The 56,399-nt window shown below is 62.6% G+C and carries 60 protein-coding genes (2 of these 60 cut by a window edge); 28 read left to right on the plus strand and 32 right to left on the minus strand.

Annotation, left to right across the window (positions count from 1 at the left end; genetic code table 11):
- From QF629_00285 to QF629_00295, 3 genes are all read right to left on the minus strand, one after another.
- Nucleotides 1-835, minus strand: the start of a protein-coding gene (locus QF629_00285) for a heavy metal translocating P-type ATPase (GenBank protein ID MDP6011975.1). Its footprint begins 1,451 nt before the window's first position; only the first 835 of its 2,286 coding nucleotides appear in the window; it begins with the start codon at nt 833-835; its stop codon lies beyond the left edge, outside the window.
- A gap of 160 nt (nt 836-995) precedes the next feature.
- Nucleotides 996-1,997: a TRAP transporter substrate-binding protein DctP gene (gene dctP / locus QF629_00290; protein ID MDP6011976.1), complete on the minus strand. Its 1,002-nt coding sequence runs from the start codon at nt 1,995-1,997 to the stop codon at nt 996-998.
- A complete protein-coding gene (locus tag QF629_00295) occupies nt 1,994-2,698 on the minus strand; it encodes a transglutaminase domain-containing protein (GenBank protein MDP6011977.1) in 705 nt (234 codons plus the stop codon). Before QF629_00295 ends, dctP begins: the two co-directional genes overlap by 4 nt.
- A gap of 91 nt (nt 2,699-2,789) precedes the next feature.
- On the opposite strand from QF629_00295, the gene QF629_00300 reads away from it, so the two are divergent.
- Entirely contained in the window at nt 2,790-3,893 is a 1,104-nt protein-coding gene (locus QF629_00300) for a 5-methyltetrahydropteroyltriglutamate--homocysteine S-methyltransferase (protein ID MDP6011978.1), read from the plus strand.
- 99 nt (nt 3,894-3,992) lie between these two features.
- Here QF629_00300 and serC read toward each other — a convergent pair whose 3' ends face one another.
- From serC to pqqA, 6 genes are all read right to left on the minus strand, one after another.
- Nucleotides 3,993-5,099: a 3-phosphoserine/phosphohydroxythreonine transaminase gene (serC, locus tag QF629_00305; protein MDP6011979.1), complete on the minus strand. Its 1,107-nt coding sequence runs from the start codon at nt 5,097-5,099 to the stop codon at nt 3,993-3,995.
- 4 nt (nt 5,100-5,103) lie between these two features.
- Nucleotides 5,104-5,616: a urate hydroxylase PuuD gene (locus QF629_00310; protein MDP6011980.1), complete on the minus strand. Its 513-nt coding sequence runs from the start codon at nt 5,614-5,616 to the stop codon at nt 5,104-5,106.
- A gap of 107 nt (nt 5,617-5,723) precedes the next feature.
- Entirely contained in the window at nt 5,724-6,818 is a 1,095-nt protein-coding gene (gene pqqE, locus QF629_00315; protein ID MDP6011981.1) for a pyrroloquinoline quinone biosynthesis protein PqqE, read from the minus strand.
- A 33-nt stretch (nt 6,819-6,851) separates the two neighbouring features.
- Nucleotides 6,852-8,033 carry a pyrroloquinoline quinone biosynthesis protein PqqE gene (pqqE, locus tag QF629_00320; protein MDP6011982.1) on the minus strand — a complete coding sequence of 394 codons (1,182 nt, stop codon included), beginning with the start codon at nt 8,031-8,033 and terminating at the stop codon, nt 6,852-6,854.
- The gene (gene pqqD / locus QF629_00325) at nt 8,005-8,289 is read right to left on the minus strand and encodes a pyrroloquinoline quinone biosynthesis peptide chaperone PqqD (protein ID MDP6011983.1); all 285 of its coding nucleotides are present in this window, start codon (nt 8,287-8,289) and stop codon (nt 8,005-8,007) included. Before pqqD ends, pqqE (QF629_00320) begins: the two co-directional genes overlap by 29 nt.
- Before the next feature lie 88 nt (nt 8,290-8,377).
- Nucleotides 8,378-8,452, minus strand: a complete 75-nt coding sequence (gene pqqA, locus QF629_00330; GenBank protein ID MDP6011984.1) for a pyrroloquinoline quinone precursor peptide PqqA — start codon at nt 8,450-8,452, stop codon at nt 8,378-8,380.
- Nucleotides 8,453-8,742: 290 nt separating this feature from the next.
- Here pqqA and QF629_00335 point away from each other — a divergent pair, with 290 nt between their 5' ends.
- Nucleotides 8,743-9,909: a M48 family metalloprotease gene (locus QF629_00335; GenBank protein MDP6011985.1), complete on the plus strand. Its 1,167-nt coding sequence runs from the start codon at nt 8,743-8,745 to the stop codon at nt 9,907-9,909.
- 2 nt (nt 9,910-9,911) lie between these two features.
- Here the strand turns inward: QF629_00335 and QF629_00340 are convergent, their stop codons facing one another.
- Nucleotides 9,912-10,256 (minus strand): hypothetical protein, encoded by a 345-nt coding sequence (locus tag QF629_00340; GenBank protein ID MDP6011986.1) that lies wholly within the window; start codon nt 10,254-10,256, stop codon nt 9,912-9,914.
- Nucleotides 10,257-10,354: 98 nt separating this feature from the next.
- On the opposite strand from QF629_00340, the gene QF629_00345 reads away from it, so the two are divergent.
- Nucleotides 10,355-11,443, plus strand: coding sequence for a mandelate racemase/muconate lactonizing enzyme family protein (locus QF629_00345; protein MDP6011987.1), 1,089 nt, complete (start codon nt 10,355-10,357; stop codon nt 11,441-11,443).
- On the opposite strand, the gene QF629_00350 is transcribed toward QF629_00345, so the two are convergent.
- From QF629_00350 to QF629_00390, 9 genes are all read right to left on the minus strand, one after another.
- Nucleotides 11,444-12,082 (minus strand): NIPSNAP family protein, encoded by a 639-nt coding sequence (locus QF629_00350; GenBank protein ID MDP6011988.1) that lies wholly within the window; start codon nt 12,080-12,082, stop codon nt 11,444-11,446.
- 97 nt (nt 12,083-12,179) lie between these two features.
- Nucleotides 12,180-12,311, minus strand: a complete 132-nt coding sequence (locus tag QF629_00355; GenBank protein ID MDP6011989.1) for a DUF3095 family protein — start codon at nt 12,309-12,311, stop codon at nt 12,180-12,182.
- 34 nt (nt 12,312-12,345) lie between these two features.
- Nucleotides 12,346-12,741, minus strand: a complete 396-nt coding sequence (locus QF629_00360) for a c-type cytochrome (GenBank protein MDP6011990.1) — start codon at nt 12,739-12,741, stop codon at nt 12,346-12,348.
- Nucleotides 12,742-12,818: 77 nt separating this feature from the next.
- On the minus strand, nt 12,819-14,534 hold the full coding sequence (locus QF629_00365) for a PQQ-dependent dehydrogenase, methanol/ethanol family (protein ID MDP6011991.1): 1,716 nt from the start codon (nt 14,532-14,534) through the stop codon (nt 12,819-12,821).
- 586 nt (nt 14,535-15,120) lie between these two features.
- Nucleotides 15,121-16,506 carry a heterodisulfide reductase-related iron-sulfur binding cluster gene (locus tag QF629_00370; GenBank protein ID MDP6011992.1) on the minus strand — a complete coding sequence of 462 codons (1,386 nt, stop codon included), beginning with the start codon at nt 16,504-16,506 and terminating at the stop codon, nt 15,121-15,123.
- Nucleotides 16,507-16,514: 8 nt separating this feature from the next.
- On the minus strand, nt 16,515-17,498 hold the full coding sequence (locus QF629_00375; GenBank protein MDP6011993.1) for a methylenetetrahydrofolate reductase: 984 nt from the start codon (nt 17,496-17,498) through the stop codon (nt 16,515-16,517).
- Nucleotides 17,498-18,184: a methylenetetrahydrofolate reductase C-terminal domain-containing protein gene (locus QF629_00380; GenBank protein ID MDP6011994.1), complete on the minus strand. Its 687-nt coding sequence runs from the start codon at nt 18,182-18,184 to the stop codon at nt 17,498-17,500. Before QF629_00380 ends, QF629_00375 begins: the two co-directional genes overlap by 1 nt.
- A complete protein-coding gene (locus tag QF629_00385; GenBank protein MDP6011995.1) occupies nt 18,181-18,630 on the minus strand; it encodes a hydrogenase iron-sulfur subunit in 450 nt (149 codons plus the stop codon). The genes QF629_00380 and QF629_00385 overlap by 4 nt, the downstream gene beginning before the upstream one ends.
- Complete coding sequence (locus tag QF629_00390) at nt 18,627-23,138, minus strand: FAD-dependent oxidoreductase (protein MDP6011996.1); 4,512 nt, start codon at nt 23,136-23,138, stop codon at nt 18,627-18,629. Before QF629_00390 ends, QF629_00385 begins: the two co-directional genes overlap by 4 nt.
- Before the next feature lie 371 nt (nt 23,139-23,509).
- On the opposite strand from QF629_00390, the gene QF629_00395 reads away from it, so the two are divergent.
- The 10 genes from QF629_00395 (at nt 23,510) to QF629_00440 (ending at nt 32,526) form a co-directional block, all read left to right on the plus strand.
- Nucleotides 23,510-24,070, plus strand: coding sequence for a 2-oxoacid:acceptor oxidoreductase family protein (locus QF629_00395; protein MDP6011997.1), 561 nt, complete (start codon nt 23,510-23,512; stop codon nt 24,068-24,070).
- Nucleotides 24,071-24,073: 3 nt separating this feature from the next.
- Entirely contained in the window at nt 24,074-25,336 is a 1,263-nt protein-coding gene (gene porA / locus QF629_00400) for a pyruvate ferredoxin oxidoreductase (protein ID MDP6011998.1), read from the plus strand.
- Between the two features lie 12 nt (nt 25,337-25,348).
- Nucleotides 25,349-26,365: a thiamine pyrophosphate-dependent enzyme gene (locus QF629_00405; GenBank protein ID MDP6011999.1), complete on the plus strand. Its 1,017-nt coding sequence runs from the start codon at nt 25,349-25,351 to the stop codon at nt 26,363-26,365.
- The gene (locus QF629_00410) at nt 26,362-27,999 is read left to right on the plus strand and encodes an NAD(P)-binding protein (protein MDP6012000.1); all 1,638 of its coding nucleotides are present in this window, start codon (nt 26,362-26,364) and stop codon (nt 27,997-27,999) included. Before QF629_00405 ends, QF629_00410 begins: the two co-directional genes overlap by 4 nt.
- A gap of 196 nt (nt 28,000-28,195) precedes the next feature.
- Nucleotides 28,196-28,792 carry a CDP-diacylglycerol--glycerol-3-phosphate 3-phosphatidyltransferase gene (pgsA, locus tag QF629_00415; protein ID MDP6012001.1) on the plus strand — a complete coding sequence of 199 codons (597 nt, stop codon included), beginning with the start codon at nt 28,196-28,198 and terminating at the stop codon, nt 28,790-28,792.
- Nucleotides 28,789-29,304 (plus strand): molybdopterin-guanine dinucleotide biosynthesis protein B, encoded by a 516-nt coding sequence (mobB, locus tag QF629_00420; protein ID MDP6012002.1) that lies wholly within the window; start codon nt 28,789-28,791, stop codon nt 29,302-29,304. Before pgsA ends, mobB begins: the two co-directional genes overlap by 4 nt.
- Complete coding sequence (locus QF629_00425) at nt 29,301-30,566, plus strand: molybdopterin molybdotransferase MoeA (GenBank protein MDP6012003.1); 1,266 nt, start codon at nt 29,301-29,303, stop codon at nt 30,564-30,566. Before mobB ends, QF629_00425 begins: the two co-directional genes overlap by 4 nt.
- On the plus strand, nt 30,566-30,817 hold the full coding sequence (gene moaD, locus QF629_00430) for a molybdopterin converting factor subunit 1 (protein ID MDP6012004.1): 252 nt from the start codon (nt 30,566-30,568) through the stop codon (nt 30,815-30,817). The genes QF629_00425 and moaD overlap by 1 nt, the downstream gene beginning before the upstream one ends.
- 4 nt (nt 30,818-30,821) lie before the next feature.
- Nucleotides 30,822-31,295 carry a molybdenum cofactor biosynthesis protein MoaE gene (locus QF629_00435; protein MDP6012005.1) on the plus strand — a complete coding sequence of 158 codons (474 nt, stop codon included), beginning with the start codon at nt 30,822-30,824 and terminating at the stop codon, nt 31,293-31,295.
- Between the two features lie 19 nt (nt 31,296-31,314).
- Nucleotides 31,315-32,526 (plus strand): hypothetical protein, encoded by a 1,212-nt coding sequence (locus QF629_00440; GenBank protein MDP6012006.1) that lies wholly within the window; start codon nt 31,315-31,317, stop codon nt 32,524-32,526.
- Here QF629_00440 and QF629_00445 read toward each other — a convergent pair.
- Nucleotides 32,523-33,422, minus strand: a complete 900-nt coding sequence (locus QF629_00445; GenBank protein ID MDP6012007.1) for a branched-chain amino acid aminotransferase — start codon at nt 33,420-33,422, stop codon at nt 32,523-32,525. The two genes, QF629_00440 and QF629_00445, sit on opposite strands and share 4 nt — an antisense overlap.
- A gap of 92 nt (nt 33,423-33,514) precedes the next feature.
- Between QF629_00445 and QF629_00450 the strand changes: the two genes are divergently transcribed.
- Nucleotides 33,515-34,003 (plus strand): MarR family transcriptional regulator, encoded by a 489-nt coding sequence (locus QF629_00450; GenBank protein MDP6012008.1) that lies wholly within the window; start codon nt 33,515-33,517, stop codon nt 34,001-34,003.
- Nucleotides 34,004-34,189: 186 nt separating this feature from the next.
- Entirely contained in the window at nt 34,190-36,148 is a 1,959-nt protein-coding gene (locus QF629_00455) for a cobalamin-dependent protein (GenBank protein ID MDP6012009.1), read from the plus strand.
- A 130-nt stretch (nt 36,149-36,278) separates the two neighbouring features.
- On the opposite strand, the gene QF629_00460 is transcribed toward QF629_00455, so the two are convergent.
- Together QF629_00460 and QF629_00465 are read right to left on the minus strand one after the other, a co-directional pair.
- Nucleotides 36,279-36,731 carry a YbaN family protein gene (locus QF629_00460; GenBank protein ID MDP6012010.1) on the minus strand — a complete coding sequence of 151 codons (453 nt, stop codon included), beginning with the start codon at nt 36,729-36,731 and terminating at the stop codon, nt 36,279-36,281.
- Between the two features lie 380 nt (nt 36,732-37,111).
- Nucleotides 37,112-37,294, minus strand: coding sequence for a Flp family type IVb pilin (locus tag QF629_00465; protein MDP6012011.1), 183 nt, complete (start codon nt 37,292-37,294; stop codon nt 37,112-37,114).
- A gap of 148 nt (nt 37,295-37,442) precedes the next feature.
- On the opposite strand from QF629_00465, the gene QF629_00470 reads away from it, so the two are divergent.
- From QF629_00470 to QF629_00515, 10 genes are all read left to right on the plus strand, one after another.
- Nucleotides 37,443-38,675 (plus strand): transporter substrate-binding protein, encoded by a 1,233-nt coding sequence (locus QF629_00470; protein ID MDP6012012.1) that lies wholly within the window; start codon nt 37,443-37,445, stop codon nt 38,673-38,675.
- Nucleotides 38,676-38,678: 3 nt separating this feature from the next.
- Complete coding sequence (locus QF629_00475) at nt 38,679-39,545, plus strand: branched-chain amino acid ABC transporter permease (protein MDP6012013.1); 867 nt, start codon at nt 38,679-38,681, stop codon at nt 39,543-39,545.
- Entirely contained in the window at nt 39,545-40,552 is a 1,008-nt protein-coding gene (locus tag QF629_00480) for a branched-chain amino acid ABC transporter permease (GenBank protein MDP6012014.1), read from the plus strand. The genes QF629_00475 and QF629_00480 overlap by 1 nt, the downstream gene beginning before the upstream one ends.
- Nucleotides 40,549-41,277: an ATP-binding cassette domain-containing protein gene (locus QF629_00485; GenBank protein ID MDP6012015.1), complete on the plus strand. Its 729-nt coding sequence runs from the start codon at nt 40,549-40,551 to the stop codon at nt 41,275-41,277. The genes QF629_00480 and QF629_00485 overlap by 4 nt, the downstream gene beginning before the upstream one ends.
- Entirely contained in the window at nt 41,264-41,542 is a 279-nt protein-coding gene (locus tag QF629_00490) for an ATP-binding cassette domain-containing protein (protein ID MDP6012016.1), read from the plus strand. The genes QF629_00485 and QF629_00490 overlap by 14 nt, the downstream gene beginning before the upstream one ends.
- Before the next feature lie 624 nt (nt 41,543-42,166).
- Nucleotides 42,167-42,289 (plus strand): hypothetical protein, encoded by a 123-nt coding sequence (locus QF629_00495; protein MDP6012017.1) that lies wholly within the window; start codon nt 42,167-42,169, stop codon nt 42,287-42,289.
- A gap of 62 nt (nt 42,290-42,351) precedes the next feature.
- Nucleotides 42,352-42,552, plus strand: coding sequence for a hypothetical protein (locus QF629_00500; protein ID MDP6012018.1), 201 nt, complete (start codon nt 42,352-42,354; stop codon nt 42,550-42,552).
- A gap of 378 nt (nt 42,553-42,930) precedes the next feature.
- Nucleotides 42,931-43,992, plus strand: coding sequence for an autotransporter outer membrane beta-barrel domain-containing protein (locus tag QF629_00505; protein ID MDP6012019.1), 1,062 nt, complete (start codon nt 42,931-42,933; stop codon nt 43,990-43,992).
- Between the two features lie 61 nt (nt 43,993-44,053).
- Nucleotides 44,054-44,872 carry an alpha/beta hydrolase gene (locus tag QF629_00510; protein ID MDP6012020.1) on the plus strand — a complete coding sequence of 273 codons (819 nt, stop codon included), beginning with the start codon at nt 44,054-44,056 and terminating at the stop codon, nt 44,870-44,872.
- Between the two features lie 227 nt (nt 44,873-45,099).
- The gene (locus tag QF629_00515) at nt 45,100-45,660 is read left to right on the plus strand and encodes a VanZ family protein (protein ID MDP6012021.1); all 561 of its coding nucleotides are present in this window, start codon (nt 45,100-45,102) and stop codon (nt 45,658-45,660) included.
- Between the two features lie 54 nt (nt 45,661-45,714).
- On the opposite strand, the gene QF629_00520 is transcribed toward QF629_00515, so the two are convergent.
- From QF629_00520 to cyaY, 5 genes are all read right to left on the minus strand, one after another.
- Nucleotides 45,715-46,467, minus strand: coding sequence for a hypothetical protein (locus tag QF629_00520; GenBank protein MDP6012022.1), 753 nt, complete (start codon nt 46,465-46,467; stop codon nt 45,715-45,717).
- A gap of 6 nt (nt 46,468-46,473) precedes the next feature.
- On the minus strand, nt 46,474-46,722 hold the full coding sequence (locus tag QF629_00525) for a hypothetical protein (protein ID MDP6012023.1): 249 nt from the start codon (nt 46,720-46,722) through the stop codon (nt 46,474-46,476).
- A 72-nt stretch (nt 46,723-46,794) separates the two neighbouring features.
- Complete coding sequence (pip, locus tag QF629_00530) at nt 46,795-47,781, minus strand: prolyl aminopeptidase (protein MDP6012024.1); 987 nt, start codon at nt 47,779-47,781, stop codon at nt 46,795-46,797.
- Nucleotides 47,778-49,586: an ABC transporter transmembrane domain-containing protein gene (locus QF629_00535; protein ID MDP6012025.1), complete on the minus strand. Its 1,809-nt coding sequence runs from the start codon at nt 49,584-49,586 to the stop codon at nt 47,778-47,780. Before QF629_00535 ends, pip begins: the two co-directional genes overlap by 4 nt.
- 6 nt (nt 49,587-49,592) lie before the next feature.
- Complete coding sequence (cyaY, locus tag QF629_00540; protein MDP6012026.1) at nt 49,593-49,919, minus strand: iron donor protein CyaY; 327 nt, start codon at nt 49,917-49,919, stop codon at nt 49,593-49,595.
- A 108-nt stretch (nt 49,920-50,027) separates the two neighbouring features.
- Here cyaY and rpmE point away from each other — a divergent pair, with 108 nt between their 5' ends.
- The gene (gene rpmE / locus QF629_00545) at nt 50,028-50,261 is read left to right on the plus strand and encodes a 50S ribosomal protein L31 (protein ID MDP6012027.1); all 234 of its coding nucleotides are present in this window, start codon (nt 50,028-50,030) and stop codon (nt 50,259-50,261) included.
- A 734-nt stretch (nt 50,262-50,995) separates the two neighbouring features.
- Here rpmE and QF629_00550 read toward each other — a convergent pair.
- The 5 genes from QF629_00550 to QF629_00570 form a co-directional block, all read right to left on the minus strand.
- On the minus strand, nt 50,996-51,406 hold the full coding sequence (locus QF629_00550) for an Rrf2 family transcriptional regulator (protein MDP6012028.1): 411 nt from the start codon (nt 51,404-51,406) through the stop codon (nt 50,996-50,998).
- Entirely contained in the window at nt 51,403-51,840 is a 438-nt protein-coding gene (locus QF629_00555) for a GNAT family N-acetyltransferase (GenBank protein ID MDP6012029.1), read from the minus strand. The genes QF629_00550 and QF629_00555 overlap by 4 nt, the downstream gene beginning before the upstream one ends.
- 293 nt (nt 51,841-52,133) lie before the next feature.
- Nucleotides 52,134-53,315, minus strand: coding sequence for a multidrug effflux MFS transporter (locus QF629_00560; GenBank protein MDP6012030.1), 1,182 nt, complete (start codon nt 53,313-53,315; stop codon nt 52,134-52,136).
- Entirely contained in the window at nt 53,312-54,103 is a 792-nt protein-coding gene (locus QF629_00565) for a fumarylacetoacetate hydrolase family protein (protein ID MDP6012031.1), read from the minus strand. Before QF629_00565 ends, QF629_00560 begins: the two co-directional genes overlap by 4 nt.
- Nucleotides 54,100-54,891 carry a PhzF family phenazine biosynthesis protein gene (locus QF629_00570; GenBank protein MDP6012032.1) on the minus strand — a complete coding sequence of 264 codons (792 nt, stop codon included), beginning with the start codon at nt 54,889-54,891 and terminating at the stop codon, nt 54,100-54,102. The genes QF629_00565 and QF629_00570 overlap by 4 nt, the downstream gene beginning before the upstream one ends.
- A gap of 375 nt (nt 54,892-55,266) precedes the next feature.
- Here QF629_00570 and QF629_00575 point away from each other — a divergent pair, with 375 nt between their 5' ends.
- Together QF629_00575 and QF629_00580 are read left to right on the plus strand one after the other, a co-directional pair.
- Complete coding sequence (locus QF629_00575; GenBank protein MDP6012033.1) at nt 55,267-55,890, plus strand: hypothetical protein; 624 nt, start codon at nt 55,267-55,269, stop codon at nt 55,888-55,890.
- Nucleotides 55,887-56,399 carry the beginning of an MATE family efflux transporter gene (locus QF629_00580; protein MDP6012034.1) on the plus strand. 786 nt of this gene lie beyond the right edge of the window, so only the first 513 of its 1,299 coding nucleotides appear in the window; its start codon is at nt 55,887-55,889; its stop codon lies beyond the right edge, outside the window. The genes QF629_00575 and QF629_00580 overlap by 4 nt, the downstream gene beginning before the upstream one ends.

The following is a 56,399-nucleotide window of genomic DNA, read 5'->3' on the forward strand; positions in this document are numbered from 1 at the left end:
AGCGGTCGTCCTTATGTACGAGTGCCAGCGGCACCGTCTCTTCCTCGCCGTTGCCGAGACGCAACGCGGTCTTGGGTGCCAGGTCGAGCAAAGCGCGCACGGCATCGCCTGTGCGCTCACGAGCGCGTAGCTCCAGCACTTGGCCGAGCAGAACCAGTGTCGTAATCACCGCCGCCGCTTCGAAATAGAGCCCGACGGCGCCGCCGTAACGAAAGCCCTCGGGAAAGGCACCCGGCACCACCACCGCGACCAGGCTATAGAGGTACGTGGTGCCCGTGCCGATGGCGATTAGCGTGAACATATTGAGGTTGCCGGTGACCAGAGAACGCCAGCCGCGCACCAGAAACGGCCAACCCGCCCACAACGCAACCGGCGTCGCCAAGGCTAGCTGTATCCAAGCATTCCAAGTCCCGGACAGCAGCTTACCGACCACCATCTCGCCCATGGTAATGGTGAAAAGCGGTACGGTCAGCACCGCCGCAACCCAAAACCGCCGGGTCATATCGATAAGCTCGGGGTCGGGTGGGCGCTCCGCCGCCACCGTCACGGGCTCTAGCGCCATACCGCATTTCGGACACGGCGCCGGAACATCACTGTGCACCTCAGGGCACATCGGACAGAGATAGCCGCCAGGTGCAAGCGCGGCATCTCCGTCAAGCGCCTGCGGGTTTAGAAAGCCGTCTGGATCGGCGACGAAACGCTCAGCACAGCGGGCGCAGCAGAAATGATAGACCGTGCCCCCATGCACCCGACTCGGCTTGCCAACCGTCGGGTCGACCGACATGCCGCAGACGGGATCGGTCTCTGTTTCTGGAATATCGGGATGCGGGTTCACACTCCAGATATAAAGGTTGCAGTTACAGTAAGGTCAAGGGCGAAACTCGGACGTCGTATGTCACCATCCACCATGGCGGTGGCTAATTTCAGCTGAATGTCCCAGTGCTGCGCCCCAGCGGCAGGGTGTTCATAGATACATGTAGCACCAATGAAATGGATCAGGGGGCGAGATTTTTAGCCGCAGCGAGAAGCTCGGCGCCGAGATTCCCTGCTTTAGCCAGATAGGCATCGCGCAGCGGTACCGTGGCCTGTTGCCAGGCCGCGAGCTCCGCCTCACTCAAATGATGGACGGCCATGCCGTTGGCGATGGCGGTCTCCAGTGCCGCGACCTCGATCGCGGCAAAGCCGCCTCGCAGTTCCTGCTCCACCGCCACGGCAGCGTCGTGCAGAATAACTTGCTGACCTTCGTCGAGGCTCTGCCAGAAACGCTCGTTGATCAGCACCACGAACTCGATTGCCGAATGGTTGGTCAGGGTCAGCGAACCCAGCACCTGGTAAAGCTTGCGATCGGCCACCGTTAGAAGACCCGTCATGCCGCCATCGACGGTGCCGCGCTCATAGGCCAGAAATTGCCGCGAGCCGGAAACGTTCGTAGCCGCGCCGCCAAGCGTGTTGACGAAGGCCTCGAGCGCCTTGCCAAAGGTGCGGATCTTGAGACCGCGCAACGCGTCCGGCAGGCGCGCCGGCTCGTCCTGTTTCAACATCACAATGGACATGCCATAGGGCTGCCACCACAGTGGCCGCGCGCCCTTAGCGGCCATCGCCGCATCGAGGGGACCGCGCACGGGTGAACCCGGTGCCGTCGCCGCTTTTACGAGCGCCGGCGTGTTGAACAAGAACGGGACCGTGAAGATATCGACCGCGGGAATAGTGCCGGCGAACCGCGCCAGCGACGACACGCCCATCTCGATCTGACCCGAAGCAACCGCTGTCGGCACCTCGCGGTCGGTAAAAAGTTGGGCGCTGGGATAGATCTCGACGCGCAAGCTTCCGTCGCTGGACGCCTCAACGCGCTCCTTGAAGGCGACGAGGTTCTGTCCGAGCGGCGTCGTGATCGGCAGCTGCAGAGTGATGCGCAGAGTTTCCGCCGCCTGGCCGGCACTGGCCGCAACGCCAAGCACCGCCACCAACAGACCCAGCCATACGACGTGGCGGATCACTCGCGCTCCGCCGCCGCCTCAGCGTGGAAGTCGCCATCCTTGACCGCGAATCCGCTGTCAACCATGTCACGCCTATATGTGGCGAACCAGACAGTCCGGATCTCGTCATAGGGCACATCGACATAGGTGCCTCGCTGGCGGATATATTCCATGTGCTTGCGCCCAGCGATATCGTATGGGTGGAAAAGCGAGTCCGTGCGCCCGTCAAATTCGAGCGTCTTCACGCCGAAGCGATCGCATAGCGTCTTGTTGAAAGCCGGCGTCGCCTTCACCCAGCGGCCCTCGATAAGCAGATCGGTATAGCCGTGAAAGACGAAGAGATCGCTTCCCATGATCTCGCACAGCTTTTGCGTCACCAGATGGTTGCGTACATCGCCATAGCCAACCCTGGCGGCGAGCCCCATGGCACGGGCGCAAGCTGCCAGCAGTGCCGCCTTGGTGATACAAAAGCCCTTGCGCGCCGCCAGGCAGGCGCTGGCGTGAAAGCCTTCGGGTGTGGTCGGCACGCCATAGGGGTCGTACAGCAGATCGTCGCGCACCGCGTAATAGAGCCGGCAGGCAATATCCACTTCGTCTTTGGCGTCGCCGGCTGCCTCGGCCGCGTAGGCCTTAATGGTCGGATGATCACTATCGATGAAACGGCCGGGCGCCAGATAGGGGGCCAAGTTTTCAGTGTTCACCACTGCCGTGCTAGTCGCCATGGTTTTCGCGCGTTTTTCTGGTTATACCCGACTCGGGCGCGCCAACCTGACCGCAGTGGCGCGCCACGTCAAGCGATGCCGGGAGTGAGCCATGTCCGAAGACCGCCTGCCTTTTCACGCCGAACACATCGGCAGCCTGTTGCGTCCGGCAGCGCTGAAACGCGCCAATGCCGCGCGCAAAGACGATCCGGCGACCTATGAGGCGACGCTGAAAGCGGCAACGGCTGAGGCCATCCGCATGCAGACAGAGGTCGGGCTGCGCTCTATCAGCGACGGCGAGTTTCGCCGCGCCTCTTGGTTTTCCGCCTTTTTTGAGGCGATGCCCGGCTCCTTCGGCTCCACGCCATCACGGTTTTGCTTCCACGACAAGGACGACGGCGAGCACAGCTGGCCGACCTGTTGCGCCACAGCGCGGATCCGCCGCGAAGGTGGCATCACGCTCAGCGAATACGAAGCCATCCGCAGCCAAACCGACCGTTTACCCAAGGTCACCATGCCAACGCCGTCGGCCTTTCACTTTTTTGCGGGGCGCGAGTGCGCGAACAGCTTGATCTATCCCGACCTGGACGAGTTCTGGGAGGACCTAGTGGCGGTCTATCGTAAGGAGATCGCGGCATTGCACGAAGCCGGCGCGCAGTACGTTCAGCTCGACGAGGTGCCACTGGCGATGCTTTGCGACCCTACCATCCGCGAGCAGCTCAAGAGTTTCGGCGAGAACCCGGAGACACTGACCAAGCTCTACGTGGATGTTGTAAACCGCGCCATTGCGAAGCGCCCGGATGGTATGCATGTGGGGATCCACCTTTGCCGCGGCAATTTCCGGGGCCGTTGGATGGCCTCGGGCGGCTATGGTCCGGTCGCGCAAGAGCTGTTCAATACATTGAAGGTCGATTCTTTCTTTCTCGAATATGACAGCGAGCGGGCGGGCGACTTCTCGCCACTAGCCGAAGTGCCGGCTGACAGGATCGTCGTGCTCGGCCTCGTCGGCACAAAGACGCCAAAGCTGGAAGAGATTGAAGCGCTGGCCAAGCGTGTCGACGAAGCGACGCGTTACATCCCCCTCGAGCGACTGTGCCTCAGCCCTCAATGCGGCTTTGCCAGTGTTGCGGGTGGCAACCCTATCACGGAGAACGACCAACGCGCGAAGTTGGCACGCGTAGTCCAGACCGCGGAGCTAGTCTGGGGCGAGGCTTAGTACGGCACCAGAACGGCGGCGCCTTGCAGGCAGCCGTCGCGAAGATTGGCAAGGGCGGTGTTGCCTCTATCAGGGGGTAGCGGGTTATGGTTCACTTGATTATCCCCAACGGCGCCGGACGTGCCGCATCAGGGTGATAAGGGCATCAACGCCAGTGTCCGGCATGGCATTGTAGAGGCTAGCGCGCATGCCACCGATGGCCGAATGCCCTTTAAGATTGGCGAGGCCGCATTCGTCCGCAGCCCCTAGAAAGCGCGCTTCCAGCGCCCGGTCATGGATGCGAAAGCAGATATTGACCCGCGAGCGATCCTCGTGTGCAACGGGCCCTTCGTAGAAGTCGTCTGCATCGATTTCGCCATAGACCATGGTGCTGCGCCGCCGCGCTGCCGCTGCCATCGCCGTTAGACCGCCCTGGTCGACAATCCAGTCGAGCACCAGCCCGGCGAGATAGATGGGATAGGTCAGCGGCGTGTTGACCATGCTCTCGTTTCCCGCCTGCACAGTGTAGTCGAGCACGCTCGGGGTCTCGGGCCGCGCATGGCCAAGCAGGTCGTTGCGGATTAGCACCAGGACTAGCCCGGCCGGGCCGATGTTCTTTTGTGCTCCGGCATAGACCATGCCGTATTGCGCCACATCGAGCGGCCGTGTGAGAAAACTTGAGGTCATGTCGGTGATCAACGGTACGGCGCCGGTCTCGGGCAGCCAATGGAACTCGCTGCCCTCGGCGGTCTCGTTGTCGGTTATATGGCAATAAGCGGCAGCCGGATCGAGCTGCCAACTCGCCATGGCGGGGATGCGTGTGAAACTACTGTCGGTTCCGGTCGCGGCGATGCGAATATCACCATAGCGGCGGCCCTCGCGGATCGCCTTACGTGCCCAATGGCCGGTCTCGGCATAATCTGCACTGGCGCCCGGCGGCAGCAGGTTGAGCGGTAATAGAGAGAACTGGGTCGAGGCGCCGCCGTGCATTAGTAGTATGCTATAGCCCTTTGGCAGGTCGAGCAGTGTCGCCAGATTGTCACGAAAGCTTGCGACGATGGAGCGGAAATTCTCGCCGGTAAATGGCATCTCCCAAACCGACATGCCGCTGCCGTGCCAGCTAAGCAACTCGTCGCGGGCACGCAGCAGCACCGGCTCCGGTAGCATGGTTGGCCCGGCGGCAAAGTTGTAGGCCACGCCCGATCGCTCTTCGGCCAAAACCGCCATCTGCCTACTCGAAGATACCGGGGGCGTGGGGCGCCGCCACCATCAGCAGGATCAGCGGAATCGACAGGATCGTGTTGGTGCGGGCGCTGAGAAAGGTGATGCGCGAGCAGCGGATACGCTCCTCGTCAGGTGCCGAAACGAAGCCCAGCACTTTTTTCTGATGCGGCCACATGATCAGCCACAAGTTGGCCAACATGATTGTCCCTATCCACGTCGCAGCACCAATCGGCGCTGCATAGCCACTCAGCGTCAGCGCCTCGACCAGCATGCCCTCCTGGCGCCACAGCATGAGCATGCCGGTAACCCAAGCTACCACGGAGCTGTAACGGAAAATGGCATGCTCGCGTGTCTGTCGGCCCATATAGGACGAGGTCGTGACTTCTCCCTGATCTTGCGCCGGGTTCCAGGGACGAAATATCGGCACCAGGACCAAACCGGCATAATTGTGGCCGATCCAGACCATACCGGCGAGCACGTGCAGCCAGCGTAGAACGGCATCAACGCTTGCAGCCTCCATGGCGCGCTCCAGATCGGCGAGCTGATATTCGCCGAAGACGACCACCAATAACAATGAAAGCAGGAAGCCGGTCACCAGTGTGCCGGTAAAGGAGTCATGCGGCAGTTTCATGTCACGGTCTCAATCGCCGAGCCACGATGGACCAACGGTGTCCGCGAGCCCGCTTGCGGCCAGGCCAGGTCATGGTCGGGCGCCAGGGCGCAGGCCGGGTCGGCATTGGCGGCGTCTCCCGTGAGTTGATAGGCCTGACAGCGACAGCCACCGTAATCGACCGTTTTGTCCGGGCAGTCGCGGCAGGGTACTTTCATCCAGTCGCTGCCACGAAAGCGGTTGAAAGCGGGCGAGCGGTGCCAAATCCAATCGAGATCATGCTCGCGCACATTGGGGAATGCGAGATCATCAATAGCAACGGCATCGCGGCAGGGCAGCGCCGTGCCATCCGGCGACACGGTTAGGCGAACCGTGCCCCAATCGTTGCGGCAAAGCTGCGGCCTGCCACTGTCACCGTCGTCGAGGGCGGTAAAAATCTTGAGGCGCTGGCTGGCATCTGCGATCCAGGTCCGCGTCGCCGCTAGTTGCTCTCGGCTCGGCGAAAGCGCCTCGCGGTTGCGCGCCGCCCAGGTAGTGGGGCGGACCTGGGTCACCTCCACCATATTGGCGCCGAGCCGCTCGGCCAGTGACAATATATCGGGCAGCTGCTCTATCGTGTCGCGGCATAAGGTGATGGTGAACAGCAACGGCAGGCCGGCCGCCTTGACGGCACGCGCAGCGGCAATCTTCTGGTCGAACGCGGGTGCACCCGTCAAAGCGTCTACATGCTCCCTGTCGCCCGCCGGCAAACTGATGCGGACCTGGTTGAGACCGGCATCCTTCAGTGCCACAGCACGCGGACTATCCAGACCAACGCCGCCGGTGATGAGATTGCTGTACAGCTGCAATTCACGCGCCTTGTCGATCAGCACCTCCAGATCATCGCGCAAAATTGCCTCGCCGCCGGTAAACGCCACCTGCAAAGTGCCCAGCGCGCGTGCTTCCTCCAGCACGCGCAGCCACTCTGCCGTTGCCAGCTCAGCTTCTGCGTAGCGTTCAAAATCCAGGGGATTTGGGCACGTCGCGCAAGCCAGTGGGCAGCGATAAGTGAGCGCACAATACAGCCAAACAGGCGTCCGTGACCCATCGACCTTGGTTTCCGGACCCGGCATCGGCTTAACCCCAGTTCCGACTATATAAGAACCTCAGGATGTGCTTCCGACTTCAGTCATAACGGCACCCGGCTGGCGGCGGACGAGGGGTTTGCGCACGTAGGGCACGCGCATGGCATCTTCTCTTACCCGCTCGATCAGATAATGGTCGGGCGACTTGGTGCAAGTCGGGTCGCAACCGGCCATATCGCCAGTCAACAAATAAGCCTGGCAGCGGCAACCGCCGAAGTCGATGTCCTTTTCGTCGCAGCTGCGGCAGGGCTCCTTCATCCAGTCGTCGCCGCGGAACTTGTTGAACTCCGGCGATTCCTGCCAGATCCAAGCGAGGTCGTGATCGCGCACATTGGGGAAGTCGATGTCCTTGAGGACGCGTGCCTCCTGGCAGGGCAACGCCCCGCCATCAGGTGCGATGGTAAGGTGGATGGCACCCCAGCCGTTCATGCAGGCCTTGGGCTTGCCGGCGCGCTCGCCGCCCATCTCCACCGAGTAGTAGTCGTTGATGACGAAGTAGATCGTCATCTTGTCAGCCAATCGTTCGCGAGCCTCCATAACCTGGGCTTCGGCGCGCTTGAGTTGGTCGAGGGTGGGCAGAAGCTGCCCGCGGTTGAGGAGTGCCCAGTTGTAGTACTGAACCTGGACGTACTCCACGTAATCGACGTCCAACTCCTCGGCCATGGCCAGAATCTGAGGTGTTTGATCCATACTGTCGCGGGTCACCGGCACGTTGAGCACGATGCGGAAGTCGAGCGCCTTCATTTCGCGGGTAATGGCAAGTTTGTGATCAAGCGCGTCGGCGCCCATCAAATCCTTGAAAACATCGTGATCGCAGGATTGGATGCTGACCTGGATCTGGTGCAGCCCAGCCTCTTTCAGCGCCTCCAGACGGCCCCGGTTGAGGTGCAGGCCGCTGGTGATAAGATTGGTGTAATAGCCGAGGCTGTGGGCTTCGGCGACTATCTCCTCAAGGTCGTCGCGCACTGCCGGCTCGCCGCCAGTCAGGCCAAGTTGCAGCGCACCGAGCGCGCGCGCCTCGCGCAGCACCCGCTTCCATTCCGCGGTGCTGAGTTCAAGCTCGCGGTAACGATCGAAATCGAGGGGATTACTACACCAAACACACTTTAGAGGGCAGCGGTAGGTCAGCTCGCAACAGAGCCACATGGGGTTCTGTTGTCCGTCGAGGGAAACCTCACTTGCGTTGGATCCAGCCTTTGGCATGGGACATCTCCAGGAACTTAAACACGCCATCGGCAACGTCGCCGTCGACATAATCTTGCTGCAATTCGTCAATCAACTCGCCTACCGAGAGACCCTTGGAGATCCTCTCAAGGATCGCACCGGCGGTTTGGTTAAGTTTCACCACGCCTTCCGGGTAAAGCAAGATGTGCGAGTCCTGCGAATCTTCCCAGCGAAACATGTAGAGCGGATTGATCTCCACATGATCCTGTCGCGACAATGCCGGAGCATCGGACATAACCGGTCTCCTGACGACGGCTAAAGATGAAACGTGAGAAGCTTGAAAGAGGAGCCAGCGCGGCCCCCCTTCCAATCTCGTTTATGTCCTAGCGGACGTAGACGTACGCGGTGACTTCAAAGCCAAGGCGCAGATCGCAATATGCGGGATCAACCCATTTCATAGGAGCCTCCTCCATGGTTACAGCCATCGAACGGACGCGGTCTTCGTATATCGGCAGTGGGCCACGTGGAAGCCCCTTGAGCGCCGTTCAAGCAACTGACGAACCCTAGCCTTGCCGCCCTCCGCATTGCAATGAATACTAACTATTGATGGTTTTAATGTTTTGAATCATTTGAAACTATTGATGAGCTTAATGTTTTGAATCATTTTAATCATTTGAATATGCAATGATTTGAATCATTTGAATGTAAAAGAATTTTAACCATTCAATACAAAAGAGAGTGAAAGGCGATGGCTCTTGTGACTATCAGCGCTACCATATTGCTATCAGTAGTTAGTGTAGGCCTTGCCGTCAGGCTATGGCTTGGCCTGCGCAATATTGCTCATTTGCGCGGCCACGACCCCGACGCCAAAACCACGCGCCAGACCGTGGCTCGCGAGCGCCTGCTTTGCCTCGACGCCTCGCTGAGCGGACTTCTGGTACTTGCCTTGACCCTTGGCGGCGGCATCGCGGGCATCGACCAAACGCTGCCACCGTTCCTGGTGCTGTTAGTAGCGGCAGGAATATTCGCCTCCTTGCGCCTAATCACGGCTTTGTGGCGGCGTCTCGTTCTCGATGTCCGCTTCGGACTTGCCCCGGCCGGTCTTGGCCCCGCGCTCGGTGCCACAGTGCGGCGTGTGACCCCAACGGCAATGCTCTTCACTGGTGCAGCATGGTTAGCATTGTGGCTGATCGAGGCGGGCGGCAGCCTTTGGTGGCTCACGGCTTGGCTGCTGTGGAGCGCCATCTCGATCGGACACACGTTTTTGCCCTCCCCTCGCGCCGGCCCGTCGCAGCCGCTCAAGTCCGGCGCGTTGCGCACCAGGCTGGAGGCACTTGCCAAGCGCAGCGGCACCCAGCTCGCCGGCATTCGAGTTGCCGAGGTATCAGGCCAGACCAGCCGGGCTAACGCGTCGGTAGAGGGCTTGGGTCCAGCAAAGCGTGTGCTGCTACATGACACGCTGCTTACGGCGCTCGACGAAACAGAGGTGGAGGCGGTCGTGGCGCATGAGCTTGGGCATGTGCGCCAGCATCATGAGGAGATTTGGCTGGCGGTGCTGTCGCTCGGGCGCCTTTTTGGTCTCGCCCTTTTCACGTGGGCAGTGCGCACGCCAGAGATAGCTACCGGACTCGGCCTATCCGACGGCTCGGCCGGTGCGGAACTCACCCTGATCGGTTGTCTTTTCTTCGCTGCGAGCCTTCTGGTAAGTCCCTTGCGGGCACTGCTCATCCGACACCTGGAACAGACTGCCGATGCCTTCGCCGCGCAGCACGCCGATCCGCGGGCGTTGGGCAGTGCCCTGGTCATGCTCGACCGCGTTAATGCCGCCGCGCCCAACCCGGATCCGCTTTACGCAGCACTGGTGCAGGGGCACCCGCCGACCGCCGAGCGCCTGCGCTTTCTCAACGCGGCATGAGGTCAGGTGCCATAGCTCTTACATCTGTGCAGATCGGCGCGGCTGAGGAAGACGTCGATGTCATCAAAGCACTTGCCTGAGTTGTGGGCGAAGCTCGACGGGCGGATGCCCCTGGTCTCCCGCAGATAGTTGCTGCTGGCACAGGTGCTATAGACGAGAATAGCGTTGCGCACGGCGCCACTGGCGGTAGAGCCGAGATAGAAGGCGAGCGCGTCCTGCGCCGCCTCGACCTGTACCGGATCGCGGCCAATCAGCTTCTGTGCCGGCCAGTCGTGGATATGCGTATCCACCGGACCCGGACCGAAATGCACCTCGCCAAGACTCTTCAGGCCTTCGGCGGTGTACATATGCACCCACAGAAAGTTGGGAACCGAACACCTCCGAATCCTTTCAAGAGCAGTGATTTTCATGTCAGGTTGGTACAATAAATCTGGGAGGGGCCATCATGAGAATCAACCGCGTTGAGACCATGCTCTATCGCATCGCGCTGGAGGCGCCGGTGCAGATGGCCGGCAAGCCTATACTCGCGGATTTCGACATGGTGGTGGTCGAGATCGGCTGCAACGACGGTGCGGGTGGCTGGGGCTATACGGCGCTGCATTCAGGCCACGGCCCGGCCGTGGCGGCGCTTACAGCCGGGCCTTTCACCGAGCATTTGATAGGCGAAGACCCGCGCCACATCGAAGCACTCTGGCACAAGCTTTGGAGGTCCGCCTACTACTCGGGCCGCGGCGGCTCTACGACCTTCGCCCTGGCGGCAGTGGACACGGCGCTATGGGATTTGCGCGGCAGGAGCCTTGGCGAGCCGCTTTGGCGCCTGCTCGGCGGCTTTCAACCCAGGGTTCCCGCCTACGCCGGCAATATCGATCTGCATCTGTCGCTGGAGGCCCTGCTCGACAACGCCACGCGCACATTGGGGTCGGGGCATCGCGCGCTGAAGATGCGCCTCGGTAAGCCTACTATGGCCGAAGACGTGGCACGGGTGACGGCCATGCGCAAGCTGGTCGGCGACGACACGCCACTGATGGTCGACGCAAACGAAAGCTTTCGCGTCGACCAGGCGGTGCGCACGTGTCACGCGTTACGCGACCTCAACCTCGACTGGATCGAGGAACCGACGACGCCCGACAATTTCGCCGGCTACGCCCATATTCGAGCCACCGGCGGCATTCCCGTCGCCGCCGGCGAGAACCTGCACACGGTGGCCGAGTTTGCCCAACTCATTGTGGCCGGTGGTATCGATTTTCCGGAGCCGGACTTGACGACCTGCGGCGGCATCACGCCGTGGCTGAAGATCGCCCATCTAGCCGAGGCCCACGGCCTACCCGTCACCTCACACGGCGCCCACGAGATGCACGTACACCTGCTCGCCGCTGTGCCCAATGCCGCCTATCTCGAAGTGCACGCGGTCGGCCTCGACCGCTTCATCGCCGAGCCGCTTGCCATCACTGACGGCCACGCCACCGCGCCGGACAGGTCGGGTCACGGTATTGACTTAGACCACGACGCTCTAGCGCCGTTCAAGATCGGCTAGCTACTTTCGCGGCGAATAGGGCGAGGGCTTGAGAAGCATCGAATACATCTCCTCGATCTGCGGGCCGGCGAAACCGAGGAACTCCTTCCACTCGGCGTCAGCCTGAGCGGCTGCCCGGGCCTCCATGCGGGCTTCGTAGGAGTCGTATATCCAGAGATGCACCACCACGTTGGGGTCCGGCCAGAGCGTGGTCCAGAGCCCAAGGTTGGTGGAGTATTTCTCCCGCGCCGGCATGTGCTCGGCCAATTTTTCGGTCCACGCCGCTGCCTTGCCCGGCTGCAGGCGATAGCGGCGCAGCTCGTAGAGATGGCCCTCACCCTCGACAGGCTTCATGGGCAGCACGGGATTGAGGATCGTGACCTTCTGCGTCAGTATGTGCGGGCGAATCAGCGGCACGTACTCGGCCGTCCATTCGGGCTTCGCCATCAGCTCACCACGCAAGCGTAGCATCTCCTCCACACTGTCATAGGCCCAGAGATGGATGTACTGGTTGAGCTTGCCGATCTCGGAGGAGAAATGGCCTTCGAGCACGCCGTAGTCGTCGCCGCCGCGGATGCGTCGCGCGACCGTGCCGCTGGCCTCAAGCACCGCCGGAATCGTGCCCTGCCGGCAGGTGTACATACGCAGTTCGTAAATCATACGTTCTCTCCCTAGTTATTGCGCGCCATCATAGCACTCCAGAACAACAGTCCTCCGCCGTCGGCCTCGATCAGATAGAGCATGATGTGATCATGCTTTAGGCTCGCTGGCGACTATCGTGCGCAAGCGGCGCGTACAGCTGCCGAGCGGCCATGGCATAGCCGCCGTCAACGACGTCGACGATGTGCACGTGGCGCGACTTTTCAAGACTGAACACGAGGCAGGTCATGATGGCTTGCGTCGCGGCGATGTTGGCTGGGCTCCTACCAGATGATCTTGTCGGGGTCACCTTCGTAGAGCGAGCGGATATAGGCGATGAGCTTCCAGATCTGCTCGTCGCTGAGGTCCTTCGACCAACCCACCATGTTGGTGCCGGGCCGGCCCTGGGAGATGGCCTTAAACAGGGTCTTGTCGGTCGGTGTGTAGACCCAATCGTCGTCGGTTAGGCTAGGGCCAAGGCCCCCTTCCGCCTTGCCGCCGTGGCAGCTGTAACAGCCGGCGCTGCCCCACAGCGACTTGCCCTCGGCGACCGCTGCCGTGTCGTCCATATAGGGATTGCCGTCGTTTCCCGGCGCCGCGGTGATATTGGCCTCGTCACCGATACCCGCATGGGCGGGGAGGATGAAGAGCAATAAAGCGAGGAGCCGTAAATAAGGCATACCGATTCTGTCGCAAATGTCCAAAAAAGTGCCCTCGAGGCGCCGTGGCCTCGAGGGCATATTATGCAGCTTGGCGTCTAGTGCAATGCGAAGCCGACGATGATACCGCCCTTGCGGCTACCTTTCAGCCACGGCGCGCCACCCTGGCCGAAATGGGCCCAGCCGGTCCAACCGCCGAAGCCAGACGGCACGGCGATATATTGCGTGCCGTCAACCGTGTAGGTCGACGGGCTGCCGAAGATGCCGGAGCCGGTCTGGAACGACCACAGTTCTTCGCCCGTGTCCTGATCATAGGCGCGGAACTCGCCCTCCGGCGTGCCGGCGAAGACTAGGCCGCCACGTGTCGAGAGCAGGCCGCTGGTAAAGGGCGAGCGGTCCTTGACCACCCACATCTTCTCACCAGTGCGTCCGTCGAAGGCAACGAGTTGCCCATGGCCAGTGTTCCAGCCCACGGTGCCAATGCCCCAATAGGGCTTACCGATGGTGCGCTCGGGTGGGTTGAGGCCGGCGCCGATCGGTGCGCTCATAATATCGACACAGATTTCGCGACTTGGCACGAACACCCAGCCAGTGTCCGGGTTCACGGTCATCGGGTTCCACCACTTGCCGCCTTCCGAGGCCGGGCAGATGTTCTTGGCCTCGTAGTCGTAGGTCGGAACCTTCTCCATATTCCAGATCGGCCGGCCCTCGTAGGTGAAGCCGGTAGCCCAGTTCACGATCGAGATCGGCACGCCGTAGCGGAACCTACCGTTGGTGCGATCGATCTTATACAGGAAGCCGTTGCGATCACCGTGTAACCAGACCTTCTCGGAGCCATAGTCGACTAGGATAGGCTCATTGTTGCCGTCATAATCCCAAACGTCGGCCGGCGTGTACTGAAAGTAGAACTGGATCTCTCCGGTATCCGGATCTAGCGCCAGGGTGGAGTTGGAGTAGAGGTTGTCGCCGGGACGTACGGTGCCGTCCCAGTCGGGATTAGGATTGCCGACACCCCAATAGAGTAGATCGAGCTCGGGGTCGTAGGAGCCGGTTAGCCAGGTTGAGGCGCCGCCATGCATGGCTGCATCGGTCGAGCCCCAGGTGTCGTGGCCGGGCTCTCCGGGCCCCGGGATCGTATAGGTGCGCCAAGCCTGCGCGCCGGTCTCACTATCAAGCGCCTCGATATAGAGGCGGGTCGGATATTCGGCGCCCGACATGCCAACAACGACATTGCCTTTGACCACGAGCGGCGCCACCGTCATGGTAATGGCCTTCTCCCAGTCACCGACGGTGACGTCCCAGACAACCTCGCCCGTGCCCTTGTTCAGGGCTACAACATGACTGTCCGGCGTGGCCACGAATACTTTGTCGCCATAGAGCGCGACGCCGCGATTACCAATATCGCAGCACATCTTGCCGGCAACGCCTTCCGGCATCTGATGCGCGTAGCGCCAGATCTCGGTGCCGTTCTCGGCATCGAGCGCATAGGTGTGCCCGTGTGAAGCGGTGGCATACATGACGCCGTTGTGCACCACAGGCGTTGTGTTCTGAGCGTCGAGCGTGCCCAGCGAGAAGATCCACTTCGGCACCAGCTCGCCGACATTGCCCGTATTGATCTGTCCCAGGGTGCTGTAGCGGTTGCCCGTGTAGTTGCCGGGCGCCATCAGCCAATTGTTGGGATCTCCTGCCGCTGAGCGCAGCATTTCGTCCGTGACGATCTCCTGGGCATGCGGGCCGCTCGCGAAAAGCGGCATGGCCGCCACAGCAACGCCCGCGATGAGCGCCACAAAGACCTTAAGGCATTTCTTCCACATGTTGTTTCCTCCCGAATGATCAAAATGTCCAGCGGAGGCCGCACGTCAGGCAGGATTTGCAAGAAATCGCTCCGATATTCACTGTCCAGATTGCCGTCCGTCCTTCCCCACGGGGCAATGGTGCATGAATCGACGGCCGCCGACAAGGGAATGTAGCGTTGCAATTCTCACCGCTGATCCCGGCAATCGCGGGAGAATTCAGCCCAGAGGTAAGGCTGGAGAGCAACGCACGCTGTCGGCGATTCCATACTTTACTCTCCTCGCCTTCCATGGCTTTGCGTGCCCTATTCTTCTTGCGGCCGTCCTATCTCAGCAGCTTTCTTAGGCTGGGATGGCAGGATGTAGGAACGCAAGAGCCGGCTCAATGATCGGAAGCGGGATCGTCTGATCAAACACTTCGTGGCGGGCACGGCGGTACGTACCGCGACGGCACTTATCGGCATATACCAGAACACGGCGGCCTCGTTCCACACGTGGCGGCGTGAGGAAGGGCAAGCACGGTCTGGGTGCCGCCGTTAGATCACTTCCATGTGAGACAGAACCAGTCTTACCGATGCCTTCTCAGCAGAAAATAACCTTAAGAATGTCATGGTATCCCTTTGTCTACTAACAGTGGTCGTGGATCCACTACGTTCTTGCCGAGCCCCACGGCCGTCTCGTCGAGACCGAAGGCGAGCGCCGCAAGCTGAGTTCCGTGCAGGATTGGCAGCTCGCTATCAAGGCCGAGCTGGGGCTGTCTGGCGTCGAGGTTGAGATGGCACATCGGACACATAGTGACGACGGCCTCGGCGCCAGCCGCACGAGCTTTATCAAGCACCGTGCGCGACATCTCCTGCGCGACATGCGTCTGGCTCAGGCCCAGGGCGCCGCCGCAACACGCGGTCTTGTGCGACCAATCGAGGGGTTCCGCAGCCAGCGCGCGCACCATGTCGTCCATGCGGCGTGGATATTCCGGGTGCTCGGCGCCGGTCAGCGCTGCCGGCCGGGTGATCAGGCAGCCATAGTAGCAGGCGACCTTTAGCCCATTAAGCGGGCGCCTGACGCGTGACCTGATCTCGGGCAAACCTGCGCGCTCAACAAGCGTATCGAGAAAATGCTCGACCTTGACCGTGCCGCGATAGGAGTAGCCCGCTTTGGCCCGCGCTTGGCTCGAGATATCGCCGCCGTGCCGATCGGTACGCTCAGCCGACTTCAGCCTAGCAAAGCATTTGCTGCAGGGTGAGGTCACTGTGTCGAGCCCCATCCGCTCGACACTGGCGATGCCGCGCATGGGCATACCGATAGCCATCACCGGGTCGGTCGCCGGTGCCGGGGTGGCACCACAACATTGCCAATCCGGCGGCTCGACCAGCTCGATGTCGAGCGCCGCAGCGGTGGCGCGCACGCTGCGACCATATTCGACAGAGGTCGAATCTAGCGCGCAGCCAGGAAAGAAGCCTACCGCCTTATCACTCTGCACCGACGCGGGTTTCACCCGGCGCGGCAGGCTAGGGAAGAGATGGAGCCTACCGCGCCTGATCAGCGCCCAACCCATGCGCAGATCCTTGAACAGCTTGCCCTGGGCCAGGTTCAGCAGCACACCAAAGCCGAACTCCCAGGCTCGGCCGAAAAATTTCACATGCCCCATAAAGAGGTGGTTGAAGCGCGCTATTCCGGGCACGCCGGGGGCCACACCGCGCCGCTTGGACTCGACGCAGAGTGCGGCCATGACCGCGGCCACGTCGATCTCCTGCGGGCAGCGCGTGGTGCAGGTCTGGCATGAGGCACAAAGCCAGATCGTGTGGCTCGCCAGCACACCCGTGTCGTCGAGTTGAAGGCTGCGCATAACCTGGTTGGGTGCAAGGTCTAAATGCCTGGCCAGCGGGCAGCCGCTGGTGCAGCGGCTGCACTGGTAGCAACGAAACACGTTGTCGCCAGTCGCCTGGCTGATGGCCTCGGCGAGTGAACCGGCCTCCGCGGGCGCCTCTATCATTGCCGTGCTCATAACACCGGCCGCGGCTCAAGGCCGGCTGCCTCTACGATAGGCCCGACCACGGCCTCCCACTCGATGGCCATAATATGCACGCCAGCCACGCCTTCAATCTCGCGCACCTGCTCAATTTGCTCGACGCAAATCCTGATGCCCTCGGCGCGCCAGGCTTCTTGTCGCGCCGGCTTGTCCTCCTTGGCGATATCAGCCACTGCACCTGCCATGCGCTCGATATATTCGTCGGCCACGGTCATACCGGGAACCCTGTCGCGCATGTAGCGCGCCATGCCGGCGCTCTTGAGGGGCCCGACGCCAGCCAGGATGGCAACCCTTTCGTGCAAGCCCATATCGACCACACGCTTCATGTAGTCGTGGAACAGAGGCATGTCGAAGATCAGCTGAGTCTGCACAAAATCGGCTCCAGCGGCGATCTTTTTAGCGAGGCGAAAGTGGCGCAGGTCGACTGGGTCGGCGAAGGGATTTGCGGCAGCGCCGATAAACAGGCGTGGACCACCGCCAGGAATCTCCTCGCCACACTGGAAGTGGTTTTCGTCGCGCATATCCTTGGCCATGCGCAGCAGCTGCATGGAATCGATATCGTGGACGTTCTTAGCGCCCTGGTGATTGCCGAACGACTGGTGGTCGCCGCTGAGGCAGAGCACATTGGTGATGCCATGTCCTGCAGCGCCCAGTAAATCGCTCTGCATGGCCAGGCGGTTGCGATCGCGACAAGTCATCTGGATGACTGGCTCGAGGCCCTCCTGCACCATGGCAATACCGGCGGCAATGCTGCTCAGGCGCACGATGCCGGTCTGGTTGTCGGTGATGTTCGCCGCATCCACATGACCCTTGAGCAGCTCGATCTTCTCGCGCACCTGCGCCATATCGTGGCTCTTGGGCGGCCCCAACTCAGCAGTGACAGCAAAATGCCCCTGCGCCAGAACACCCTCCAGATTGCTGCGGGTCTTCCGAGTCTCTGATATTGCGCCGTCCATCACTCGCCCTCAGCGTCCGGCATACGCAGGTCGTCACGAACGATACGCCTGAGGCCGCCGTCTCTGCTGGTCGACCAATCCTTGACCGGCTCGACCTCCATCAACCGATCCATCAGACCAAGTTTGGCCGAGCGCTCCCATATCATTTGCCAGGCGCAGGGGATGGAGGGATCAACCTCGCACTTCCCGTCCTGAGTGCCACCGCAGGGTCCGTTGAATAGCGATTTGGCGCAGCGCGTTACCGGGCAGATGCCCGCCGTCTTGTCGAGCACACAACTGCCGCAGGCCTGACAGCGCTCCTCCCAGACACCCTGCTCTGTGGGTCGGCCCATGAAGGTCGTGTTGAGTGCCGGCAGCACGCGCTTATCGGGGTATCGATCGGCCAGACTTTGGACGCCGATGCCGCAGCCGAGCGAGAGGATGGCGTCGTAGTCGTCGAGCCCTTCGGCCAACGGCTCGAGGTATTCATCCTCGCACTGGCGCTGCACCGTGGTCTCCTCGACCGCCAGCGGCTCGCCGTCAACACGGCTTGCCATGCGCAGCGACGAGGCGAGAATACCGACCTCGCGGGCGCTGCCGGCGAAGCAAACCGTGACGCAGGTGCCGCAGCCCACGGCAAGCACCTTGCGGCAGCCTTCCATCATCGATGTGATTGCCGCGAGCGGCTTCTGTTCAGCGACGATCATGTTTCACCTTCAAGCTGATCGTTCCCTATGCGCAAGGGGCTAGCGCCCAGCGCCCTGACTTCCTCGACCATCTCCGAGGCATGCTCGGCAAACTGCGCACCCATCGCCGCCGAGATGTTGACCATACGAATACGCGCCTCGTCGAGGCCGATCTCGGCGAGCTGTCGGCGCACGTAGTCCACGCGTTGCTTGGCATACAGGTTCCCCGTCTGGTAATGACACTTGCCCGACAAGCAGCCGGCGACGAGAACACCATCGACGGCGGCCTCGAAGCTGCGCAGCACCGTCAGCACGTCGACGCGGCCGGTACACGGCAACTCAACGATCTTCAGCGACGGCGGATAGGAAAGCCGCGACGAGCCCGCAAGATCGGCCGCCGCATAGGCGCAATGGCGGCAGCAGAAGGCGATGATGGAGGGTTCAAAATCGGGCTCGGAGTCGCTCATGCCGGAACTCCCTCAAGCATTTCTGGGCTGAACAATGCATCGATTTTCGACATTACCTGACCGTCGGTATAGTGGCGGAGCTCGATCGCCTGGGCCGGGCAGGCTGCGGCGCACAATCCACAGCCTTGGCACAATGCCGGCTCGATCGCTGCCGCACCTGGAATGCCGCCGACGCCGGGAAGCTCGGTATCAATGCGCGTTGCACCGTAGGCGCAGCTTCGCACACAAGTCAGACAGCCAACGCAAAGCGCGGTATCAACCGTAGCGACCTGGCCGCCGACTGTGATGGTGTCTTTCGACAGCACCCGCGCGGCGCGTGCCGCCGCCGCCCGAGCTTGGACGATGGCCTCATCGAGCAACTTTGGGTAATGCGCCAAGCCGGCCATGAAGATGCCTTCGGAAAGAAAATCGACCGGACGCAACTTGACATGTGCCTCAAGGAAATAGCCTTCCATGTCGACGGGAACCTTGAGGCGGTTGCTCAGCTCCTGCGTTGCCGGCGCTGGCACGACAGGGGTGCTGAGTACCAGCAGATCAGGCTGCAACACCATCTCCTTGCCCAGAATTTCTTCCCAGGCGCGCACTTCGACGGTGTTCCCATCGACACTAACGGTTGGCTTGCGCGCGGCCTCATAGCGCAGGAAGATGATGCCGCTCTCGCGCGCCTCCGTATAGAGCCTCTCCTTGAAGCCGTACACACGCATGTCGCGGTAGATCACAGTTATGCGGACGCTGGGGTCGAGGCGCTTGAGCACGAGCGCGTTCTTCAGCGCCGAGGTACAGCAGATACGTGCGCAATACCGCTCCGCGGGACCGACACATTGGATCATCACCACGGACTTAGGCAGGTTTTCTCCCGCGGCCAGCAACCCCTCAAACTGTTGCTGGGTGACGATGCGCGGGCTCGACCCGTAGCCGTATTCGTCGCCGCGATATTCAACGCCGCCAGTGGCGAGCACAGTGACACCATGAGCCACCTCCACAGTGCCGCCGCTGCCAGTGAGGGCCGAAGAGAAGTTGCCGAGAAAGCCGCCGGTCGACCTCAGCTCGCTGCCGAGATGCAGGGTGACCAGCGGGTGAGACCCTACCGCCTTTACAAGCTCGGCCAGAAAAGCCTGGGGATCGGCCTCGGCGTCGCAGCCAAAATGGAGTTGGCGCAGGTTACCGCCCAGGCTGTCCTCGCGCTCGACAAGATCCACCGGAAAACCCTGCTCGGCCAGCGCCAGGGTTGCGGTCATGCCCGCGGCACCACCGCCGACAACCAGGGCGGTCTTGACGATCGGCATCTCGGCGGTTTCCAGCGGCCGTAGCCGCGCTGCCCGTGCCGTCGACATGCGCACCAGGTCCTTGGCTTTCTCAGTCGCCGCCTGGCGTTGTTGGCCATGCACCCATGAGCACTGATTGCGGATGTTGGCCATTTCGAAAAGATATGGGTTGAGTCCCGCTTCACGGATGCTGCTCTGAAACAGGGGCCCATGGGTGATCGGCGTACAGGCAGCCACCACAAGCCGGTTGGCGCCAAGCTCGCGCACCTTCTCGGTGATCTGCGCGATGCTGTCCTGCGAGCAGGCATAAAGCGTGTCCTCGGCGTGGATAACGCCCGGCAGCGCCTTGGCATATTCGGCAACGTCGGGGACATCGAGATAGCCGCCGATATTGGTACCGCAATGGCAAACGAAGACGGCGGTGCGCGTCTCATCGTCTTCGACGCAGCGCTCGGGTGGATAGTAGGCTTCGCGTGCCAGGGTGCCGCGTGCGCGGGTCAACAGGGCAGCCGCGCTCGCCGCCGCACCGGATGCATCGAGGAGCGATTCGGCGATGTCCTTGGGCTCGCGGAAAGTGCCCGCAGCAAAAACACCCGGCCGAGTCGTCTGCAACGGATCGAACGGTTGCGTCCGGCAGAAGCCATGGGCGTCGAGATCAATGCCGGAGCGCTCGCCGAGGACCCTGGCGCTGTCGCCGATTTCCATCCCGACCGAAAGCACCACCATGTCAAACTCCTCTGCCACCATCTCGCCGCTCTCGACATAATTCACCAGTAACCCGCCGCTAGCTGGGTTCTCCTCCAGCGACGACAGACGGCAGCGCACATAGCCGATGCCGTGGGTCTCGCGGGCCTTGCGATAATAACCCTCGTAGCCCTTGCTGAAGGCACGCGTGTCCATCATGAAGACGACCGCCTCGGCGCTCGGTAGTTGCTCGATGAGCCGGCGCGCTTGCTTGGCGGCGTACATGCAGCAAACCGATGAACAATAATCGTGCGACTGGTCGCGCGAGCCTACACATTGCAGAAAGGCGATTTTCTTTGGCGTCCCACCGTCGGATGGGCGCTGTATATTGCCAGTGGTGGGGCCGGAGGCGCTCAACAGCCGCTCAAGCTGGAGCGACGTGATGACGTTGGCATGGCGCCCGAAGCCGAGTTCCTCGGACAACTCCGCCCTGCTGGGCCGGAAGCCCGGTGTCAGTATTACCGCGCCAACCTCGATCTGGCGTGTACTCTCAGCCATCTCGTGGTCAATGGAGCCGAGCCCGCAGGCATCGGAGCACATCAGGCATTCCGAGCAGATGCCACAGGAGAGACACCGCGATGCTTCGGCCATGGCCTGCAAAGAAGTGTAGCCGCCCTCGACCTCCACGAAGCTGCCCACGGCGTCTGCGCTCTCGATATACGGCTGGGGCTGGCGCGGTGCCAAAGCAAGCTCGCCCTTGAGCACGCGGGCATCGAGCTCGGTCTGGCTCAGCTCGGCGACAGCTGTTTTTGGCGCCGTCGCCGCCATGTCTTTGCCGCGTAAGTGGTGCTGAATCGCCGTGGCGCAGCGGTGCCCGCTGGCAACCGCCTCGATGACGAAGGCGGTACCGCTGATGCTATCGCCCGCGGCGAACACGCCAGGCCGACCGGTGGCACAGGTCTCGGGGTCGACGGCGATGGTCCAGCCCTTGGTAACGTTGACGCCGGCATCATCGGGGATAAAGCCGAGGCCGACGCGTTGGCCAACCGAGAAGATGATCACGTCAGCGACCAGAAGATGCTCGGAGCCGCGCTCGATTTGTGCCACCGGGCGGCCGTCCTCACCTGGCACGAAGGCTTCCACGCGCTGGCATTCGAGGCCAGCGACGCAGCCCGTCCCATCGTCGGTCACACGCAGGAAGTTGAGCCCGATGTGCATGGCGATACCTTCCGAGCGCGCCCAGGCAATCTGCTCATCGTCAGCCGGCATGCGGCCCGAGCTGCCGCGGACGGCCATTTGCACGTCACTGGCGCCAAGGCGCACCGCGGTGCGCGCCACATCGATGGCGACGTCGCCGCCGCCGACCACCAGTACGCGCTTGCCCGCAATATCGACGCGCGGATCGGGAGCATCAGGGTCGCCGCACTCGGCCAGGCGAGCGTCGCGCAGAAAGCGCGTATTGACCAGCACGCCGTTTAGGTCGTTGCCGGGGATCGGCAGGCGGATGCCTTCATGGGCACCGACGGCGATCAGCACCGCATCAAAGCCCTGCTCAAACAGATCATCGAGCTGCTCTACCCGTGTTCCCAGCCTAAGCTCGACACCGAGGTCGAGAATGTCCTGTACCTCGCGGTCGACGGCCGCACCCGGTAGGCGGAATTCTGGCACGCCAACACGCAGCATGCCACCGGCGACGGGAAGGGCTTCGAAGACAGTGACACCATAGCCAGCGCGGCAAAGATCCTGGGCGGCGGTCATACCGCATGGCCCGGCGCCGATGATGGCGATGCGCTCGTCGAAGCAGCGCGGGATGGGCTCTGGCGCAACCCGCGGCTTGGCGTTAACGCTGTCGGTGACGAAGCGCTTGAGACCGCGGATGTTGATCGCCTCGTCAACCTTGGTGCGGCTGCATGCTGTCTCGCAGCGGTGGTCGCAGATGCGCCCGCAGACCGCGGCAAAGGGATTGTCCTCGACGATGGTGCGATAGGCGTCGTCGATGCGGCCCTCGCGGATCAGCGAGATGTAACCTTGAGCGCGCTGGCCTGCGGGGCAGGCCTCGCGACAAGGGGCGATACCGCGCTTCTCGATGGCATATGTGTCGGGCGTCGCCTGGGGATACAAGCGGTGCGCCGCCGTGCGCTGGCTGAGGCCTTCGTCAAAACCATTGGAGACGCGCTCGGGACAGACCTCGGCGCATTCGCCGCAGCCATTACAGGTGGCAAGATCGACATAGCGCGGCTCGGTACGCAGCGTGGCACTGAAGTTGCCGGGCTCGCCGGCAAGTGCGGTGACCTGGCTGCCGGTGAGAATCTCGACATTGAGATGGCGGCCGACCTCGACCAGGCGCGGTGAGATGGTGCACATGGCACAGTCGTTGGTCGGGAAAGTCTTGTCGAGTTGTGCCATATGGCCGCCGATCGCGGACTTTTCCTCGACCAGATAGACCTTGTAGCCGGCATCGGCGAGGTCGAGCGAGGCCTGCATGCCGGCAATCCCACCGCCAACCACCATGACAGCGCCGATTACCTCACGCTCAGCGGAAGGACCGCCTACCGTCATTTACCGATCCTCCACGACACCGTGTTCCGACAGCAGTAGGTAATCCTACATCGGGGGGGTCGCTTACTTAGATGATGTCGCTTACTTAGATCAAGGGGTCGGCAGCTGCCGCCAAGCAATCGATCAAGATGAGGATCCCCGGTGTCAGCAGCCTTGCCGGCAACATCAATGCTCGGATCCAGGCCAATTCCGAGCTCGAAGGTGTCAAGCAAGAGTGAGGGGCATCGTCTCGGCGGGGCGTACCGGCGTATGCAAAGACCGTGCTCAGGGATTGAGGCAGGTCAAGGTCCGCCCGGCAGTTTTCGCGCAAGATTTGTCTCTCCGGCGTGGTGGGGCCGCGCCGTCATGGCAATGAGCAACCGCTGGAGATGATGTTTCGGGTCCGAATACACGGTCGGGGAGGCCAAGGCGTGGTGACTGCGGCTGAGCTGCTTTCGATGGCGGCCTTCTTCGAGGACAAGCATGCCCAAGCCTTTCCTAGCTTCGGCTCGGAGCGCATGGGTGCGCCGGTCGTCTCCTACTGCCGTATTGACGACAGCGAAATCCGCTTGCGCGAGCCCATCAACAGCCCCGACGCACTCATCATCCAGGATCCGACGCTGCTGCTTTCCGTCGACGTATTTCATGGCCTCGAGCGGGATGGCTTCATCCTGATCAATTCGCAGCGCTCGTTCGAGGAGTTGGGTATCGCTGAGTTCGTCGCAAAATTTCCGTTCGGCCACGTCTGCAATGTGGGCGCCACGGATCTCGCCTTAAAGCATGTCGGACGACCGCTGCCGAATGCTGCCTTGTTGGGGGGCTTTGCCGCCATCTCGGACGAGATCCGCCTGGCTTCGGTCGAAAAGGCGATCCACCAAAAGTTTTCCGGCGAGATCGGCCAGGCCAACGTCGCCGCCGCGCGCGAAGCCTTCGAAAGCCTCAAGGCAGCCTAGGGCATGTCCGGATTGCAGCAGATCGAAGGCTCGCTCGCTGTCGCCCAGGCCATCGCGCTGTGCCGACCCGAAGTAGTCTGCGCCTATCCCATTACGCCACAGACCCATATCGTCGAAGGCGTCTGCGCGCTGGTGAGAACCGGCAAGCTGAAGAACTGCGAGTTCATCAACGTCGAATCCGAGTTCGCCGCGCTATCCGTCGCCATCGGCGCCTCCGCCGCCGGCGCCCGTGCCTATACCGCAACAGCCAGCCAGGGCATCCTGCATATGGCGGAGGCGATCTACAATGCTGGGGGACTTGGCCTGCCCATCGTCATGACGGTCGGTAACCGCGCCATCGGCGCGCCGATCAATATATGGAACGACCACATGGATTCCATGGCGGTCAAGGATGCCGGCTGGATCCAGCTTTTCGCGGAAACCAACCAGGAAGCGGTCGACCTGCATATTCAGGCCTTCCGCCTGGCCGAGGAGTTGAGCTGTCCGGTCATGGTTTGCATGGACGGCTTCATCCTCACCCACGCCTATGAGCGCGTCGACATCCCGACGCAAGCGCAGGTCGATGCCTTCCTGCCGCCCTATGAGCCGGTGCAGGTGTTGGACCCGGCCGAGCCGTACTCGATCGGTGCCATGGTGGGGCCCGACGCCTATACCGAAGTGCGCTATCTCGCGCACGAGAAACAATTGCAGGCGCTGCGTCTGATTCCCGAGATCGGGCGCGTCTTTGAGGGCGTATTCGGCCGCACATCCTGTGGCCTTGTCTATTCCTATCGCACCGAAGGCGCCGATGTGGTTGCGGTGGCGCTCGGCTCTGTCAACGGCACCATCAAGGAAGTTGTCGACGCCATGCGCGCCGACGGCGCCGCGGTCGGCTCGGTCAGTGTCACCTCTTTCCGACCGTTTCCCCTCGAAGAATTGCGAGTCGCGCTCGGTGACGCGAAACATGTGGTGGTGATCGAGAAGAACCTGGCGCCGGGACTGGGCGGCATGGTCGCCTCCGATATCCGCATGGCGCTCCGCGATACACCGATCCAGATCTATACGGTCATCGCCGGGCTTGGTGGTCGGCCCATCACCATGGCAGCACTGCAGGAAGTGCTGGCGGGCGCCGGCGACGGCAAGCTCCCGGACATGCAGTTTCTCGACCTCGATCACGGAATCGTCGAGCACGAGATCATCCGTTCGCATCGGGTTAGGCGCTCCGGTCCGACCGCCGAGAACATCCTACGAAACCCGGCCGCAACGATCGCACAGGCCGAGAATTAGAGGAGGCTGATCATGGCTCAGGACAGCGCTCTGCAACGCGTGAAGTTTTACCAGACTGGCACCCATACGGTGGGCAACCGGCTGATGGACGAAGAGGCCCGCAGCGTCCAAGCCTCTATGGAGCGCTCTAACGCCATCACCTCCGGTCATCGTGCCTGCCAGGGCTGTGGCGAAGCGCTCGGCGCTCGCTATGCCCTGGATGTCGCAATGCGGGCGACCGGGGGACAGCTTGTCGCCGTCAATGCCACAGGCTGCCTCGAAGTGTTCACCACGCCGTATCCGGAAACCTCGTGGCAGATCCCCTGGCTACACTCCCTGTTCGGCAACGCGCCGGCGGTTGCCACGGGTGTCGCCGCAGCCATGCGGCGCAAGGGACGGAACATAAAAGTGGTGGCGCAAGGCGGCGACGGTGGCACCACCGATATCGGTTTCGGTTGCCTATCGGGCATGTTCGAGCGCAACGACGACGTGCTCTATATTTGCTATGACAACGAAGCCTACATGAATACCGGTGTGCAGCGCTCTTCCGCAACACCGGCCACGGCGCGCACCGCGACCACACCGACGGTGGGTGGCGCGCCGGGAAATGTCTTCGGCACCGGCAAGAACCTGCCGCTGATTGCGATGGCACACAACATCCCTTACGTGGCGACGGCCACGGTTGCCGGCCTACACGATCTAGAAGCCAAGGTGAACAAGGCTATCGATATGGCCGGTGCCCGCTATCTTCATATCCTCGTACCTTGCCCGCTAGGCTGGGGCTCGGCACCGTGCGATACGATCCACATCGCGCGGCTCGCCGTCGAGAGCGGATTTTTCCCGGTATTCGAGGCGGAGCACGGCCGCGTCACCGCCGCACATAAGATCCGCCGCCAGTTGCCGGTGTCGGACTATCTCAGGCCGCAGCGACGCTTCGCACACTTGTTCCGCAAGGGCACCGAGGATAGCGAAGGCGTGGCAACGCTGCAGCGCATGGCCGATGCCAATATCGAGCGCTTCAATCTGCTCGGTGAGAGGAAAAGCCCATGAGCAAAAGGCTGCCTTTCGCCATTACTCTCGATCCCGGCACCAGCCTCGCCAACGTGACCGGAACCTGGCGGACGGAAAGGCCTATCTACGTCGACCGCATGCCGCCCTGCAATGACGCCTGCCCGGCGGGCGAAAACATCCAAAAGTGGCTGTTTTATGCCGAAGAGGGCGCCTATGAGCAGGCCTGGCAGGTGCTAATGACGGACAATCCGCTGCCCGGCGTCATGGGCCGCGTCTGCTACCACCCTTGCGAGACGGCGTGCAATCGCGGACAGCTGGACGAGCCCATCGGCATCCACGCCATCGAGCGCTTTCTGGGACGCACGGCCTGGGAGCATGGCTGGAAGGCGAAGTTCGATGCCGAGCGCTCGGGCAAGCGCGTGCTCGTGGTCGGCGCCGGGCCGAGCGGTCTTGCCGCTGCCTATCACCTCACCCGGCTCGGCCATGCCGTCACAATCCGCGAAGCCGGCCCCATGGCCGGCGGCATGATGCGCTTCGGCATCCCAAAATATCGCTTGCCACGCGATGTCCTGGACTACGAGATCCAGCGCATCGTCGACATGGGGGTCGAGTTGCAGCTCAACCGCAAGGTCGAGGATATCGAGGCCGCTTTCCGGGACGAGGGCTTCGACGCCGTATTTGCCGCCGTCGGCGCGCATTTAGCCAAGCGCATCGAGATCCCGGCCTATGCCGCAGGCAGAATCCTCGACGCGGTCAACCTGTTGCGCAACATGGAGACGGGCGCCGAGCCACCACAGCTCGGCCGCCGCGTCATCGTCTATGGCGGCGGCAACACGGCTATGGATGTAGCGCGAACCGCCAAGCGGCTCGGCGTCGAAGACACGATGATCGTCTACCGGCGCACGCGAGAGCAGATGCCCGCCCACGACTTCGAGGCCGCCGGGGCCGAGGAGGAAGGGGTCATGATCCATTGGCTGCGCACCATCAAGCAGATTGACGAGACCCGGTTCACCGTCGAAAAGATGGAGATTGATGAACAAGGTCGCCCACAGCCAACTGGCGAATTCGAGACGCTCGAGGCCGATACGCTGATCCTGGCGCTAGGCCAGGACGTCGAGACCGCGTTCCTGGATAACGTGCCGGGGGTCAATGTCGGTGAAGGCGGCATGGTGATGGTCGACGAGCAGATGATGACCGGTCGCGAAGGCCTATTCGCGGGTGGCGACATGGTGCCGGCCGAGCGCACGGTGACCGTGGCCATCGGTCATGGCAGGAAGGCGGCCAATCACATCGACGCCTGGCTCAGGGGTAAGCGCCACAAGCGTCCGTCAAGGCCCGAGCTTGCCGGGTTTGGCGTGCTCAACACCTGGTATTACGACGATGCCCCGAAGACGGTGCAGCCGCAGCTCGATCTTGTGCGCCGCCAATCCGACTTCGCAGAGGTGCTGCAGGGGCTAACCGAGGATAACGCGCTATACGAGGCTCGGCGCTGCCTATCCTGCGGCAATTGCTTCGAGTGCGACAACTGCTATGGCGTGTGTCCGGACAACGCGGTCAACAAGCTCGGCGCCGGCAAGCGCTTCGACTTCAACTACGACTATTGCAAAGGCTGCGGCATGTGCGCCGCCGAGTGCCCCTGTGCCGCCATCATTATGGTTCCGGAGACCGTTTGAAGCAGCCAGCCCGAGGCGGCCCAACCAAGGGTTTTTAGGGCGAGATCAACACAAGATCGGCCCTCCCCCACGCCCGGCTAAGTGCGGCCGCAAGCCGAAGGGCGCCAGCACAGGCGGGAAGACGTAGCTTTTAACGAATTCCGTCGACACAGGGGCGTTGGCGAGCGGCGTCGGATCCTGATAAAAAGGCCATCTCATGTTCAGCGGTCTGCCCAACATTCTGACCCTGTCGCGGATCCTGGTGATCCCGATATTCCTGGCCGCCTTCGCCGTACCAGCGCCGGCTGCCAACTGGGTCGCCTTCGGGCTGTTCGTGGCCGCTTCTCTGACCGACTGGCTGGACGGCTTTTTGGCGCGAAAGCTGGCCCAAACAAGCGAGTTCGGCCGTTTTCTTGATCCCGTGGCGGACAAGCTGCTGGTGGCGGCGGCGCTGATCATGCTGGTGGCGGACGGCCGCGCCCCGGCAATCGCCGCGCTGATCATCCTCTGCCGCGAGATCCTTATCTCGTCCTTGCGCGAGTTCCTAGCTCGCGAGGCGCTGAAGCTGCCGGTAACTATGCTGGCCAAGATTAAGACGGCGACCCAGATGCTGGCGCTCAGCGTCCTGCTGGTGGGCGATGCGGCGACGGGCATCGGGCTTTCTGCCAAGCTGATGCTTGACGGTGGTGCCTGGTTACTGTGGCTTGCGGCAGTGCTATCCGTGGCCAGCGGCTGGGGCTATGCGCGGCACGGCATCTCAATGATGCTGGCTACCGACAAAGACAAGGATTCGAAAGGAGTGGCAGACAAGTGAAAGTAATGGGAATCAGCGGCTGGAGCGGCAGTGGGAAGACAACCTTGGTGACGCGCCTGTTGCCGGTGCTGGTGGCGCGCGGCTTGCGCGTCTCGACGGTCAAGAACGCCCATCATGAGTTCGACGTGGATACGCCGGGTAAGGATTCCTATGAGCATCGCGCCGCCGGCGCCTCCGAGGTGTTGGTTGCCTCGGCGCGGCGCTGGGCGCTGATGCACGAGCACCGCGAGGCAGCGGAGCCAGAACCATACCTCGATGCCTTGCTGGCGCGCCTCGGTGAGGCCGATCTGGTGCTGGTCGAAGGCTTCAAGCATGAGGACCACGACAAGATAGAGGTCTGCCGCGAGGGTTCGCGCCGCGAACCACTCTATCCCGGCGATCGCTCGGTGGTGGCAGTAGCCAGCGATCGCCCGTTACCCGATGCCAATCGCCCGGTATTCAATCTCGACGACACGCAAGCCATCGCCGACTTCATCTGCCGGCATTGCACCCTAGCGGAGCGGGCGGCATGAGCCAGCTCTGCAACGATTGCTTCGATATTGATCAACCGATGTTGCGTCTAGACGAGGCGCTGGCCCTGATCGAGGCGCGCATGACGCCGCTGACCGCCACTGAGACGGTGCCGCTCGATGCCGCTACCGGGCGCATTCTAGCAGAGGACGTGAGCGCCGCGACTGACGTCCCGGCGCACCACAATTCCGCCGTTGACGGCTTTGCGGTCTATCATGCCGATCTCGATGCCGACAGCCCGACGCCCCTGCCGGTGACGGGTCGCATCGCCGCCGGCCATCCCCTCGACCGGGCGGCGCGGCGCGGCGAGGCGCTGCGCATCTTCACCGGCGCGGTGATACCGCCTGGCCCCGATACAGTGGTCATGCAGGAGAATTGCGGACTTGCCGGCGAGACGGTAACCATCCCGCCCGGCATCGCACTTGGCGACAATTGCAGATTGGCCGGCGAGGACGTGCGCCACGGTACCACGGTGCTACGCGCTGGCCGCCGCCTACGGCCCGAGGACCTGGGTCTCGCGGCGGCGGCAGGTAGCGCCACGCTCGCCGTGCAGACGCTGCTCCGCGTCGCCTTGTTTTCCACTGGTGACGAGCTGTGTGAGCCCGGCGCGGCACTGGTGCCCGGTGCCATCTACGACAGCAACCGGCACATGCTGCGAGGTCTGCTGGCCGGCCTCGGCTGCACCGTCAACGATCTCGGTATTCTCGCGGATCGGGCTGACAGCGTGCGCCGGGCGCTCGCCGGTGCGGCACCCGACCACGATATGCTAATCACCTCGGGCGGCGTCTCGGTCGGCGAAGAGGATCACGTCAAGGCGGTGGTTGAGCAACTTGGCGGGCTCTCTTTCTGGCGCCTCGCCATTAAACCCGGGCGGCCGCTGGCGCTCGGTCATATCGACGATGCCGGGCGCACCGTACCTTTCGTCGGCCTGCCGGGAAATCCCGTAGCGGCGGCCGTAACCTTCCTGCGCCTGGCGCGGCCGCTGATTCTGCGTTTGTCGGGAGCGACGCATACGGTGCCGCGGCTGTGGCGCGTTGCCGCCGGCTTCGAGTTGACGAAGAAAGCCGGGCGGCGCGAGTTCTTGCGCTGCCGCCTGGAGGATGGCGATGCCGGCGTCCCCGTCGCCAAGCTTGCCGGCGCCCAGGGCTCGGGCGTGCTTTCCAGTCTCACGGCCGCTGACGGGCTGGTCGAACTTGGTGAAGAAATGACCTATGTTGCGCCGGGCGACGGGATAGACTTCCTGCCCTTCGCGGAGGTGAGCTGATGCAAGTACTCTATTTCGCCTGGTTGCGCGAGAAGGTGGGCGTCGCCGAGGAGGCGATCGAGCCACCGGCCGAAGTTGCTACCGTGGCCGAGCTGATCGAATGGCTGAAGGCGCGCTCACCGGGCCATACCACGGCCCTGGCGGACACCTCGGCCGTGCGTGTGGCGCTCGACCAGGAATATGTCCAACTCGACGCCGCCATTGCCGGGGCGCGCGAAGTCGCCCTGTTTCCTCCGGTGACCGGAGGCTGAGGCCGTGATCCGCGTGCAGAGCGAGGCTTTCGATGTCGGCGCCGAACTGGTGGCGCTGAGCGCCGGGCGCACAGATATTGGCGGCGTCGCGAGCTTCATCGGCCTGGTCCGTGACATGCACGGCGATAGCGCCGTTGGCGCCATGACGCTCGAGCATTATCCGGGCATGACAGAGCGCAAACTGGCCGAGATCGAGGCAGAAGCGCAATCGCGCTGGCCCTTGCAGACAAGCCTGATCATCCATCGCTACGGCCGCTTGGCACCAGGTGATCCCATCGTGCTAGTGGCCACGGCCTCGGCCCACCGTGTCGCCGCACTGGAGAGCTGCCAGTTCCTCATCGACTGGCTCAAAACCCAGGCACCGTTCTGGAAGTGCGAGGAGGCGTCCGACGGCAAGGCCACCTGGGTCGAAGCGCGTAGTAGCGACGACGCCGCAGCAGCGCGTTGGCGTGAGGGGAAGCCTGAGGCGGCCGAATAGGACCAGTTCCATCAATTCTATGATGCGTCTACTCGCGGCCCTCGGCTGCCCGATCCTTTGTGCCGCGCCCCAGGCCAGCGCCAGCGAGCCCAATCTCGATGTCCGCTACCGTCTGGAGGTGGTCGATCAGGCGTCGAAGCCGCGACGAGCGCAAGCGCACACCATCCGCGCCAAGCTAGGCTACGAGGTTGGGCCCCGGCACGGCTTTAGCGCGCGTCTCGAAGGCGAGGCGATTCTAGCCCCGGGCAGCGAGCGCTACGACACCGCCATCAAGCGCCGCAGCGACCTGCCGCGCATCAACGACGCCGAGACGCACGAGGTCAACCAGGCTTGGGTCGCCTATACGCCGCGGTCCGAGACGGTGATCAAGGTCAGCCGCCAGACCCTCTTCCTCGGCGCTGAAACCTTCGTCGCCAGCGCCCGATTCCGTCAGAACCAGCGAACCTTTGACGCTGTCACGTTGAGCGATCACGCGCTACTACCCGACACGCACCTGCAATACGGCTACATGTGGCTGGTCGACGACACCTCTGGCGAGGACGCAACCCACGGCGACTGGAATACGAACACCCATTTCGTGCAGATCGACTATGGCGGCTTCGCGCCGGTCAAACTCGGGGCCTATGCCTTACTGCTCGACATTGACCACCTGCCGGCAGAGTCATCTAAGACACTTGGGGCGCTGGCCGACAGCAGATGGGATATGGGCGGCAGTACCCTGCTAGCGCGCGGCGAGTTCGCCTGGCAGGGCGACTGGGGCGATAATCCCAGCAATCTCAGCGAGCATCTGCTGATTACCGAGGCGGGTGTCGGTCATGGCGGCCTTTGGCCCCTACTCGGCCTGCGCCAGCAGACCGGCAACGGCCGCGTTGCCCTGCAGATCCCTATCGGCAAGAAGCACGGCAATCGCGGCTGGGCGGATGTCTTCAGCATCACCCCCGCGGCAGGCTTGCTGGATGTCTACGGCGAGGCCAAATTTAAGCTTAAGCAAGCCGACTGGCTCGGCCTCGATCTCGCCGGCACACCGCTCGAGAGCCTGGAGCTTGTCGCCGCTCACCACCGCTTCTTCGATGACCGCGGCAGTATCAACTATGGGCACGAGACCGACTTACGCCTGCGCCTCAAGCCGCTAGACGGCGTCACCGTGACACTCGATTACGCCGACTACCGCGCCTCACAGTTCAGCGTCGACACGCGCAAGTTCTGGTTCTCGGTAACGCTGACGCGCTAGTCGCTGCCGATGTGGGCCGGGTCCGGCTCGAGGCCGTTGGTTAGCGCCGTGAAGTCGTCGATGAGGATGCGGCAGACCTCGCCCGGGGTGAAGCTGAGGTCGCCGATCTGGCCGACCGGCGTGACTTCTGCCGCCGTGCCAGTGAGGAACACCTCGTCCGCCTTCTCCAGCTCTTCCGGCATGATGATGCGCTCGATTACCGGGATCTGCTGCGCTTCCGCCAACCCGATCACTGTGCGTCGGGTGATGCCGTCGAGGAAGCAGTCGGGCGTCGGCGTGTGCAGTTCACCATTGATGACGAGGAAGATATTGGCGCCTGTCGATTCCGCAAGTCGCCCGCGCCAGTCGAGCATCAGCGCATCGTCGAAGCCCTCGGCCTCGGCCTTGTGTTTGGACAGCGTGCAAATCATGTATAACCCCGCCGCCTTGGCCTTGGCAGGGATCGTCGCCGGGTCGGGGCGGCGCCAGTCGGACCATTGCAACTTGATGCCCTTGAGCCGCGCCTCGGGCGAGAAGTATGACGGCCACTCCCAGGCCGCGATGGCGACATGGATAGCGTTTTGCTGAGCTGAGACGCCCATCATCTCGCTGCCGCGCCAGGCCACTGGGCGTACATAGCCGTCGTCGATATTGTTAGCTTTACAAACATCATAATTAGCGCGGTTTATGTGGCCCTGGCTAAAGGGAATCTCAAAGCCGAGTTGGCTCGCCGACTCAAACAGGCGCTCGGTATGTTCCGCCAGCTTGAATATAGTGCCGGCATAGACGCGCTGACCCTCGAAGACGGAGCTGGCATAGTGCAGACCGTGCGACAGGACGTGCAGGTTGGCCTCTCGCCAAGGCACCATCTTGCCATCGTACCAAATGAACCCATCGTGATCGTCAAAGCTCAACATGTCAGACCGTCCCGTCGCCCAGAGGCTCGATAAAGTGGCATCCTATAAGAAGGGACTTGCGTCAGGAAGCACTAGCAAACATATACGTCAATATGACTGACAAAAAACTAACGCGTGACCCGGGTGACTTGCATGAAATAGCCCTCAACCGGGGCATCGAGATGCTCTATTTCGGCTATCGCAACTTCGTTGCCAAGGCCAATGCCCTGCTCTCGCCTCTTGATTTCGGGCGCGCTCACCACCGCGTTATCTATTCCGTCGGCCGCAGTCCGGGTCTCACCGTGGGCGAGCTTCTGGCCACGCTACGCATCACCAAACAAAGCCTGTCGCGCGTGCTCGGCCAACTCGTGCGCACCGGATACGTGGCGCAGTTGACGGGCACGCGCGACCGCCGCCAGCGCCTCTTGAGCCTGACCGACAAGGGTCGGAAACTTGAGCACCGCTTGTCCGGCCTGCAGCGCACGCTCGTCGCCGAGGCCTATCGGGAAGCGGGGTCGGAGGCAGTGGGCGGCTTCGAGAAGATCATGCTCGGCCTCATGTGCGACGATGACCGCCCACGCTTCAGTGGCGAGCCCGGCTGATCGTTTCTTTTTACCAGGGGGACATCGTACTTATTCCCCTCTGGAGTCGATGGCGGCGCGCCTGCCAGAATTAGGTATGATATCCCCTTAATAGCCGGGCTGGGTCCCAGCAATGGCGGTTCTCGCCACCACCCGGTCAGCGTAGACTTGTGGCAACGTTGCACTGGTCCGAAAACGGGAGCGATCATGACCCATCGGGAAAATCTCCTGGCCGTCATTCGCGGTGAAATGGTCGAGCAGATCCCCTGGGTGCCGCGCATCGACCTTTGGCACAACGCGCAAGTGATGCGAGGTACGCTGCCAAAGAAGTTCACAGGCATGAGCGTCGAAGACATCCATCACGCCATGGGCTGGCCACTGCACAAATTTGTGCCGGAATACAGCCGGCCCGAAAACCCTGCGGATTTGCTTCACCGCGGCATCGGGCTGTTCGATCTCAAGGAGTTTCCCTACAGCTTCACCTTTTCCAACGACGTCGACATCCGTGTTGAGGTCGAGGCCGACGAGCGCCAGGAGATGACCCACGTCGAGTACCACACGCCGGTCGGCATGGTCAGCGTGCGTCACGGCCAGACGGCTGAGATGCGCCGCGCCGGCGCCTCCATCTCCTGGGTTAAGGAACACGCCATCAAGGGACCCGAGGACTACAGGGTGCTGGCCCATATCTTCGGCAATCTCGAGATTACTCCGTCCTACGAGCGCTACACCACCTGGCGCGAAGGCATCGGCGAGGACGGCATCGCAGTGGCTCACGGCTTCGGGCTGTCCTGCACCTCGCCGATGCATTTTGTACAGAAGACCCTCCTCGATGCGACGGACTTCTACCTCCACCACCACGACTATCCGCGTCAGATGGCGGAGTTACTAGAGGCCCTGACCGGCGCCTACGACACGCTTCTCGAAATCCTTGCCGGCGGCGAGCTGGAGGCCGTGATGTGGTCGTCGAATATCGACGACATGATCACTTACCCAGCGTTGTACGAGGAATATTTCCAACCCTGGTGCCACAAGGCGGCCGACATACTCAAACCCCAGGGAACCTTACTGATTATGCATCCCGATGGCGAGAACCAGGGCCTGATGGATCTTATCGCCGAGAGCCGCATGGACGTGGCCGACGCGGTAACACCGTACCCGATGACCAAGGTCCGCATCGAGGAGTACTACGACCGCTGGTGCCGGCCCGGACACCTGACCATTCACGGCGGTATCCCCGAGATGCTGCTGCTTGAGGAATCCTCGACCCGCGAAGACCTCTCGATGTACCTCGACAACTTGTTCCGCAGCATCGCCCCCGGCACGCGCTTCATCGGCTCGATCGGCGACACGACGCCGCCTGATGCCGATTTCGACCGCCTGCTCTACATCGGCGAACGCTTCGAGAAGGAGGGGCGGCTGCCGTTCGCTGCGGGCACGTATTCGCCGCTCAACCGGGACAGCGTCGCCACTGCACCACGGGTTGTCACGCCGGCGAGCACCAGCGAGACCGTCGCCGCAATGGATGTGGAGCAGGCCTTCGAGCAGATCACCATCGACGTGCTCGACGGCGACGAGCAAGAAGTAGTGGTGCACGCGCGCGAGCTCCTCGACCAGGGCGTTCCCGCCGGCAACATCCTCAACAAAGGCATGCTACCGGCCATGGAGGTAATCGGTGGGCGCTTCGCCGACGGCAGCGTCTTCGTGCCCGAGGTGCTGTTGTCGGCCCGCGCCATGAAGAACGGGCTCGGTGTCATCGAGCCCCACCTGGTGACCAGCAATGAGCGCCGCAGCGGCCGTGTCCTAATCGGTACAGTGCTGGGTGACCTGCACGATATCGGCAAGAACATGGTCGCCAGCATGCTGACCGGCACCGGCTACGAGGTCATCGACATGGGGGTCAACGTGAGCACCGAGGAGATCGTGCGCCAGGTGCTCGAGCGCCGGCCCGACATCATTGCCCTTTCGGCCCTGCTAACAACGACCATGCCGCAGATCAAGGAGGTCATCACAGCGCTTGTCGAGGCCGGCCTGCGCGACGACTTTAAGGTCATCGTCGGCGGCGCCCCGGTGAACCAGAAATTTGCTGAGGACGCTGGCGCCGACGGCTACGCCCAGGATGCCGGCGCGGCGGTAGCCCTAGCGAAGCAGTTGATGCCCGCCGTCTGAGCCGAAAAACGGTGACAGTTGATCAACCTGCGTAATTTCGGCAAGTGACAACGCCACGGCGGTATTACCGACGCCTGCCACTTCAAAGGCCGCATCGACGCGTAGAAGAAGGTGAGCAGCGAGACTGAGGCTATGGCGCGCTAGGCCCATGCCCGGTGCCGGGCACCTCGCTCGGGCGTGTCACGATGTAACAGGCGACCGGTACGATGACGGCGGCGGCAAGCAGCGTTGTCAGCGGCGTTTGGCTGACCAGCGAGAGCAGGATCAGGCTGACGCCCATCACAGCCACCGCCAGCACCTTGGCGCGCAATGGGATGACGCGATGGGTATGCCAGACCTGCAAGGGTGGCCCCAGCCTCGGATGCTGGTAAAGCCAGCGGTGGAGGCGCTCGGAGGAGCGCGAGAAGGCCCACAACGCGACGATCAGAAAGATCGTAGTCGGCAGGCCCGGTATGATGATGCCGATCAGCCCTAGTCCAACGCAGAGCCAGCCCAGCACAAACAAGGCATGGCGCACCCCGGCCCGCCGGCTCCAACCACCTTGTGTCGAAAATTCGTCTGCTTGCTCGCCCTCACGGATCATGGCCGACCGCCTGTCAGGGACCTCAGAACGCCCATGTTAGAGCCCTTTGCCTGCCGACGGAACCGATTTACCCGCTCGGTATCCTCCATCACCTTGAGCGTCTCACTAGCGGCTTCCGCACGGTGGTGCTCTCGACGAGGTCGCCGAGTTGTGAGTCGTACCGTTCGAGCGGACAGTTGGCGTCGCGACGATGCGCCCTGAGATGGCGGCCGTAGGATTACCGTGAGCGGGGTGCCGGCGGGCTCGATGGTAGTGCTTGCACCCCCGAAGACCTGACACGCTTTGCCGCGAACTGAGGGGCGCGCCGTCACGCGTATAACATGAAGAACGAAAAAGCCACGGCCGGTGCGTCCGGTCCCCTTTATAGCTGTGCGCCGCTTTTAGTTGTTGTCCGTGCTGTCTTCGGTACCGCCAATACCTAAGGTGTTGCTCAACTCGGTACCGACCGTCGTCACGGCGGCGACAATTACAACCGCGATCAGCGCGGCAATGAGGCCATACTCGATAGCGGTGGCACCACCTTCATCCTTGCCAAAACGACGCAGGCCGAACTTGGTAAGCATCTTCATCACGGTTTTCTCCGATACAAGCGATCAACGAGCCTGCCGCAGTCTACCAGGAATTAACATTTCGCACAGCGCCAACAAAGGTTAGAATTTGCAATCGATGCCACTACGTTATGGAGATAGCAGCATTGACTGAGTACGCAGTATGACAATCTCACGCAGACAGTTTGTTGGCGGCGCTGCAGGCGTCGCGGCCGCGTTGGAATTACCAAGCGTCTTAGCGGCTCAAGGGCAGGGACTCAAAGTAGCAGGCATCCTAGACGGCTCGGGTGGGCTCGACATCTACGGCCGGCCCATGATCGACTGCATGCGCCTCGCCGTCGAGGAGACCAACGCTGCTGGCGGCCTGCTGGATGAGCCTGTGGAGCTGCTGCTGTTCGACACTCAGTCGAACCTCCAGCTCTATACCCAGTTTGCCACCGAGGCAGCGACGCGCCACCAGGTCGCCAGTGTCCACGGCGGCATCACCAGCGCCTCACGAGAAGCAATTCGCCCGCTACTCGGGCGTTACCGCACACTCTACTTCTACAACACACAGTACGAGGGTGGCGCCTGCGACCGCAACATCTTCTGCACGGGCAGTACGCCAGCCCAGACCGTGGCCAAGCTGGTGCCGCACATCATGGAGCGCTGGGGCAAGCGAATCTACAGCCTAGCAGCGGATTACAATTACGGCCAGACCACTGCGCGCTGGGTGCGCAAGTTCGCGCAAGAGTCCGGTGGCGATGCCATCGCCACCGACTTCTTCCCGCTGGACGTGACCGATTTCGGTCCCACCATCCGCAAGATTCAGGCGGCCAAGCCCGATATCGTTGTCTCGGTGCTGGTCGGCGGCGCCCACATGTCGTTTTATCGACAATGGGCGGCGGCCGGCATGAAGGGCGAGATTCCGCTCGCCTCGACCACCTTCGGCGTCGGCAATGAGCACCGCGTACTGTCGGAGAAGGAGAGCGACGGCATCATCGCGTGCTATGGCTATTTCGAGGAGCTCAACACGCCCGCCAACCGCGACTTCCTGGGTCGCCTGCGGGCACGCTACGGCGACCAGACGCCGGCCGTCAACGAGCTCGCCATGCGCTCCTATGACGCCTTCTTGCTGTGGGCGGAAGCAGTGCGCCGGGCGGGCACGGCCGATCGCATGGCAGTGATAGAGGTGCTGGAATCGAACATCAGCATGACCGGCCCTAGCGGTACTGTGACCATCGATGCGCCAACCCATCATACCATTCAGGACGTCTATCTAGGCGAGGTCTCGGGCGGCGCCTTCAAGGTGCTCGAGACCTATCGAGAGCAGCCACCAGCGGATACCGCTGCGGTCTGCGACCTGGTCGCCAATCCCGCCGACACCACGATGTACGACATCAACGTCGACCTGTAATCCATGGATCTGACCGCCGCGGTCTTCCTACAGGCGGCGAGCGCCGTCGCAGCGCTGGTGCTAATGAGCGCCGGGCTGGCGCTAATCTTCGGCATGATGCGTGTCATCAACCTCGCCCATGGTGAGTTTCTCATGCTCGGCGGGTACGCCACCATCCTCGCCTACGGCCAGGGACTAAACCTGTGGCTCGCTGCGCTAGTGGTAGCGCCTCTGGTCGTCGGCGCCATCGGTTGCATCGTAGAGCGGCTGCTGATCCGCCATCTCTATGATCGCCGTACCGATACGCTGCTTGCCACCTGGGGCTTGAGCCTGTTCCTCATCGGCCTGGTTACGACACTGTTTGGCAACACCACACGCGGCGTTTCGGCACCGCTCGGCGCAATAGCCATCGGCAACTACAGCATGGCCGCCTACGAGCTAGCGCTGATCGGTTTCGCGGTGGCGGTCGTCGCTCTGCTCTATCTCGGCCTAGCGCGCACGCGCGCGGGCTTGGTGGCGCGCGCGACCATGCAGAACCCGGATATGGCTGAAGCCTTGGGCACGGACCGCAGCCGCGTCTACGCAGTGACCTTCACCGTCGGGGCCGCGCTCAGCGGTCTTGCCGGCGGGTTGCTAGCGCCGCTCTCTGGCGTGGTACCAACCATCGGTGCCGCCTATATGGCCAAGGCCTTCATCACGGTGATCGCCGGTGGCGCAGCGGCGGTTGGCGGCACCGTCGCCGCCTCGGGCCTGCTTGGCAGCATCAACAGCGCGGCGAGTTTCTTCGTCAATCCGGTGATCGGCGAAGTGGCACTACTACTGTCAGCGATCGTGCTATTGCGGCTCTTGCCGGAAGGAATTAGCGGGCATTTCTTCCGCACCGGTGTCTGATGCGAGATTGGCTCGGGCATGGCATCGTGGTCGCCGTAGGCATCGCGCTGCTGGTGCTGCTGCCGGCCCAGGCGCAGCTATATACGATCATCAACGCCACTATCTGGACGGCAATGGCGACCCTTGCGCTCAGCCTCGGCCTGGTCTGGGGCTATGGTGGTATTCTCTGCCTCGGCCAAACCGCGTTTTTCGGTCTCGGCGGTTACGCCTATGCGGTAGCGGCTATCAATCTCGGTAACAGTACCTGGGCCGTGCCGCTGGCCATCGCCACGCCCGCTGTCTTCGCCGCAGCACTCGGCTATTTTCTCTTCTACGGCCGCCTCGGCGATGTTTATCTCGGGATCGTCACGCTCACCGTCTCACTAATTCTGTTCAAGCTTACTAACAGCACATCAGGGCCAGAATACACCATCGGTAGCGCCCGGCTCGGCGGCGCTAACGGGATGCCGAAGACGCCTTTTCTCAACGCCCCGTTTGATCCTGCGGTACTGCTGTCTCCGGATACTATCTTTCGCGTCGTCCTTGGCGCATTGCTGCTCTGCTATCTATTTTGTTTGTGGCTTCTACACTCACGGTTTGGCCACGTGACCCTAGCAATACGCGAGAACCAGCAACGCGTCGAACTGCTCGGCTATGACGCGCGTCGGCACAAGCTTCTGCTGTTCGTCATCGGTGGTGCCATCGCCGGGGTTGCAGGAATCGGCTTCGCCAACTCAGCCTTCATTAGTCCAGCGCTCTTCAGTTTGGCAACTACGGCGCAGGTCATCATCTGGGTCATCGTCGGCGGCCTCGGAACCCTGTTTGGTCCCATCCTCGGCGCCGTCGTCGTGCAGGCGTTGATGTCCTGGCTCGGCACTCTAGCGCAGGTGCACCCGGCATTGTCGCGGCTCGATCCGAACTTGGTCCTGGGGGCGGCACTGATCCTCTTCGTGCTACTGTTGCCACGCGGCCTCTGGCCCGCCGTGACGAGCCTGGCGGGACGTCTCAGACGGGGTCCAGGGCGATGAGCGGAGACGCAGTGCTCGTGGTCAAGGACTTGAGCAAACACTTTGGCGGCGTGGCGGCACTCGATGGCTTGGCCTTCACGCTTCGGGCCAACGAGCTGCGCTGCCTGATCGGCCCCAACGGCGCCGGTAAGAGCACGTTCTTCAAATGCCTGACCGGGCAGCTCACACCCGATGCCGGCAGTATCCGTTTCGCTGGTCGCGAGATCGCGGGCAGCGGCACGATCGCCATCGCCCGCGCCGGCGTCGGCCTGAAGATGCAGGTGCCGTCGGTGTTCGATGGACTGACTGTCCGCGACTCCCTTTGCGTGGCAGGGCAGCGCCGCCTGCGAGGCAGAGCGCTGGATGGCGCGATAGCAGAGGCTCTGGCACGCCTCGATATCGGCGATCTGGCACAGCGCCTAGTCGGCACGTTGGCCCACGGGCAGCGGCAACTCGTGGAATTGGCGATGGTGTTGATGCAAGAGCCGGCATTGGTGCTGCTCGACGAGCCCACCGCGGGAATGGACGAAACGGAAATCGAACGTGTCGCGGCGTTGCTGCACGAGCTGGCCCAAGCGCATGCCCTAGTCGTGGTCGAACACGATATGCGTTTTGTAGCCAATATCGCCGGAGTGGTCACTGTCATGCATCACGGCCGCCTGCTGGCCGAGGGCCCAGCCGATTCGGTTCTGGCCGACGCGCGGGTGCGCGACGCCTATCTGGGCAATAGCCATGCTGACGGTTGACGGTCTGGGCACGGCCTATGGCCGTATCCCCGTGCTACGCGGGGTCAACCTCGCTCTGGCACCCGGTGAGCACCTGGCGGTGGCCGGTGCAAACGGCAGCGGCAAGACGACCCTGGTGAAGACGCTGATGGGCCTGCTACCGGCAAGCGCCGGGACGATCCTGTTCGACGGAGAGGACATCACGCGATGGCCCGCACAACGGCGCCGGCATCGCCTATGTGCCCCAAGGCCGCGACCTGTTCCCCGCCCTCAGCGTACGCGATAATCTGCGCATGGGTTGCCGCTCGGGAAGCGAGGGGGATGCGGCCATCGACCGGGTGATCGCGTTATTCCCCATGATCGGCGACTTGCTGGGTCGCGCCAGCGGCACGCTCAGCAGCGACGAGCAGCAGATCGTCGCGACTGCCCGCGCGATTTGCGCCACCCCGCGGCTGTTGTTACTCGACGAGCCGTCCGAGGGTGTACAGCCCTCGATGGTGGCAGAACCTAACATTCGCTGCCGAGGTAGCCGAAAGCGCGCTTGTCATGCACCGCGGCAGTATCAAACGCGCGCTCCCCTCGCGTGCCCTTGCCAAGCCCGGCATGTTGCGCGCGTTGCTCGGCGGCAAAGCCTGAGTGCCACACACCAGACTTTTCATAAGCGGATGGATGTAGTATGGTGTTAATCGTATAACCCCAAGATATTGGGGTTATCCACAAAAACTATCCACAGGCTGTGGATTAGGGTGTGTCTTCTCGGAGAAACAGGCCACCGAATAGATGCGCGCCGTAACCTAAAGCACCTGGGAAGAGGTGTGTCGACTAGCCGCGACATCCGCTTCCTCCCGGCGGATGCCGCGGCCTTTGTCCACACTTCGCAAAAGCTTGCACGCGATAGCTGTTTTGCAGCATGCAGCCTCTCGACGGTATCAAGGCTCTCGAATTTGGCGGCACCATCCTTGTGACGCTGCTCGCCCTGGTCTTGGCCGAGGCCGGTGCCGATAAGGTCAACGTTGAGCCCCGACTGCTTTAACATTAGGAAAATTTTAGGCATCATGGCTAATGGAGCGGTACATAGCGATAAAGGACAATCCTATGAAACTCGCCATTTCAGCCATTCTTGTGACCGTCATTCTAGCTGCGAGCTCGGCAACTGCCGATGCGAAGACGCCATCCGGGCCGCAGGCAGTGACGCCGACCATTAACCGGGTAGTAGCCGGTCAGGTCAGCGAACAAATTGCCGACGCGTTGGCTCAGGGGCAGGAAAACAGGCGCGGTGGGGCAGACCCGATATAGCGGACGATCTTAAGCGCGATTAACAGTCATTCTTATATAAACTGCGCCGACCTTGGTTCTGTGGGAGAATATCAGGTGCCGGGCGCCGCCCAGGTGCTCGCACCAAAGCCGCCGCTTTACTGTTATCGGTGTGTTACCAGACCCTGTGGTAATTCTGCAACAAAGAGTGCGATAAGCTCGCATAATCGGCCCTAAGACAGGGAAATCTTTGACGAATTTACACGCGTGCGGTAGCACCGATTTAAGAGGTAGTAGGCGCGCTTTGTATAGATGTTTGTGGCGGGTTACGTTGTGCGGAATTGCCCAGAAGCTCCCGCGATGCGCGTGTACTGGAATGGTAAGTTTTGAAGGTACTCAAGGGAACGAGGGCCCAGTCAAATGAAACGGATTATCCCGGTTCTAGCTATGGCGATGGCTGCGTTGTTCACCCCGCCCACCCTAGCAGCGCAAACCAGTAACCCGACAAACACGACGGAGCAGGCTTCAAGCACGGCCACCGCCTCAGCCGTTGTGCGGACCGCGACCGCCCAGATCACGGGTATGATCTCTTCGCGCGTATCCAGTCTCTTGGCTCCCACCGCCGTAGCTGATCAAGGCGGCAACGTAGACATGGCTGTGGCGCTGTACGACGAGATGACCCTCGGTACCGGCATTTCAGCCGGCGGCGGCGATGGCCGTATGGGTGTATGGCCGTCCGGCAGCTGGACGGATGTCGAAGACGACCTGTCGTCGACCGCCTATAACGGCGACGTCTACAACGCGATGACCGGTACCGACTACCAGTTCAACTGCTGCTTAACCGCCGGCCTGGCACTCGGCTATGAATCGAGTGATATCAACACCACGTTTAACACAGGTAGTGTGGAGTCTTCAGGCTGGACCATTGCGCCCTATGCCGGCTATGTGCTCAGCCGCTACTTCACCGTGGACGTCAGTGCCGGCTACAGCATTGTCGACTACGATACGACGCGCGTCAGAAACGCCCTGACAATAACCGGTGACTTCGATTCCGACCGGTGGTTCGCATCAGGCGCAATCAACGGCTATTACAGCGTCAACAAGATCCTGTTGAATGGCCGTGCCGGGTACTCCTACGCGAAGGAAAGCCAGGACGGATTTAACGAGTCCAACGGCGTCATCAACGCCTCCCGCGACGTGAAAGTTAGCACGCTGCGCGTCGGCGGTACCGCTGCTTACGGTCTCGGCAAAGCGCAGCCCTACGTCACCGCTACCGGTGTCTATGACGTGCAACAAACCAAGGTTACGGTGGGTGACGGTCAAGCCGCACCATCTAATGACAAATCCGGCGTCGACATCGGTGGTGGCGTGCGCATCTCACTCAGCGATCGCGTGACGGGCGGTATTGAAGGAACCACGCATTTGGCGCGCGACAACTTCGAGTCCACTACTGTCTCGGGCAACTTGCGCATCAAATTCTGATCTGCAGGTGACATCCTCGTTTCGATGCGGAGTCCGGCGCCAGCGCCGGGCCCTATTTCTATTGGCGCTGACGGCCTTGCTCGGGGCCTGTACCTCACCGGCAACACTGTTCGAAGACGGGCACTCGCGCGCGCTTAGACTGGCCGGCAATGCCGGTTTCGACACAGTACGGGTGCCCGCGGGTGCATTTACCTTGTACAGCGCCTTCAAGGGGAGCCGCGGCGGCAGCGATCGCCTGGTGGTCTATATCGAGGGCGACGGCCAGGCCTGGACTAACCGCTTCACTCTGTCACCCGACCCGACACCCTGGAATCCGACTGGGCTGCAACTGGCGATCCGCGACGCGCGGCCCCTGGTGGTCTATCTCGCTCGGCCTTGCCAATACGCCGCACGCCAGGATCCGGCACTATGCCATCCGCGCTACTGGGCGTCACGGCGATTCGCGCCAGAGGTGATCGAGGCAACCAGTGCCGCAGTGGAGCATTATCGGACATTGCTCGGCGCCAGCGAAGTCGAACTGATCGGCTATTCCGGCGGTGGCGCCATTGCCGCCCTGGTTGCCGCAACACGCAACGATGTCGTGGCCCTGACCACGGTGGTCGCCCCACTCGATCACATGGTCTGGACATCGCACCACGACATCTCTGCCATGCCCGGTTCACGGAACCCTGCCGACGTAGTGGCCGCTTTGGCCGACACACCGCAAATCCACTTGGTCGGTGGCGACGACGACATCGTGCCGGCACTCGTCGCTCGCGCCTATCTTTCGCGCCTGCCAAACAACAGCCCGGCCCGTCTGGTCGTGGTCCACGGCTTCGATCACACATGCTGCTGGCAGCGTGACTGGAAGCAGCTGCAGACCCGCTATCGCCTGCCGTAATAGTTCCGTTGCCGACACGGCGCGAGGCGGCTTGGGCAGCGTTGGCCACGGCTCTGACGGCCGCCTATAGCGGTGCCTTCACGCCTAGGCGTTGGCTGTCGGAGCAATGAACGCCGCCCGCCTTGAAGATGTTGCCACCGACACTTGCGCTGCTTCTGTTCGCCATCGTGATCATCCGCGCAACGCCACACCTTCGCATTTCTGCAGGCACCACCAGCGCCTAGCTCGTGGCCGCGGCGACTTTGGCGCTGGCAGGGCTGCTATTCGCCGACCCGGCGTTCCCTGCCAAGCGGGTGCATGTCTTCCAGTACGCCCTGCTAGCCCTGGTGGTGCGCCGCGGGCTCGCCAGCCGCCTTGATGGCGTGCCGCTGATGGCAATGTCGGCGTTGGTCGCGGCTCTGCTTGGGGTGCATGATGAACTTATCCAGGGTCTCAGGCCCGAGCGTTATTTCAGCCTCACCGACATTCTGGTCAATACTGTATCGGCCTCCGCCGGCGGCTGCCTGGGCACAGCCCTCTGGGGCCCGGGCAACAGAGATGACCCGCCATCCCCTCGCGCCTGGCTGGCCGTCGGTTTGGCGCTGGCAGTCCTGCTTTCCGGCCTCACCTACGCGCCCGCCGCGGCATTACCAGTGTGGGCTTGGCTGCCAGCACCGCTCTGCCTTACCTCTTGGCTGCTGTCGGTGCCAGCAGGGCATCGTTGGCCTGGCGCCTTGCCGGTGTGGCTTGCCTGCGGCGCGCTTGTTGAGCCGGCCATTGCAAACCTGGCTGACCTGCCTTTCGCCTAGAGCACTTTATCTACCATATGCGGTTAAATGACCGCATATGGTAGATAAAGTGCTCTAACCGCCATGGTAGACGTATCGGACCGATACCGCCTGGCAATCGCGTATGGCAAAAGCGATAGCAGCCACCAAGAAGCTTATGCCGAGGGCGTCGATGCCGCCACGCCAAGCTGTGGCCAGAGTATCTACGGTAAACACACCACCGACAGCTTCGATGATGGAAGCGGGGATCGGACCTTCCGACACAACGAAGAGCAACCCTGCCAGAACGAAGGCGCCGATGGCCCCCGGCGACCGCCGCGCCGAGACCGCGATGCCGGCGAGCACGATGAGCTCGAGAGGTAGCAACCGGCTGAGCAGACCGTAGAGCTGCGGAGCCTCGATCCCGAAAATTAGCGGTGCCACGCCTGCGGCCCACAGGATGTGCAGTTGTGCCGCCTCGGCCAGCGTCAAGGCCGCAAGCACCGCCGCTGCCAGGCGCCAGAAGAGACCCGGCCTCCGATCGACTGGATGTGCCCTTACCATGAGGGCGGTAAGCGCAGCACCTACCACGAGCTTGAGTAGGCTCCAGGCCCAGGGGAGGTTGGCTACCAACCCGATATCGAGGTTCGCCGGAACCCCGCCCGGAGCCAGCGCCCGAACCTCGGGCAAGGTCGCTACTAGATGCGCGACGATGAAGACAATATCGATCGCCACGAGTGCCAGCAAGAAGAGCCGACTACGCAGCCGCGTTACATATATCGGCACCCGCGCCACCCGATAGAGCGGCAACACCTCAAGCTCACTCAGACCCGGCTGTTCGCTTGCCATGTATTCCTATGTTCCGTTCGCTGGCGTCGAGCGAATATGCTCGGCCAGGCTAGCGTCCACGGACATGCGCCGTTCCAGGCGGAGACTGAGGGCGCGGCGCATGCGCACAAAACCGGCGGTAGCCGTCTCTGCCTTGCCCATCATGACACTACCGGAAAATACCACAGCCCGATCGGGGAGTCCGCATTGCCGGCCAACAGAGCTGCCTTTGGGCACCTGTCCCGTCAGCCCGCCTACACGGCCGAGATTGCGCATTGCATGAACATCGATCTCACCGTCGACAATACGGCTGCCCGTCGCGACCTCAGCTGGGCGCCGCGGGGATTTTTAACCTGCGACGACCCTCTCACCCATCTCGTCGATGGCGGCGACCAGCGCCTTGCGTAGGGGAGGCGCCGTAGCGCTATGGCCTGCGTCTTCGATAAGACGCAGGTCGGCATTGCCCCAAGCTGCCGCCAGGCGGGCAGCGTTATGCGGCGGGCAAAGCAGGTCGTAGCGGCCTTGTACGATAATGCCGGGAATAGTGGCCAGCTTACCTGCGTGACGCACCAATTGGTCGGGCTCGAGAAAACAGCCACGGCTCACGTAATGCCATTCCACGTAAGGCGTGCGCGGTGGCGATTCCGCCTTGGCCGGACGTTCGTCCCAAAGGCTTGTAGGAAGGTTCGCAGCAGGTGGATTGATTCCTGACAGCGCCTGCTCAAAGCCGCCCCAGGCGCGCGCCGCCGGCACGTGGACGCGCGGGTCGGGGTCTTCCAGGCGCTTGCCATAGGCCGCCACCGGGTCATCGCGCTCGTCCTCCGGCAATAACTCGACAAAGTGCTGCCACAGCTCAGGGTGGAAAGTCGTCGCGGCGCCACCGAAAGCCCAGCGCACTTCTTGGGCGGTACCGAGGAAGACCGCGCGCAACACCAGCCCCAGCACGCGTTCCGGATAGCGCTCGGCATAGGCCAAGGCGAGCGTCGAGCCCCAGGAACCGCCCACCACCATCCAGCGGTCAATACCGAGCTCGCTGCGGATCTGCTCGATGTCGGCGACCAGGTGCCAGGTAGTGTTGTCCTCCAGACAAAGCCGCGGCGTGCTCAATCCGGCACCGCGCTGGTCGAACAGTACCGCGCGGAAGCGGTTGGGGTCGAACTGGCGCGCATGCTGACGCTGGCAGCCGCTGCCGGGGCCGCCATGCAGGAACAGCGACGGCGTGCCATCCTCGCGGCCATGCTGCTCTAGGTACAGCGTATGGGTGTCGTCGACGGCGATCTTGCGCCGATCGAACGGCCCAGCGTCCGCATAAAGGGGGTCGGCATCGGGTGTCATGGCAGAGCCTCTGCAGCGGGAATCGGGTCGGACTCGCTAAGTTGCAGGGCGGCAAGGCGCGCATAAAGCCCCCCTTCGGCCATGAGCCGCTCATGGCTGCCGATGCCGACGATCTGCCCCTGGTCGAGCACGACGATGCGGTCGACGCTTTGCACGGTCGCCAGGCGATGGGCGATCACTAGGGTGGTGCGGGCCTCCATCAAGCGCTCAAGTGCCACCTGCACCTGACGCTCGCTCTCGGAATCGAGTGCGCTGGTAGCCTCGTCTAGCAACAACACAGCCGGATCTCGCAGGATAGCGCGAGCGATGGCGATGCGCTGACGCTCGCCGCCCGAGAGGCGTACGCCACGCTCACCCAGGAAGGTCGAAAAACCTTCCGGCAGGGCGTCGAGGAAGTCTTCTGCCGCGGCGGCGCGGGCGGCCGCACGCACCTCTTCGTCTGAGGCCTCGGACCGGCCATAGCGAATATTGTCCCAGGCATCACCCGAGAAGATCACTGGTTCCTGAGCAACCAACGCGAAGCGCTCGCGCAGAGCCCGCGGATCAGTGCGTTCCACGTCGACGCCGTCGAGGGTGACGCTCCCGGCAAGGGGGTCGTAGAAGCGCAGCAGCAACTGGAAAACCGTGGTCTTGCCTGCGCCGGAGGGGCCAACGAGAGCCACCCTCTCTCCCGGGGCGACGGTGAGATTGATGCCACTCAGCGAGGCGCTATCCGGGCGGCTCGGGTAATGGAATGTGACATCTTTGAAGGCGAGCGCCCCCTCGGCCGGTGCTGGCAAAGGCTCGGGATCGGTGGGCACGGCCACGTCAGGCTCAACCGCCAATAGCTCTAGCAGGCGCTCCGTGGCACCGGCCGCGCGTTGCAGGTCGCCATAAACCTCGCTGACGGCGCCGACGGCGCCGGCCACGACCACAGCGAAAAAAACGAACTGCGACAACTCGCCACCGCTCAGGCCACCCAAGATCACCTCGCGCCCGCCAACCCAAAACACCACGGCAACGGCGCCGAAGACGCTCGTCATGACCAACGCCGTAAGCAAGGCACGAGCGTGGACACGATCGATGGCAACGCCAAACGCCGCTTCAACGCGATCGGCGAAACGGCGGCGCTCATGGCCCTCATGGGTATAGGCCTGAACGGTACGGATGGCATTGAACGACTCCTCGACCTGGGCGCCAACATCGGCGATACGGTCCTGGGCAGCCCGCGAGAGCCGGCGCACGCGGCGGCCGAAGATGATGATCGGCAGAACCACCAGGGGCACTAGCACGAAGACCAAAGCGGTCAGCCAGACGCTGGTGACGAACAGCATCACCGTGCCGCCGATAAGCAGCAGCAAGTTGCGGAGCGCCACCGAGGCACTGGAGCCAATCACAACCTGCAAAAGCGTTGTGTCCGTGGTCAGGCGTGACAGCACCTCCCCCGTGCGCGTGGTTTCGAAGAAGCCCGGCGAGAGGCCGATGACACGGTCGTAGACATCCCGGCGAATGTCGGCAACGACGCGCTCGCCGATCCACGAGACCAGCATAAAGCGGCCATAGGTAGCCGCCGCCATGACCAGCACGATGATGACCAGACCCGCCAGGACGCGGTCGAGCACAGCCGTGTTGCCATCGCCAAAGCCGTTGTCGATGAGATAGCGCAAGCCGACACCGAGCGAGAGCACACTGCCGGCGGCGATAGTCAGGGCTAGAGTGGCGCCGGCGATCTGCCGCAGATAGGGGCGAAGATAGCCGCCGAGGTGGTGCAGGTGGCCGAGTCGGCTGCGCGGGCGGGCGCTGGATCGGGCTTCGCCGATATTCATGCGGCCTCAGGCAAACCTGAGCGAGCAGCCGGCCGCTGCCGACAATTCGTTTTCCAGCAGCGCATACAGATCACGACCGCGGCGGCGGTCAGTCCAGGCTTTAGCGACCTTGTCGTAAACATAATGACCTGCGCCACTCTTCGGTGAGGACAGCCAAAGCTCGCGATTGATGGTATGACGGTTGAGCACATACTGGCTATCGTCTTCGAGTGTGATGGTCAGCACCTCGTCGATCAACTCCGCCTCGAGCACATCGCCCGCCACCTCGTCGATGCGGTCCATCAAAGCCTCCAAGGTCGCACCCGCCAGGGCATGAAACTCGCTTTCGTCCATAATCTCGCCTTTCCTCACCCCTAGCGGCGGATATAGAGCACCGGCGGCTCTTGTGGAAGCGCTTGGCTTCCGCTATACAGCCCGCCGCGTCAGCAGTGGAGCCGCAAAATGAAAGCCGATATTCATCCCGACTATCATGAGATCACCGTGGTGATGACAGACGGGACCGAATTCAAGACCCGCAGCACCTGGGGCAAGGAAGGCGACGTGCTCAAGCTCGACGTCGACCCCAAGAGCCACCCGGCCTGGACCGGCGGCGCCCAGCGCATTGTTGACACCGAAGGTCAGGTCGCGCGTTTTAACAAGCGTTTTGGCGCCTTCGGGCTCAGCGAAAAGAGCTGAACCGCGCGCCACCCTAACCGCGCCGACGCGCACGCTGCGCTTCGGGTGCTCACGAAGCACCAGCACGCCGTCACGGCACAGATCCAGGCTCTCAATGCCGTAGCCACAGGCCTAACCTACACAGTGCGGGCTGTTTTTTTTATTGGTCTTTTGCTAAACGCTTTTGCCCAAGAAATATGAGGGAAATGGTGCCGCCTGTAGGATTCGAACCTACGACCCCCGCATTCTTACCACTACAGTTTTCACGGCCATCCGCCACCGTTGCAGATGTTTGTGGTCTGGACTTTCTCTTCACCATAGCCACAGAGTGACCGTAGGTGGGTCGTGTAAAGTCTCTACACTCGTCCAATGATGGACTAGCACGGGATTGCCATCAGCTTGACCCGTTAAGGTTTCCCCGTTTTAGCGACCTTTTCACCGCATCGTTTCCGATGCGGGACGCACAGCAGAATTGTGACTGCACGAATGCGATGCTCTACCAACTGAGCTAAGGCGGCACTGGTCTCCTCATAATTTCGAATCCGTGTCAACGCAAGGTGGATTTTCGGATAGTGTCAAAACGCAGTGGAATTTTCATCAAAACCGTTTGCCAAAAATTTAAACTCACCGAATTGACAAAACATGTGCTTTAACAAAAGGATACTTGGCTACCACATTTTGTAAAATGGATACGATGCTCTGCCAACTGATCTAAGGCGGCGGGGCGGGGAACATACGCCTCGGCCAGGGTGGGTTTAAGGGTTGCACCCGGCGTTCCTGAGCAGAGCGGCGAGGGTGATAGAGCCGAGGGTGGCCGCGCTGGCAGCATCGATTTCCTCGCCGACCTCGGCAAGCGCGGTGGCGAAAGGGCTTGTGGTGGCCGGGTCGGCAGCGAGTGCCGGCACCTCGTCGACATCCTCGAATAGCGCAATAACGTCGAGCAGGGTGGTGCGCCGCGGATTACCCGCAAAGCGGTAGCCGCCGCCGGGGCCAAGCACGGAGGTCGCGAGGCCGGCGCGCACCAGGGTGCGCATGACTTTAGCGAGATGGTGCGAGGAAATGCCGTAGGCCTCGGCGATCTCGCCGGCCGAAACCTGGCGTGCCGGATTGGCCGCCATCTCCAGCGCGGCGTAGAGCCCCGCCAGGCTGGCCTTACCAAGTCTCACGCGTCGAGCCGCTTTTCGAGCTCGACGTAAGGCCCGGCCGTCAGCCCCTCGCCGCGGAAGAAGGAGAGGTTCACCATGTCCCGGCGCGAGACCATAGTGCGCACGACCGCCACTCCGGCCCCCGCGAAGCGATCGCACAAAGCTGCCAGCAGGGTGCGGCCGACACCGCACTCGCGCCGACCGTCGGCCACTTGGATGGCAAAGACCCAGCCAGCCGTGGGCGAGCCAAACTCCCATGCGCGCACCTCGCCGACCACGAAACCGATCACGGCACCCGCCGACTCCGCCACTAGGAAACTGCGGTCGTTGGCAGCTGCACCGTCGAACATCGCCTGCCAGTATTCGGCCTTGGCAAGCCCGGTATTGGCGCTGTCGATAGTGCTGATAGCCGCCAGGTCTGCAGCCGCTGCCTCGCGCACGGAAATTTTTCTCATATCGTTCTGCATTCCCGCTTTGTGATCCAGCAAAGCAAACTATGCCCCGTGACGCCCGGAACGCAAGCCGCCCGCTCAGCCGGAACCTGCGCTTCGTCTCCGCCATGCAGTCTCCGCACCAGCAGCGGTAAGATCGAGCATTGCTTTTTGCCCCTCGAAGATGCAGCAATCTATGGCATCCTCGGTATCGCCTTCGAGCCCGAAGGCGATACTGGCAAATCTTACGTTCCCGTCGTCTGAGCGCCGTGGCGAATTGGTCCGAGCGGTAACGCCGTGCCCGCTTACGCCCCGGACTAGTCGTGCCTGACTTTAGCGACACCCCAGGTAAAGGCAACGAGCCCGATGGCGGCGACAATTGTCGTGCCCAGCGCCAGGGCTGATTGGTCGTGGTGGGGGATGCGGCTGGCGATGAGGATGACAAGGGCGGAGGCCAGCATTTGGCAGAATCCTAGAAACGCCGAGGCTGCGCCGGCGTGCTCGGGCCAGGGCACGATGGCGCCGGCAACACCGTTTGGCATGACCAGGCCGAAGCCGATCATGTAGACGGTCATCGGCAGGATTACTGCTATGGGACGATCCGCGCCGGCCGCCCACGCAAGCAACATGGCGAGCGCCGCAACGAGACAGGTCACGATCCCCACGCATGACAGGGCGTGCGAGCTGTAGCGCCCGGCAAGACGCGCGCTCAACAGATTGCCCAGCATGTAGCCCGCCGCCACTACAGCCAAGGCCACGCCGTAGGCGCTCGGGCTCAGTCCCATGGCGTCGATCAGCACGAAGGAGGATTCGGCAAGGAACAGCGCTAAGCCAGCGAAGGCGCCGCCAACACCGGCCACGAAGCTGACATAGGTGCGGCTCGCCAAGAGGCGCCCATAGCCGAGAGCGAGATGGCCAGGGGTCAGGGGCTGGATACTTGGCTGTCGGTTGGTTTCGGCAAGTGTCGCCCAGGTCACGGCTAGCAGAAGGGCCCCAAGTCCCGACAAAACCACGAAACCAGCGCGCCAGCCGAAGGCTTCTTCCAGAACTCCGCCGGCAACCGGCGCCAGCACCGGCACCAAGGCCATGGCGGCGCCGATCAAGCTGAGCGCACGCACCGCCGCGGCACCATCGAAGAGATCGCGCACGATGGCCCGGGCCAGCACCGGCGCCCCACACGCGCCCAGGGCCTGGGCCACACGCAGTGCGATCAAAGCGCCGATGGAGCCGGCCAGGGTACAGGCGGCGCTGGTAACAACGAAAATAGTCAACCCGCCGAGCAGCACTGGGCGGCGGCCGTAGCGGTCGGAGAGCGGGCCGTAGACAAGTTGCGCTAGGCCATAGGTCGCCAAGAACAGGATCAGCGTCAGCTGCACCTTGTCCGGCGTTGTCACGAAGGCCCGCGCCATGCCCGGCAGAGAGGGCAGATAGAGATCTGTGGTTAGTGGCCCGACGCTGACCAGCGCAGTCAGCAGGACGAGTGTGCCGCGACGGGTCAAAAGTGCGCGACAACCTTGCCGAGTTCTTCGATCTCAACCTCGACCACCGCGCCCAGCTCGATCCACTGGGTCTGCACCAAGCTACCGAGCAGGACGAACTCGCCGGCTCTGAGCGGCAGGCCGGCCTCGGCGCGGCGGTTGGCGAGCCAAGTGAGCGCGGCGAAAGGATGGCCGAGGATATCGCTGCCGACGCCCTTACCAACCTCCGTGCCGTCGACCGTCATGCGACCAGACAACGCCGCCAAGTCAAGGCCACGCCAGTCGGAGACAGGACGGCCGAGCACGCAGCCAGCGGCGAAAAAATCGTCAGCGATCAGGGTCGGCGTATTAATGCTGCGGTAATCGATGAAGCGGTCGTTGACCACCTCGATCGCCGCCATCACCGTGCGCACAGCATCACCGACGCTGTCGCGGTCGTAGACCTGCCCACCTGGTAGGTCGGCGGCGATGCTGACCGCGATTTCGCATTCGACGCCGAGATGCTGGTAGTCGCCATGCGCGAAGCTGCCGTCGCCTTGATGCGCCAGGCCATCAAAAACGGCACCGGAGCAGGGAGTATTGATACCGAGATAGCCCTGCATAACTTCGGTTGTGCAGCCGATCTTGTGGCCAGCAACATGACCCTGCCCGGCATTGCTCAAAATCGCGTGCAGGCGCTCCTGCACCGCATAGGCTTCGGCCTCGTCGACAGGCCGGGAGGTCTGCGGCAGCGCGCCGAGGCGCGCGCCTTCCAGCCTCCCACGGGCCAGGCGCTGCGCGGCCGCATCGATTGCCGAAGCGCTCATCATGCCAGAAGCTCTCCTTTCCAAACCGTAGTGGCGTGCCCGGCGATGGCTACCCTATCGCCGCGGGCGCCGACGCGCAGAAGGCCGCCGCGAGCCGACAACTGCGCCGCCAGCATATCATCGCGACCAAGGCGCGCGGCCCAGAACGGCGTCAACGCGCAATGGGCCGATCCGGTCACCGGATCCTCATCGATACCGGCACGCGGGGCGAAGAAACGCGAGACAAAATCGACCTCCCCGTTTGCAGTATGAGCAGTGACGATGATGCCGCGGCAGTCGACCTGGGCGAGACGGGCGAAATCGGGCGCCAACCCGCGCAGCACGCCTTCGCCGTCAAGCTCGATGAGCCAGTCCATGCGGTTGCGCCCGCTCCAGCGCGGCAGGCTGTCGAGGCCGTCGGCAAGCGCCTCGGGTGCAGGCGCCTCCTCGGCCGGCTCGGCGGGAAAGTCGAGTGCGATCCAGTCACCATCACGCATCGCCGTGAGGCGCCCGCTGGCGGTATCGAAACGCGCCTCGGCATCGGACGCAAGTGCCCCCGTTTGCCACAGCACATGAGCACTAGCCAGCGTTGCATGGCCGCACAAATCGACTTCATGCAAGGGTGTGAACCAGCGCAGCCCGAAGACATCTTCGCCGGGCACGACAAAGGCCGTCTCCGAGAGGTTCATCTCGGCCGCCACACTTTGCATCCAGGCAGGTTCTGCAGGTGCGTCGAGCACGCAGACCGCCGCTGGATTGCCGGCGAATGCTGCCTCCGCGAACGCATCCACCACCTGAATAGGCCTTGTCATCGCTGCGACGTGCCTCCCGGATTCCAGCGCGCCCGCGCTTGTAGCACAGCTTCCGCTACTTGTAGCAGAGACATCAGTCGAGGCGAAACCGCACTTTCGTGATGGTCCGACAGGCAAAGAGAGCGATGCAGGGAGGTGCCGAGATCGTCAGCGCACAAGGCCCACGCCCAATGCTTCGCTACCCCCCCGCAGGACCCGCCCGAGCCTGGCATGCGCAGGAGGACGCCCCCGGCTAACCTTCTGCCAGCCGCGACCACAGGAACGCGCGAGATTCCAGCATGCCTCCCTCGATCCGCGAGATACCGTGTTCGCGCTGATGACGCCACCGGCCTCTTAGGGTTTGACCCGCCCGCGGCAAGCGCCTAGCGTTTGCCAATGGCATTGCTGGGCAACGGATTGCTAGCCGTCTGGAACGACATTCCACCTGACGTCGAGACACGGTTCAACAGCTGGTATCGCGACGAGCATATGGCGGAGCGGGTTGCCCTGCCCGGCTTTCGGCGTGGCCGGCGCTATCATGCGCTCAACGGGGCGCCAGCCTATGGCGCGCTTTACGAATGCGATACACCCGAGGCCATGGCGTCGGAGGCCTATAGCGCGCAGCTCGACGACCCTACACCGCTGACATCCGAGATGTTGGCGCAGTTCAGCAATATGCACCGCACGGTCTGCCGCGTCGAAGCGAGCCGCGGGCGCGGCATGGGCGGAGTACTAGCGGTTTTGCGGCCGGGCGACGAAGCCGCGGCCACCCGCTTCGCCGGCGGCATATCTAGCCTGCTCGAATGCTCCGGCATCGTGGCAGCACATCTTTGTGTCGGCGTTCCCGCGCTGACCCATAACGATAGTGTCGAGACGCGCGTACGCGTCGGCGCCGACAAACTCGATGTCTGGCTGGCACTTATCGAAGGCAACGATGCTACAAGCCTGCGCGCGGCGCTCGGCAGCGCGCCGGCAGCGCTATACGAGTTGATCCACGTGATCCACATCGACGATCTGTGAACGTCACGTCCTTGCGGGTCTGGCGCCTGGCGCTGCCCAATATCCTCGCTAATCTGACCATCCCCCTGCTCGGGGCCGTCGATACCGCCGTGATCGGACATCTAGGGGCAGCCGAGATCGGTGCAGTGGCGATCGGCAGCACGGTGTTCTCGTTCCTCTATTGGGGCTTCGGCTTCCTGCGCATGAGCACCACCGGCGTCGTCGCGCAGGCTCATGGTGCAGGCGACGGCGAGGCCGTGGTCGCCACCTTCCTGCGCGGCAGTATCCTTGCGGTCACTTTCGGGCTAGCGCTAGTCGCCCTGCAATGGCCACTGATCCAGGGCGCGCTTGCCATCATCGCGCCAAGCGAGGCGGTGAGCGCGGAAGCCACGAGCTATCTTGGCATGCGTATCTGGGGAGCGCCGGCGGCACTGCTCAACATGGTCGTCCTCGGCTGGCTGATCGCGCGTCAGCGCATGGGCACGGCACTCTGGCTGCAGCTGTTGATCAACGGTAGCAACATCGTGCTC

The organism is Alphaproteobacteria bacterium (assembly GCA_030739735.1).
GTDB lineage: Bacteria > Pseudomonadota > Alphaproteobacteria > UBA7887 > UBA7887 > UBA7887.

Coding starts and splice junctions, on each gene's coding strand:
- pqqD (MDP6011983.1), bottom strand. CDS start 8,289: ATGTCCGATGCTCCGGCATTGTCGCGACAGGATCATGTGGAGATCAAT.
- QF629_00565 (MDP6012031.1), bottom strand. CDS start 54,103: ATGATGAGCGCTTCGGCAATCGATGCGGCCGCGCAGCGCCTGGCCCGT.
- QF629_00335 (MDP6011985.1), top strand. CDS start 8,743: ATGGCTCTTGTGACTATCAGCGCTACCATATTGCTATCAGTAGTTAGT.
- QF629_00405 (MDP6011999.1), top strand. CDS start 25,349: ATGGCTCAGGACAGCGCTCTGCAACGCGTGAAGTTTTACCAGACTGGC.
- QF629_00295 (MDP6011977.1), bottom strand. CDS start 2,698: ATGGCGACTAGCACGGCAGTGGTGAACACTGAAAACTTGGCCCCCTAT.
- QF629_00360 (MDP6011990.1), bottom strand. CDS start 12,741: ATGCCTTATTTACGGCTCCTCGCTTTATTGCTCTTCATCCTCCCCGCC.
- QF629_00345 (MDP6011987.1), top strand. CDS start 10,355: ATGAGAATCAACCGCGTTGAGACCATGCTCTATCGCATCGCGCTGGAG.
- pgsA (MDP6012001.1), top strand. CDS start 28,196: ATGTTCAGCGGTCTGCCCAACATTCTGACCCTGTCGCGGATCCTGGTG.
- QF629_00380 (MDP6011994.1), bottom strand. CDS start 18,184: ATGATCGTCGCTGAACAGAAGCCGCTCGCGGCAATCACATCGATGATG.
- pqqE (MDP6011981.1), bottom strand. CDS start 6,818: ATGCCGGGTCCGGAAACCAAGGTCGATGGGTCACGGACGCCTGTTTGG.
- QF629_00385 (MDP6011995.1), bottom strand. CDS start 18,630: ATGAGCGACTCCGAGCCCGATTTTGAACCCTCCATCATCGCCTTCTGC.
- QF629_00410 (MDP6012000.1), top strand. CDS start 26,362: ATGAGCAAAAGGCTGCCTTTCGCCATTACTCTCGATCCCGGCACCAGC.
- pqqE (MDP6011982.1), bottom strand. CDS start 8,033: ATGCCAAAGGCTGGATCCAACGCAAGTGAGGTTTCCCTCGACGGACAA.
- QF629_00520 (MDP6012022.1), bottom strand. CDS start 46,467: ATGGCAAGCGAACAGCCGGGTCTGAGTGAGCTTGAGGTGTTGCCGCTC.
- QF629_00535 (MDP6012025.1), bottom strand. CDS start 49,586: ATGAATATCGGCGAAGCCCGATCCAGCGCCCGCCCGCGCAGCCGACTC.
- QF629_00450 (MDP6012008.1), top strand. CDS start 33,515: ATGACTGACAAAAAACTAACGCGTGACCCGGGTGACTTGCATGAAATA.
- QF629_00490 (MDP6012016.1), top strand. CDS start 41,264: ATGCTGACGGTTGACGGTCTGGGCACGGCCTATGGCCGTATCCCCGTG.
- QF629_00570 (MDP6012032.1), bottom strand. CDS start 54,891: ATGACAAGGCCTATTCAGGTGGTGGATGCGTTCGCGGAGGCAGCATTC.
- QF629_00365 (MDP6011991.1), bottom strand. CDS start 14,534: ATGTGGAAGAAATGCCTTAAGGTCTTTGTGGCGCTCATCGCGGGCGTT.
- QF629_00505 (MDP6012019.1), top strand. CDS start 42,931: ATGAAACGGATTATCCCGGTTCTAGCTATGGCGATGGCTGCGTTGTTC.
- QF629_00310 (MDP6011980.1), bottom strand. CDS start 5,616: ATGGAGGCTGCAAGCGTTGATGCCGTTCTACGCTGGCTGCACGTGCTC.
- QF629_00440 (MDP6012006.1), top strand. CDS start 31,315: ATGATGCGTCTACTCGCGGCCCTCGGCTGCCCGATCCTTTGTGCCGCG.
- QF629_00350 (MDP6011988.1), bottom strand. CDS start 12,082: ATGATTTACGAACTGCGTATGTACACCTGCCGGCAGGGCACGATTCCG.
- porA (MDP6011998.1), top strand. CDS start 24,074: ATGTCCGGATTGCAGCAGATCGAAGGCTCGCTCGCTGTCGCCCAGGCC.
- QF629_00500 (MDP6012018.1), top strand. CDS start 42,352: ATGAAACTCGCCATTTCAGCCATTCTTGTGACCGTCATTCTAGCTGCG.
- QF629_00455 (MDP6012009.1), top strand. CDS start 34,190: ATGACCCATCGGGAAAATCTCCTGGCCGTCATTCGCGGTGAAATGGTC.
- QF629_00485 (MDP6012015.1), top strand. CDS start 40,549: ATGAGCGGAGACGCAGTGCTCGTGGTCAAGGACTTGAGCAAACACTTT.
- moaD (MDP6012004.1), top strand. CDS start 30,566: ATGCAAGTACTCTATTTCGCCTGGTTGCGCGAGAAGGTGGGCGTCGCC.
- QF629_00370 (MDP6011992.1), bottom strand. CDS start 16,506: ATGATAGAGGCGCCCGCGGAGGCCGGTTCACTCGCCGAGGCCATCAGC.
- rpmE (MDP6012027.1), top strand. CDS start 50,028: ATGAAAGCCGATATTCATCCCGACTATCATGAGATCACCGTGGTGATG.
- QF629_00465 (MDP6012011.1), bottom strand. CDS start 37,294: ATGCTTACCAAGTTCGGCCTGCGTCGTTTTGGCAAGGATGAAGGTGGT.
- QF629_00425 (MDP6012003.1), top strand. CDS start 29,301: ATGAGCCAGCTCTGCAACGATTGCTTCGATATTGATCAACCGATGTTG.
- cyaY (MDP6012026.1), bottom strand. CDS start 49,919: ATGGACGAAAGCGAGTTTCATGCCCTGGCGGGTGCGACCTTGGAGGCT.
- QF629_00355 (MDP6011989.1), bottom strand. CDS start 12,311: ATGACCTGCCTCGTGTTCAGTCTTGAAAAGTCGCGCCACGTGCACATC.
- QF629_00495 (MDP6012017.1), top strand. CDS start 42,167: ATGCAGCCTCTCGACGGTATCAAGGCTCTCGAATTTGGCGGCACCATC.
- QF629_00395 (MDP6011997.1), top strand. CDS start 23,510: ATGTTTCGGGTCCGAATACACGGTCGGGGAGGCCAAGGCGTGGTGACT.
- QF629_00300 (MDP6011978.1), top strand. CDS start 2,790: ATGTCCGAAGACCGCCTGCCTTTTCACGCCGAACACATCGGCAGCCTG.
- serC (MDP6011979.1), bottom strand. CDS start 5,099: ATGGCGGTTTTGGCCGAAGAGCGATCGGGCGTGGCCTACAACTTTGCC.
- QF629_00525 (MDP6012023.1), bottom strand. CDS start 46,722: ATGCGCAATCTCGGCCGTGTAGGCGGGCTGACGGGACAGGTGCCCAAA.
- QF629_00340 (MDP6011986.1), bottom strand. CDS start 10,256: ATGTACACCGCCGAAGGCCTGAAGAGTCTTGGCGAGGTGCATTTCGGT.
- QF629_00390 (MDP6011996.1), bottom strand. CDS start 23,138: ATGACGGTAGGCGGTCCTTCCGCTGAGCGTGAGGTAATCGGCGCTGTC.
- QF629_00555 (MDP6012029.1), bottom strand. CDS start 51,840: ATGAGAAAAATTTCCGTGCGCGAGGCAGCGGCTGCAGACCTGGCGGCT.
- QF629_00480 (MDP6012014.1), top strand. CDS start 39,545: ATGCGAGATTGGCTCGGGCATGGCATCGTGGTCGCCGTAGGCATCGCG.
- QF629_00375 (MDP6011993.1), bottom strand. CDS start 17,498: ATGGACGGCGCAATATCAGAGACTCGGAAGACCCGCAGCAATCTGGAG.
- QF629_00445 (MDP6012007.1), bottom strand. CDS start 33,422: ATGTTGAGCTTTGACGATCACGATGGGTTCATTTGGTACGATGGCAAG.
- QF629_00475 (MDP6012013.1), top strand. CDS start 38,679: ATGGATCTGACCGCCGCGGTCTTCCTACAGGCGGCGAGCGCCGTCGCA.
- QF629_00460 (MDP6012010.1), bottom strand. CDS start 36,731: ATGATCCGTGAGGGCGAGCAAGCAGACGAATTTTCGACACAAGGTGGT.
- QF629_00575 (MDP6012033.1), top strand. CDS start 55,267: ATGGCATTGCTGGGCAACGGATTGCTAGCCGTCTGGAACGACATTCCA.
- QF629_00470 (MDP6012012.1), top strand. CDS start 37,443: ATGACAATCTCACGCAGACAGTTTGTTGGCGGCGCTGCAGGCGTCGCG.
- pip (MDP6012024.1), bottom strand. CDS start 47,781: ATGACACCCGATGCCGACCCCCTTTATGCGGACGCTGGGCCGTTCGAT.